Source organism: Kosakonia pseudosacchari, from assembly GCF_900184035.1.
Classification (GTDB): Bacteria; Pseudomonadota; Gammaproteobacteria; order Enterobacterales; family Enterobacteriaceae; genus Kosakonia; species Kosakonia pseudosacchari.
Genome location: NZ_FXWP01000009.1, coordinates 57,268 through 113,573 on the forward strand (window position 1 = coordinate 57,268; position 56,306 = coordinate 113,573).

General features: G+C 53.7%; 56 protein-coding genes and 1 other annotated feature. Of the genes, 27 read left to right on the forward strand and 29 right to left on the reverse strand.

Annotated features, from left to right (window positions below; genetic code table 11):
* The first annotated feature begins 2 nt into the window (after positions 1–2).
* The gene (tonB, locus tag BN2591_RS02325; RefSeq protein ID WP_167372799.1) at positions 3–722 is read left to right on the forward strand and encodes a TonB system transport protein TonB; all 720 of its coding nucleotides are present in this window, start codon (positions 3–5) and stop codon (positions 720–722) included.
* A 28-nt stretch (positions 723–750) separates the two neighbouring features.
* On the opposite strand, the gene yciA is transcribed toward tonB, so the two are convergent.
* The 4 genes from yciA to BN2591_RS02345 form a co-directional block, all read right to left on the reverse strand.
* Entirely contained in the window at positions 751–1,149 is a 399-nt protein-coding gene (gene yciA, locus BN2591_RS02330) for an acyl-CoA thioester hydrolase YciA (RefSeq protein ID WP_086868656.1), read from the reverse strand.
* 100 nt (positions 1,150–1,249) lie between these two features.
* Positions 1,250–1,792 carry a septation protein A gene (locus tag BN2591_RS02335; protein WP_016495852.1) on the reverse strand — a complete coding sequence of 181 codons (543 nt, stop codon included), beginning with the start codon at positions 1,790–1,792 and terminating at the stop codon, positions 1,250–1,252.
* Between the two features lie 51 nt (positions 1,793–1,843).
* Positions 1,844–2,587 (reverse strand): YciC family protein, encoded by a 744-nt coding sequence (locus BN2591_RS02340; RefSeq protein WP_086868658.1) that lies wholly within the window; start codon positions 2,585–2,587, stop codon positions 1,844–1,846.
* 24 nt (positions 2,588–2,611) lie between these two features.
* The gene (locus BN2591_RS02345; protein ID WP_086868661.1) at positions 2,612–3,016 is read right to left on the reverse strand and encodes a YkgJ family cysteine cluster protein; all 405 of its coding nucleotides are present in this window, start codon (positions 3,014–3,016) and stop codon (positions 2,612–2,614) included.
* 281 nt (positions 3,017–3,297) lie between these two features.
* Between BN2591_RS02345 and ompW the strand changes: the two genes are divergently transcribed.
* Positions 3,298–3,933 carry an outer membrane protein OmpW gene (ompW, locus tag BN2591_RS02350; RefSeq protein WP_086868663.1) on the forward strand — a complete coding sequence of 212 codons (636 nt, stop codon included), beginning with the start codon at positions 3,298–3,300 and terminating at the stop codon, positions 3,931–3,933.
* Between the two features lie 295 nt (positions 3,934–4,228).
* Here ompW and BN2591_RS02355 read toward each other — a convergent pair whose 3' ends face one another.
* From BN2591_RS02355 to BN2591_RS02380, 6 genes are all read right to left on the reverse strand, one after another.
* Positions 4,229–5,470: a chloride channel protein gene (locus BN2591_RS02355; RefSeq protein ID WP_162842148.1), complete on the reverse strand. Its 1,242-nt coding sequence runs from the start codon at positions 5,468–5,470 to the stop codon at positions 4,229–4,231.
* A 132-nt stretch (positions 5,471–5,602) separates the two neighbouring features.
* Positions 5,603–6,412 (reverse strand): tryptophan synthase subunit alpha, encoded by an 810-nt coding sequence (gene trpA / locus BN2591_RS02360; RefSeq protein WP_086868665.1) that lies wholly within the window; start codon positions 6,410–6,412, stop codon positions 5,603–5,605.
* The gene (trpB, locus tag BN2591_RS02365) at positions 6,412–7,605 is read right to left on the reverse strand and encodes a tryptophan synthase subunit beta (protein WP_086868667.1); all 1,194 of its coding nucleotides are present in this window, start codon (positions 7,603–7,605) and stop codon (positions 6,412–6,414) included. The genes trpA and trpB overlap by 1 nt, the downstream gene beginning before the upstream one ends.
* A 12-nt stretch (positions 7,606–7,617) precedes the next feature.
* Entirely contained in the window at positions 7,618–8,976 is a 1,359-nt protein-coding gene (gene trpCF, locus BN2591_RS02370; protein WP_086868669.1) for a bifunctional indole-3-glycerol-phosphate synthase TrpC/phosphoribosylanthranilate isomerase TrpF, read from the reverse strand.
* Between the two features lie 3 nt (positions 8,977–8,979).
* Positions 8,980–10,575, reverse strand: coding sequence for a bifunctional anthranilate synthase glutamate amidotransferase component TrpG/anthranilate phosphoribosyltransferase TrpD (gene trpD, locus BN2591_RS02375; protein ID WP_086868670.1), 1,596 nt, complete (start codon positions 10,573–10,575; stop codon positions 8,980–8,982).
* Positions 10,575–12,137, reverse strand: coding sequence for an anthranilate synthase component 1 (locus tag BN2591_RS02380; RefSeq protein ID WP_086868671.1), 1,563 nt, complete (start codon positions 12,135–12,137; stop codon positions 10,575–10,577). The genes trpD and BN2591_RS02380 overlap by 1 nt, the downstream gene beginning before the upstream one ends.
* A gap of 26 nt (positions 12,138–12,163) precedes the next feature.
* Positions 12,164–12,258, reverse strand: a sequence feature (Trp leader region).
* 145 nt (positions 12,259–12,403) lie between these two features.
* Between BN2591_RS02380 and rnm the strand changes: the two genes are divergently transcribed.
* From rnm to rluB, 3 genes are all read left to right on the forward strand, one after another.
* Positions 12,404–13,285 (forward strand): RNase RNM, encoded by an 882-nt coding sequence (gene rnm / locus BN2591_RS02385; RefSeq protein WP_086868672.1) that lies wholly within the window; start codon positions 12,404–12,406, stop codon positions 13,283–13,285.
* Between the two features lie 11 nt (positions 13,286–13,296).
* Positions 13,297–13,917 (forward strand): L-threonylcarbamoyladenylate synthase, encoded by a 621-nt coding sequence (locus tag BN2591_RS02390; protein ID WP_016495863.1) that lies wholly within the window; start codon positions 13,297–13,299, stop codon positions 13,915–13,917.
* A gap of 99 nt (positions 13,918–14,016) precedes the next feature.
* Positions 14,017–14,907, forward strand: a complete 891-nt coding sequence (gene rluB / locus BN2591_RS02395; RefSeq protein WP_086868673.1) for a 23S rRNA pseudouridine(2605) synthase RluB — start codon at positions 14,017–14,019, stop codon at positions 14,905–14,907.
* Positions 14,908–15,114: 207 nt separating this feature from the next.
* Here the strand turns inward: rluB and cobO are convergent, their stop codons facing one another.
* Entirely contained in the window at positions 15,115–15,705 is a 591-nt protein-coding gene (cobO, locus tag BN2591_RS02400; RefSeq protein ID WP_086868674.1) for a cob(I)yrinic acid a,c-diamide adenosyltransferase, read from the reverse strand.
* The gene (locus tag BN2591_RS02405) at positions 15,702–16,457 is read right to left on the reverse strand and encodes a YciK family oxidoreductase (RefSeq protein WP_086868675.1); all 756 of its coding nucleotides are present in this window, start codon (positions 16,455–16,457) and stop codon (positions 15,702–15,704) included. Before BN2591_RS02405 ends, cobO begins: the two co-directional genes overlap by 4 nt.
* 214 nt (positions 16,458–16,671) lie before the next feature.
* Here BN2591_RS02405 and sohB point away from each other — a divergent pair, with 214 nt between their 5' ends.
* Entirely contained in the window at positions 16,672–17,718 is a 1,047-nt protein-coding gene (gene sohB / locus BN2591_RS02410; RefSeq protein ID WP_086868677.1) for a protease SohB, read from the forward strand.
* A gap of 30 nt (positions 17,719–17,748) precedes the next feature.
* Here the strand turns inward: sohB and BN2591_RS02415 are convergent, their stop codons facing one another.
* The gene (locus BN2591_RS02415; protein ID WP_086868679.1) at positions 17,749–18,000 is read right to left on the reverse strand and encodes a YciN family protein; all 252 of its coding nucleotides are present in this window, start codon (positions 17,998–18,000) and stop codon (positions 17,749–17,751) included.
* Positions 18,001–18,397: 397 nt separating this feature from the next.
* Between BN2591_RS02415 and topA the strand changes: the two genes are divergently transcribed.
* The 6 genes from topA to acnA all read left to right on the forward strand — a co-directional run bounded on the left by topA (position 18,398) and on the right by acnA (position 25,887).
* Entirely contained in the window at positions 18,398–20,995 is a 2,598-nt protein-coding gene (gene topA, locus BN2591_RS02420; RefSeq protein ID WP_086868681.1) for a type I DNA topoisomerase, read from the forward strand.
* Between the two features lie 180 nt (positions 20,996–21,175).
* Positions 21,176–22,150, forward strand: coding sequence for an HTH-type transcriptional regulator CysB (gene cysB / locus BN2591_RS02425; RefSeq protein ID WP_016495871.1), 975 nt, complete (start codon positions 21,176–21,178; stop codon positions 22,148–22,150).
* A 317-nt stretch (positions 22,151–22,467) separates the two neighbouring features.
* A complete protein-coding gene (locus tag BN2591_RS02430) occupies positions 22,468–22,629 on the forward strand; it encodes a YmiA family putative membrane protein (protein ID WP_082071763.1) in 162 nt (53 codons plus the stop codon).
* 1 nt (position 22,630) lies between these two features.
* Positions 22,631–22,801 (forward strand): hypothetical protein, encoded by a 171-nt coding sequence (locus BN2591_RS24555; RefSeq protein WP_086868683.1) that lies wholly within the window; start codon positions 22,631–22,633, stop codon positions 22,799–22,801.
* Positions 22,802–22,939: 138 nt separating this feature from the next.
* The gene (gene ymiC, locus BN2591_RS24665) at positions 22,940–23,038 is read left to right on the forward strand and encodes a small membrane protein YmiC (protein ID WP_244172986.1); all 99 of its coding nucleotides are present in this window, start codon (positions 22,940–22,942) and stop codon (positions 23,036–23,038) included.
* Positions 23,039–23,211: 173 nt separating this feature from the next.
* On the forward strand, positions 23,212–25,887 hold the full coding sequence (acnA, locus tag BN2591_RS02440; RefSeq protein ID WP_086868685.1) for an aconitate hydratase AcnA: 2,676 nt from the start codon (positions 23,212–23,214) through the stop codon (positions 25,885–25,887).
* Positions 25,888–25,935: 48 nt separating this feature from the next.
* Here the strand turns inward: acnA and ribA are convergent, their stop codons facing one another.
* Entirely contained in the window at positions 25,936–26,523 is a 588-nt protein-coding gene (gene ribA / locus BN2591_RS02445) for a GTP cyclohydrolase II (protein WP_016495874.1), read from the reverse strand.
* A 196-nt stretch (positions 26,524–26,719) separates the two neighbouring features.
* Here ribA and pgpB point away from each other — a divergent pair, with 196 nt between their 5' ends.
* From pgpB to yciH, 5 genes are all read left to right on the forward strand, one after another.
* Positions 26,720–27,484 carry a phosphatidylglycerophosphatase B gene (pgpB, locus tag BN2591_RS02450; protein ID WP_086868687.1) on the forward strand — a complete coding sequence of 255 codons (765 nt, stop codon included), beginning with the start codon at positions 26,720–26,722 and terminating at the stop codon, positions 27,482–27,484.
* Between the two features lie 140 nt (positions 27,485–27,624).
* Entirely contained in the window at positions 27,625–27,933 is a 309-nt protein-coding gene (locus BN2591_RS02455; protein ID WP_086868689.1) for a LapA family protein, read from the forward strand.
* A 6-nt stretch (positions 27,934–27,939) separates the two neighbouring features.
* Positions 27,940–29,109, forward strand: coding sequence for a lipopolysaccharide assembly protein LapB (gene lapB / locus BN2591_RS02460; RefSeq protein WP_086868691.1), 1,170 nt, complete (start codon positions 27,940–27,942; stop codon positions 29,107–29,109).
* 184 nt (positions 29,110–29,293) lie between these two features.
* Positions 29,294–30,031 (forward strand): orotidine-5'-phosphate decarboxylase, encoded by a 738-nt coding sequence (gene pyrF / locus BN2591_RS02465; RefSeq protein WP_086868693.1) that lies wholly within the window; start codon positions 29,294–29,296, stop codon positions 30,029–30,031.
* Positions 30,031–30,357, forward strand: a complete 327-nt coding sequence (gene yciH / locus BN2591_RS02470) for a stress response translation initiation inhibitor YciH (RefSeq protein WP_086868695.1) — start codon at positions 30,031–30,033, stop codon at positions 30,355–30,357. Before pyrF ends, yciH begins: the two co-directional genes overlap by 1 nt.
* 115 nt (positions 30,358–30,472) lie before the next feature.
* Here the strand turns inward: yciH and osmB are convergent, their stop codons facing one another.
* The 3 genes from osmB to yciZ form a co-directional block, all read right to left on the reverse strand.
* Complete coding sequence (gene osmB / locus BN2591_RS02475; RefSeq protein ID WP_025263597.1) at positions 30,473–30,691, reverse strand: osmotically-inducible lipoprotein OsmB; 219 nt, start codon at positions 30,689–30,691, stop codon at positions 30,473–30,475.
* Between the two features lie 256 nt (positions 30,692–30,947).
* Positions 30,948–31,706: a DNA-binding transcriptional regulator YciT gene (gene yciT / locus BN2591_RS02480; RefSeq protein WP_086869909.1), complete on the reverse strand. Its 759-nt coding sequence runs from the start codon at positions 31,704–31,706 to the stop codon at positions 30,948–30,950.
* A 93-nt stretch (positions 31,707–31,799) separates the two neighbouring features.
* Positions 31,800–31,982 carry a protein YciZ/DeoL gene (gene yciZ, locus BN2591_RS02485; protein WP_086868697.1) on the reverse strand — a complete coding sequence of 61 codons (183 nt, stop codon included), beginning with the start codon at positions 31,980–31,982 and terminating at the stop codon, positions 31,800–31,802.
* Positions 31,983–32,175: 193 nt separating this feature from the next.
* Between yciZ and BN2591_RS02490 the strand changes: the two genes are divergently transcribed.
* A complete protein-coding gene (locus BN2591_RS02490) occupies positions 32,176–33,042 on the forward strand; it encodes a crotonase/enoyl-CoA hydratase family protein (protein WP_086868699.1) in 867 nt (288 codons plus the stop codon).
* Here the strand turns inward: BN2591_RS02490 and pdeR are convergent.
* From pdeR to pspF, 10 genes are all read right to left on the reverse strand, one after another.
* A complete protein-coding gene (pdeR, locus tag BN2591_RS02495) occupies positions 33,039–35,030 on the reverse strand; it encodes a cyclic di-GMP phosphodiesterase (protein WP_086868702.1) in 1,992 nt (663 codons plus the stop codon). The genes BN2591_RS02490 and pdeR overlap by 4 nt on opposite strands.
* A gap of 304 nt (positions 35,031–35,334) precedes the next feature.
* Positions 35,335–37,269: an exoribonuclease II gene (locus BN2591_RS02500; protein ID WP_086868705.1), complete on the reverse strand. Its 1,935-nt coding sequence runs from the start codon at positions 37,267–37,269 to the stop codon at positions 35,335–35,337.
* Between the two features lie 137 nt (positions 37,270–37,406).
* A complete protein-coding gene (locus BN2591_RS02505) occupies positions 37,407–38,564 on the reverse strand; it encodes a carboxymuconolactone decarboxylase family protein (protein WP_086868708.1) in 1,158 nt (385 codons plus the stop codon).
* A gap of 177 nt (positions 38,565–38,741) precedes the next feature.
* The gene (gene fabI, locus BN2591_RS02510) at positions 38,742–39,530 is read right to left on the reverse strand and encodes an enoyl-ACP reductase FabI (RefSeq protein WP_086868710.1); all 789 of its coding nucleotides are present in this window, start codon (positions 39,528–39,530) and stop codon (positions 38,742–38,744) included.
* Between the two features lie 121 nt (positions 39,531–39,651).
* On the reverse strand, positions 39,652–40,458 hold the full coding sequence (gene sapF, locus BN2591_RS02515; protein WP_086868712.1) for a putrescine export ABC transporter ATP-binding protein SapF: 807 nt from the start codon (positions 40,456–40,458) through the stop codon (positions 39,652–39,654).
* A 1-nt stretch (position 40,459) separates the two neighbouring features.
* Positions 40,460–41,452 carry a putrescine export ABC transporter ATP-binding protein SapD gene (gene sapD, locus BN2591_RS02520; RefSeq protein WP_086868714.1) on the reverse strand — a complete coding sequence of 331 codons (993 nt, stop codon included), beginning with the start codon at positions 41,450–41,452 and terminating at the stop codon, positions 40,460–40,462.
* A complete protein-coding gene (sapC, locus tag BN2591_RS02525) occupies positions 41,452–42,342 on the reverse strand; it encodes a putrescine export ABC transporter permease SapC (RefSeq protein ID WP_086868716.1) in 891 nt (296 codons plus the stop codon). The genes sapD and sapC overlap by 1 nt, the downstream gene beginning before the upstream one ends.
* Positions 42,329–43,294: a putrescine export ABC transporter permease SapB gene (gene sapB, locus BN2591_RS02530; protein ID WP_016495891.1), complete on the reverse strand. Its 966-nt coding sequence runs from the start codon at positions 43,292–43,294 to the stop codon at positions 42,329–42,331. The genes sapC and sapB overlap by 14 nt, the downstream gene beginning before the upstream one ends.
* Positions 43,291–44,931: an ABC transporter substrate-binding protein SapA gene (gene sapA / locus BN2591_RS02535; RefSeq protein WP_086869911.1), complete on the reverse strand. Its 1,641-nt coding sequence runs from the start codon at positions 44,929–44,931 to the stop codon at positions 43,291–43,293. Before sapA ends, sapB begins: the two co-directional genes overlap by 4 nt.
* 98 nt (positions 44,932–45,029) lie before the next feature.
* Positions 45,030–46,010, reverse strand: coding sequence for a phage shock protein operon transcriptional activator (gene pspF / locus BN2591_RS02540; protein WP_086868718.1), 981 nt, complete (start codon positions 46,008–46,010; stop codon positions 45,030–45,032).
* Positions 46,011–46,177: 167 nt separating this feature from the next.
* Here pspF and pspA point away from each other — a divergent pair, with 167 nt between their 5' ends.
* The 7 genes from pspA (at position 46,178) to tyrR (ending at position 51,897) form a co-directional block, all read left to right on the forward strand.
* Complete coding sequence (pspA, locus tag BN2591_RS02545) at positions 46,178–46,846, forward strand: phage shock protein PspA (protein WP_016495894.1); 669 nt, start codon at positions 46,178–46,180, stop codon at positions 46,844–46,846.
* A gap of 53 nt (positions 46,847–46,899) precedes the next feature.
* Positions 46,900–47,124, forward strand: a complete 225-nt coding sequence (gene pspB / locus BN2591_RS02550; protein WP_086868720.1) for an envelope stress response membrane protein PspB — start codon at positions 46,900–46,902, stop codon at positions 47,122–47,124.
* Positions 47,124–47,483, forward strand: a complete 360-nt coding sequence (pspC, locus tag BN2591_RS02555; RefSeq protein ID WP_086868722.1) for an envelope stress response membrane protein PspC — start codon at positions 47,124–47,126, stop codon at positions 47,481–47,483. The genes pspB and pspC overlap by 1 nt, the downstream gene beginning before the upstream one ends.
* A 9-nt stretch (positions 47,484–47,492) precedes the next feature.
* A complete protein-coding gene (gene pspD / locus BN2591_RS02560; protein ID WP_086868724.1) occupies positions 47,493–47,729 on the forward strand; it encodes a phage shock protein PspD in 237 nt (78 codons plus the stop codon).
* 39 nt (positions 47,730–47,768) lie between these two features.
* Positions 47,769–49,166, forward strand: coding sequence for a YcjX family GTP-binding protein (locus tag BN2591_RS02565; protein ID WP_086869913.1), 1,398 nt, complete (start codon positions 47,769–47,771; stop codon positions 49,164–49,166).
* A complete protein-coding gene (locus tag BN2591_RS02570) occupies positions 49,163–50,212 on the forward strand; it encodes a YcjF family protein (RefSeq protein ID WP_086868726.1) in 1,050 nt (349 codons plus the stop codon). Before BN2591_RS02565 ends, BN2591_RS02570 begins: the two co-directional genes overlap by 4 nt.
* A gap of 143 nt (positions 50,213–50,355) precedes the next feature.
* Positions 50,356–51,897, forward strand: a complete 1,542-nt coding sequence (gene tyrR, locus BN2591_RS02575) for a transcriptional regulator TyrR (RefSeq protein WP_086868728.1) — start codon at positions 50,356–50,358, stop codon at positions 51,895–51,897.
* A 49-nt stretch (positions 51,898–51,946) separates the two neighbouring features.
* Here the strand turns inward: tyrR and tpx are convergent, their stop codons facing one another.
* Positions 51,947–52,453, reverse strand: coding sequence for a thiol peroxidase (gene tpx, locus BN2591_RS02580; RefSeq protein WP_086868730.1), 507 nt, complete (start codon positions 52,451–52,453; stop codon positions 51,947–51,949).
* A gap of 117 nt (positions 52,454–52,570) precedes the next feature.
* Here tpx and ycjG point away from each other — a divergent pair, with 117 nt between their 5' ends.
* On the forward strand, positions 52,571–53,536 hold the full coding sequence (ycjG, locus tag BN2591_RS02585) for an L-Ala-D/L-Glu epimerase (protein WP_086868732.1): 966 nt from the start codon (positions 52,571–52,573) through the stop codon (positions 53,534–53,536).
* On the opposite strand, the gene mpaA is transcribed toward ycjG, so the two are convergent.
* A complete protein-coding gene (gene mpaA / locus BN2591_RS02590; RefSeq protein WP_086868734.1) occupies positions 53,527–54,240 on the reverse strand; it encodes a murein tripeptide amidase MpaA in 714 nt (237 codons plus the stop codon). The genes ycjG and mpaA overlap by 10 nt on opposite strands.
* Before the next feature lie 189 nt (positions 54,241–54,429).
* On the opposite strand from mpaA, the gene BN2591_RS02595 reads away from it, so the two are divergent.
* A complete protein-coding gene (locus BN2591_RS02595) occupies positions 54,430–56,046 on the forward strand; it encodes a peptide ABC transporter substrate-binding protein (protein WP_086868736.1) in 1,617 nt (538 codons plus the stop codon).
* The last annotated feature ends 260 nt before the right edge of the window (positions 56,047–56,306 follow it).

The following is a 56,306-nucleotide window of genomic DNA, read 5'->3' on the forward strand; positions in this document are numbered from 1 at the left end:
CAATGACTCTTGATTTACCTCGCCGCTTTCCCTGGCCAACGCTATTGTCCGTCGGTATTCACGGCGCCGTCGTGGCGGGTCTGCTCTATACATCGGTACATCAGGTCGTTGAACTTCCTGCGCCCGCGCAGCCTATTACGGTAACGATGGTTTCGCCTGCCGATCTGGAGCCTCCCCAGGTTGCTCAACCGCCGGAGCCGGTGGCTGAACCGGAACCCGAGCCGGAACCCGTTCCTGAGCCACCGAAAGAAGCGCCAGTGGTGATTGAAAAACCCAAACCGCAGCCAAAACCTAAGCCAAAACCGAAACCGGAGAAAAAGATCGAGCAGCCGAAGCGCGAAGTGAAACCGGTAACGCCGCAACCGGCCTCGCCGTTCCAGAATAACGCGCCCGCGCGTCCGGTCGCGAATCCGACGCCGTCGGCGGCAACCCAGCCAGCGCCAGCGGTTCCAGCCGGCCCGCGTGCGCTGAGCCGCAATCAGCCGCAGTATCCGGCTCGCGCACAAGCGCTGCGTATTGAAGGCCGGGTAAAAGTGAAGTTTGATGTCACCGCTGATGGCCGCGTTGAGAACGTTGAAGTATTGTCGGCGCAACCAGCGAATATGTTTGAGCGCGAAGTAAAAGCGGCAATGCGAAAATGGCGTTATGAGTCCGGGAAACCGGGTTCGGGATTAATTGTGAATATTGTGTTCCGCCTGAATGGCGGCGCTTCAATGGAATAAAAAAAGCCTCCGCAAGGAGGCTTTTTTCTTAGTCCTGCGGTAGCGGGCGTGGTTTACCTTCGTTATCCACGGCGACGTAAATAAACAGCGCTTCCGTGGCTTTATAACGCTGACCAATTGGCTCGGATGAGACCTTCTTCACCCACACTTCAATATTAATGGTCACTGAGGTGTTGCCTCGTTTAACGCAGCGTGCATAACAGCACACCACGTCGCCCACCGCGACCGGGCGAAGAAAAGTCATGCCGTCAACGCGCACCGTCACCACGCGACCATGCGCAATTTCCTTGGCTTGTATTGCCCCGCCAATATCCATTTGTGACATTAACCAGCCGCCGAAAATATCGCCGTTGGCATTGGTGTCTGCTGGCATTGCTAATGTGCGTAAAACAAGCTCTCCCTGGGGAGTGTCCTGAGGGGTTGTCATTGTTATCTCTTCTGCTATGAGGGATTTATGGCGGGATGCTACTACGAATGCGGGGCGTTCGGAAAGAAAAAAGCCAGGCGCGCTGGCCTGGCTTTTAGTCTCAGGATTTGTCGTCCTGCGCGGGCATATGGCGGTAGATATAAACACCGCTTAACACGGTGAAGAGTAGCGTCAGGGCGGTTAAGCCAAACACTTTGAAATTCACCCAGATATTTTGCGGCAGCCAGAAGGCAATGTAGATGTTCGCCAGACCACACAAAATAAAAAACAGAGCCCAGGCGATGTTCAGTTTGCCCCAAACGGCCTCCGGCAGCGCGATCTCTTTGCCAAGCATGCGCTGGATCAGCGGCTTTTTCATGACCCACTGGCTGAAGAGCAGCGCGGCAGCGAACAGGGCGTAAATCACCGTCACCTTCCATTTGATAAACTCATCGTTATGGAAGAAAAGGGTCAGCCCGCCGAATACGGCGACCAGCACAAAAGTAATCAGCGCCATCTTTTCTACTTTGCGATAACGCACCCAGCTGTAAATCAGCACGATAGCGGTCGCGATAATCAGCGCCGTGGTCGCCGCATAGATATCGTACAGTTTGTAAAAGGCGAAAAAGACCACCAACGGCAGAAAATCAAGAAACTGCTTCATTCTACGATTCCATCATAAGGGGGTGCCCGCAGGCGCGGGCAACCGGAACAATCACGAACGCATCAACATATAGAGGCGGAACAGATAAACCAGCAGCGCCGCTGAAATCAGGTTGCTCAGCGTATTGGCAATGACTTCGCCTCCTTCCACAGTGAATACCGCAAAGTTATGTGCGAACAGCAGCAGTAATGTTTTCGCCAGCAACCAACCTATCACCGCCGGCGCGACAAGACGCATATTCGCCCAGGCAAGGCGCATGCTGTTACGCATGGCAGCAAAAATCCCTGTTTTATCCTGCACCAGTATCACCGGGGCGAAAGCGAGCAGGATCGCTAGAATGACGCCCGGGACAATCACGAACATAATGCCGATTTGCACGATAAACGTGGTCAGCAGGATGAGTAAAAATAGCTTCGGCAACAGTGGCGCACTGGCACCAATCGCCCGCAAGGCGCTAATGCGCTGACCCGCAGAAATCATCTGGATCATCAGCAGTACGCCACCAACGAGAATGGCATTGCCAACAAGGCCGGAAAATGTCGACGCTGCAGAGGCGCGCAGCAGCACTCGTTGCTGCTCCGGCGTCATATTCTGCACCAGTTCAAACAACCCGACGCTGCCTGCAAGATTATCCCCTTCACTTAGAATGGAGAGTTGCTCATCACTGGGTTTAAAGGCGCTCCCAAGCAAGAACGTGATAAACGCACAAAGCAACGCAATCAGAAGAATAGTAACGAACTGATTACGAAAAAAATTCCCCGTGTCACGGTAAACGGACTTCGCCGTGATAGACATGCACTCTCCTTGAGTATAGCGGTGTTAAATTGCGGGCAATTGTACCCCGAATACACGCTCAGTGGCAGCATCGCTGCTTGTATGGAAAAGCATATCTTTGTAAAGAGGCGCTAAACCGTAGCGCGCGCGAGCACGATCGCAGGCTTCATTGACCTTTCCGTCTTCGCCGGACATCGCAAATTCCCGGCAGGGCGACGGTCTGTTCTCATAAATACTGCAACTGGCCGACTCGCCTGGCGTACCTTGTAACGCCGTGCAGCGGCTCTGCTTTTGGTTGGTTCCGCTCATACAGCGCAGAAAGGGGGTTAGCGGCTCGGTGAGATGAGCCGGGACAGGGCCGCCAGCGTCATCCGCTTCAGCCCAATAGAAAGAGACTCGAAAATACGCACAACAGGCTCCGCACGACATGCACGGATTCATATCACTCATAGCGCACCTGCACTTAACGACGCATCAACATAAATTGTCAGGCCAATAAATTATCGCTGCTGCAGAATGAGCACAAGATGGACGAACAGGTATTTTTTTAACCATCTCACAAAGCGAAAATTGATTTAAATACAAAAGTTAATGAGTGTAACGAGCAGTGAAAATTAACCCAGATCAATGAATGTTAAATTACGGGGTTAAGTGTGATCTGTGTTGGATCACTTTGTACTCAGTTATAGGTATATTCACGGCGCGATAAAAACCTTAAACATGGAGTGGATATGAAGAAGTTAGCCGTGGCAGCATTGATCCTGAGTAGTCTTTCGACAGGGGTATACGCGCATGAAGCTGGCGAGTTTTTCATTCGAGCCGGTTCTGCGACGGTACGTCCGACGGAAGGTTCTGATAACGTTTTAGGCGCTCTGGGCAGTTTTAATGTCAGCAATAACACCCAACTTGGCGTTACGATGAGCTGGATGGCGACCGACAACATCGGCGTTGAATTACTCGCCGCGACGCCGTTTCGCCACCGCGTTGGCACCGGTCCAACCGGCGACATCGCTACTGTGCACCATTTGCCGCCGACATTAATGGCGCAGTGGTATTTCGGTGATTCACAGAGCAAACTGCGCCCGTACCTTGGGGCAGGGGTAAACTACACCACTTTCTTTGATGAGAAATTTAACGATACCGGGAAAGCGGCCGGGCTGTCGGATTTGAGCCTGAAAGACTCTTGGGGCGTGGCGGGACAAGCCGGTGTGGATTACTTAATCAACCGCAACTGGCTGATTAATATGTCAGTCTGGTGGATGGATATCGATACGGATGTGCGTTTTAAAGCCAATGGTGAGCAACAAAGCGTACATACTCGCCTGGATCCGTGGGTGTTTATGTTCTCTGCTGGCTACCGGTTTTAAGCGTATTGTGGAAACTGGTTTCCCGATAACCAGTTTCCACGCATTTCTACGCCCTATCACCAGCCTATTTAACCGCTTCCAACACCATCACGCTACGCACATCAGACCCAGAGAGCTCCGCAAGCAATCCTGTGCGTCTTAAGCAACGAAACGCAGAGACAATATTGCGAGGCCGAAAATTAGATGACGCATTACGAATGCCAACCTGTCGCACGCTTTCGCACCGCTATCGGCGTATTCGTGACAAAGCCCGCTGGCACATCATCCCGCGCCATAAACGAACGCCCCGAACGCGCTACTCGCAATAGCGGCAGGTCATATACGCACCCGCTACACAGAGGGTCAACGGCACAAAAAAACTGAAATCCATGCCGGTGAATTCCATCAAAAGCACAATGGCGGTGAGTGGCATTTGCATGGATGAGGCGAGAAAAGCCGCGCTGCCAGTCAGGGCGAATTCCGCCATACTGCCATCGGGGAAAAATTGCCCCACCAGCAGGAACATCAACGCGCCCAGCAGGGCTCCGATCGCCAGCCCTGGCGTGAGCAGGCCACCTTCGGCTCCGCTACGCAGTACCATCCAGATACTCAGCACTTTCAACCCGATCAACATTGCCGCCAGCGGCAGCGTAACGCCTCCGCCGAAACTCAGTTGTACCGGTCCGCGGCCATTGCCTGGTAATTGTGGAAACCAGATAGCGAGCAAGCCGAGGCAGGCAAAAGCGATAAAACAGAAGACTGGCATCTGCCAGTTGCTTTTCACCTGCGCCCGCGCGCTTTTTGTCATCCGCCGGAACAGACTGGCGGCATAGCCGAACAACGGGCCGGACAGGGTCGCCCAGATAATCAAAGAGAGGGGCGCTGTGGGAGCGGTAAAGAGATACTGTCGCTCGTTGCCCAGCACCAGCGACGCCACAAATGCGGCAAGCGCGCAGGTAACAATGGCGGCAATGACCGCATCCCAACTTATCGTGACCAGCAGAACCTCAAGGGTGAAAATCGCGCCCGCCAGCGGGACGTTATACACCGCCGCCAGCCCGGCACCTGCGCCGCAGGCGATCAATAGTCTGGTCTCTTGTGCATTTAATCCAATATGCCTTGCAACTCTTTTGCCAAACAGAGCGCCGACTTCACGCGGGGCGCTTTCCCGCCCGAGCGGTGAGCCCATCGCTACGGTGACAACTTGCAACAACGCATGGGTTAAGGTGGTGAAAGCGGGCATCGGGCGTTGAACATCTTTTAGCGCAGCGACCACGCTAACGCGTTTTTTTGCATAGCGCGCCAGCAGCCACCAGCCCCAGCCTGCCACCACACCCGCAGCAGTAAGAGAAGCAAAACGGCGCAGGGCGCTGGCATCCGTTACGCCCTGCAGAAAGGGGGCGCCACCAATCAGCGATTGCTGGCTATAACCGAAAGCGAGGTGCTGGATGGCATGCAGCAGAAGGGCAATCAACATGCCCACCGCACCGGAAAGTAACCCGGTCAGCAGCAGGGCCAGCCAGCGACGTTGCCAGCCAGAATCAGGGATCTCACGCATGGTGTTTTTATCGGCATCCTAAATTTTCGGATTATTATTCCACAGAAAAGATGAACCTTTTAACAATGCGCCAGGAAAACGGGGAGATAAACAGGAAAGAGCACCGCCTGCATCAACAGGCGGTGCGGGAGGTTAACGCGGTAAAGTAGCGCCTTTCAGGCTCTGCACAAAGGCTTTCAGTTCAGCCAGCATTGCCGTCGGGTTGGCGAGATTTTTCTCGATGATTTTCACAATCGCTGAACCGGAAATCGCCCCGGCGGCGCCCGCTTCTACGGCTGCGCTAACCTGATCTGGTGCGGAAATACCGAAGCCCTGCAGCGCAGGCGCAGCGTGATACTCGGTAAGTTTTTCCACCAGATGGTGCAGTGGCAGCGCCGCACGGTTTTCCGCGCCTGTTACCCCGGCGCGCGAAAGCAGATAGGTATACCCCCGGCCATAAGAGGCAATCTGGCGCAGCAAATCGTCGTCCGCGTTTGGCGGGCAAATAAAGATAGGCGCGATATTGTGGCGCAACGCCGCCTGGCGGAACGGTGCGGACTCTTCAATCGGCACATCTGCCACCAGCACGGAATCAACGCCGACTTTTGCACACTGGGCATAGAATTCGTCAATACCCCGGCTGAAAACCAGGTTGGCATACATCAGCAAGCCAATAGGGATTGTCGGGTGCTTCTGGCGAATGGCCGCCAGCATTTCGAAGCATTGTGACGGTGTCACTCCAGCAGCAAAAGCGCGCAGCGTGGCGTTCTGAATGGTCGGGCCGTCAGCCAGCGGATCGGAAAACGGGATCCCCAGTTCCAGCGCATCCGCGCCCGCTTCAATCAGCGTATCAATGATTTTTAGCGACTGTTCCGGGGAGGGATCGCCCAGCGTGACGAAGGGAACGAATGCACCTTCTTTGCGCGCGTTTAGCTGTTTGAATAAATTGTCATAGCGTTCCATCAGATTTCCCCTCGCGCTTTCAGGATGTCATGTACGGTAAAAATGTCTTTGTCGCCGCGCCCGGAAAGGTTCACCACCAGCAACTGCTCTTTGTCCGGGTTCTCGCGCATCATTTTTAGCGCATGGGCGAGGGCGTGCGAGGATTCCAGCGCCGGAATGATGCCTTCATGACGGCACAGGGTTTTGAATGCGTCCAGCGCTTCGTCATCGGTGATGGAAACATAGTCGGCACGCCCGGTACTGTTGAGGTAGGCATGCTGCGGCCCAACAGACGGGAAATCGAGACCTGCAGAGATGGAGTAAGACTCTTCAATCTGGCCTTCATCTGTCTGCATCATCGGTGACTTCATGCCAAAATAGATGCCCACGCGGCCATGTTTCAGCGGTGCGCCGTGCTCGCCAGTTTCAATACCGTGACCTGCCGGTTCCACACCAATCAGGCCGACCGAGGTTTCGTCGATAAAGTCGGCAAACATACCGATCGCGTTAGAACCACCGCCCACGCAGGCGATAACGGCATCCGGCAGACGCCCCTCTTTTTCGAGGATCTGCGCTTTGGTCTCTTCGCCGATCATGCGCTGGAATTCGCGAACAATGGTCGGGAAAGGGTGCGGACCCGCCGCCGTTCCCAGCATATAGTGCGCGGTTTCATAGCTACCAGACCAGTCGCGCAGCGCCTCGTTACAGGCATCTTTCAGCGTGGCGGAGCCGCTATGTACCGGGATCACTTCCGCACCCATTAAGCGCATGCGGAACACGTTAGGTGACTGGCGCTCCACATCTTTCGCGCCCATATAAATGCGACATTTCAGCCCAAGCAGGGCGCTCGCCAGCGCCGAGGCCACGCCATGCTGACCCGCCCCCGTTTCGGCGATAATTTCGGTTTTGCCCATGCGTTTTGCCAGCAGCGCCTGACCCAGCACCTGGTTGGTTTTGTGCGCGCCGCCGTGCAGCAAATCTTCACGCTTGAGGTAAAGCGTGGTGCGCGTGCCGGCGGTAATGTTCTGGCATTTGGTCAGCGCGGTCGGGCGTCCGGCGTAGTTTTTCAGCAGGTCGTTAAATTGTTGCTGAAACTCGGCATCACTCTGTGCGCTGACAAAGGCTTCTTCGAGCTGGCGCAGCGCCGGCATCAGGATTTGCGGAACGAACATTCCGCCAAACTCGCCAAAATAGGGATTCAGTAGTGTCGTCATTATCTTCTTTCCTTAATAAGCGCGTAGTGTGCGGAAAACCGAGGCCAGTTTGCTGGCATCTTTGATACCCGGCTCCGACTCCACGCCTGAATTAAAATCGAGTCCGGCACAGCCGGTTTTCGCCGCCTGCACGCAATTGTCTGCGCTCAGGCCTCCGGCCAGAATCACGTTATCCAGTGGCTCGCCTGCCAGTAGGGACCAGTCAAAACGTTTGCCGCTGCCGCCCTGGCCGTTATCAAACACGTATTTATCGACGTGCCGGAAGCGCCGCTCGGGCAGGCTGTCGCCAACGCTGAGCGCTTTCCAGATTTGCGTCTTCGCTGGCAGACGCTCGCGCAGCGTATCGATATAGGCCTGATCTTCATCGCCATGCAGTTGGACGGCAACCAGATCCAGCGCGATAACGTTAGCCACTACCTCTTCTGGATCTGCATTGCGGAACACCCCGACATATTGCAGCGGTGCGGCCTGTTTCACCGCTTGCGCTTGCGCTTGCGTTACGGCGCGCGGAGAACTGGCAACGAAGATCAAGCCACCGTAAATGGCACCGGCCTGATGTGCTGCCTGCGCATCTTCCGGGCGGGTCAGCCCGCAGACTTTGTTTTCACCCAGCAAAACGCGTTTCACCGCCGCATCAAGATCGTCATGGGACATCAGCGCGGAACCAATCAGAAACCCATTGGCAAAATGGCTGAGTTCACGCACCTGGGCATAAGTGTTGATGCCAGATTCGCTGATAACTGTCACACCTGTGCCAAGGCGCGGTGCGAGTTCACGGGTGCGGTTCAAATCGATGGAAAGGTCGCGCAGGTCACGGTTGTTGATGCCGACCACTTTCGCTTCCAGCGCGATAGCGCGTTGCAATTCCTCTTCATTACTGACTTCCGTCAGCACGCCCATATTCAGGCTATGCGCGACAGCGGCAAGCTGGCGATACTGCTCATCGTCGAGTACCGAAAGCATCAGCAGGCACGCGTCTGCCTGGTAGTGACGCGCCAGGTAAATCTGATAAGCGTCAATAATAAAGTCTTTGCACAGGATTGGCTGCGGCGCGATGCCGCTGACAATCGGCAGAAAATCAAAACTGCCCTGGAAATATTTTTCATCCGTCAACACGGAAATCGCCGACGCATGATTTTTGTAGATAGCTGCAATGCGTGCCGGGTCAAAATCATTGCGGATCACGCCCTTGGAGGGCGAGGCTTTTTTGCACTCCAGAATGAACGCTGTCCGCGCACCTTGCAGGGCATCGTAGAAGCGACGCGTGCTTGGCACGACATCGTTCTGAAAACTGGCCAGCGGTTGTTGCTCCTTGCGCGCCGCTACCCATACGGCTTTGTCGGCGACGATTTTCGCTAAAACGGTCTGCATTTTTTATCCTCTTGCCGCAAGTGCGGTGACTTTGTCGTAGGCTGCTCCGCTGTGCAGCACATCCAGAACTTTTTGCGCATTAGCCTGTAAATCCTCATCACCGTGCAGACGCATCAACATGGCGACATTGGCGGCGACGGCGGCTTCATGTGCGGCCTCACCTTTACCCTGGAGTAAGCGTGTCAGAATGTCACGGTTTTCTTCCGGTGTACCGCCCGCCAGTGCCTCCTGATGGTACGGCGTCAGGCCAAAATCGGCAGCGGTGAGTTGGTAACTTTTGATTTCGCCATCGTGCAATTCAGCAACCAGTGTAGGTGCATGCAGTGATACTTCGTCCATGCCGCCGCTATGCACGACCGCCGCACGCTGATAACCGAGTACGCGCAGGGTTTCGGCAATCGGCAGCACCAGCTCCGGGCTGTAGACGCCGATCAGCGCCAGCGGCGGATGCGCCGGGTTAATCAACGGGCCGAGCACGTTGAACAGGGTTCGGGTTTTCAACTGCTGGCGTACCGGCATTGCGTGGCGAAAACCGGTGTGATACTTCGGTGCAAACAGGAAACAGACACCCAGCTCATCCAGCGCGGTACGCGATTTATCGGCATTCATGTCCAGATTGATACCAAATGCCGCCAGCAAATCCGAAGATCCGGAACGGCTCGAAACGCTGCGATTGCCGTGTTTGGCGACTTTCAGCCCGCACGCAGCGGCGACAAATGCGCTGGCGGTGGAAATATTGATGCTGTTGCTGCCGTCGCCACCCGTGCCGACAATATCGGCAAAAGCATAGTCCGGGCGCGGGAACGGCGCGGCATTCTCCAGCAGTGCGGTGGCGGCTCCGGCGATCTCATTGGGATGCTCACCGCGAATTTTCATACTCACCAGTGCGGCCGCCAGTTGTTCCGGCTTCAGCTCGCCGCGTACCACCGCAGAGAAAAGCTGGTGGCTCTCCTGCTGGCTGAGCGTTTGCGCCTGATAGAGTTTTTCCAGAATCGGTTGCAGGGTATTCGTCTGCTCCAGTTTTTGCAGCGCCCAGGCCAGGGTTTGCTCCAGCAAACGTGCGCCTTGCGTGGTTAAAATCGACTCCGGGTGGAACTGGAAACCACACACGCGATCGGCGTCGTGACGTACCGCCATCACCATGCCGTTAAAGTGGGCATTGATGGTTAATCCTGCCGGGATGTTACTGCCCACCAGCGAGTGGTAACGCGCAACGGGAAGCGGGTTGCTTAAGCCCGCGAACATGGCCTGGCCATCGTGTTCGATACTTGAGGCTTTACCATGCAGGATTTCACCCGCCTGGCCGACGTAGCCGCCATAGGCTTCAACAATCGCCTGGTGACCGAGGCAGATGCCGATAATCGGTAACTTGCCGCGCATCCGCGTAAGCAGTTCCGGCATGCAGCCCGCTTCAGAAGGTGCCCCCGGGCCAGGTGAAAGCATCAGCACCGGGTTTTGCATCGTCTGAAGGCGGTCAATCAAGGTCTGCGCCGGAACATGGTTACGGTAAATCACCACGTTATGTCCGCTCGCACGCAGCTGATCCGCCAGGTTGTAAGTAAAGGAATCGATATTATCAAGCAGCAGAATGTCAGCCATCAGAAAGTCTCCTGAGCGTGGTGTGCGGTGGCGATAGCGCGCAGAACCGCGCGGGCTTTATTACGGGTTTCATCGGCTTCAGATTGCGGAACGGAATCCAGCACTACACCAGCGCCTGCCTGTACCGTTGCCACGCCATCCTCCACCCACGCAGAACGAATCACGATGCAGGTATCCAGATCGCCATGCGCAGTGAAATAACCCACCGCACCGCCGTAACTACCGCGGCGCGCGCCCTCCGCTTTAGCAATTAACTGCATTGCACGCACTTTCGGCGCACCGCTCAGGGTGCCCATGTTCATGCAGGCGCGGTAGGCGTGCAGAACATCAAGATCCTGACGCAGTTCACCCACCACGCGTGAAACCAGGTGCATGACGTAAGAGTAGCGATCGACTTTGGTCAAATCGGCGACATAGCGGCTGCCGGGTGTGCAGATGCGCGCCAGATCATTGCGCGCCAGATCCACCAGCATTAAGTGTTCTGACAGCTCTTTGTGGTCGGTACGCATCTCCAGCTCAATGCGGCTGTCAAGATCGCGATCCAGCGAACCATCCGCGCGGCGTCCCCGTGGACGTGTGCCGGCAATAGGGTAGATCTCAATCTGGCGGTTGCTGGCGTCGTATTTCAGCGAGCTTTCCGGGGAGGCTCCGAACAGGGTGAAATCGTTATCCTGCATGAAGAACATGTACGGGCTGGGATTGCTCTTTTTTAACACTTCATAAGCAGCCAGCGGCGAAGGGCAAGGTAGGGTGAAGCGGCGAGAAGGCACCACCTGGAAAATCTCGCCCGCGCGAATCGCTTTTTGCATGTCGCGAACCACTGCGCCGTACTCTTCATCACTCTGGTTGCAGTCGCAGCGCATATGTTCAACTTTCTCGACCGGCAACGGCTCGGCGGGCCGATCCAACTGCTGGCGCAGGGTGTCGATGCGCTGAAGCAGGCGGTCTTTTTCCTGTGCGGAAGGGGTAAATAAGCTGGCCTGGATACGCGTTTGCTGTTTCTGGTGGTCGATCACCAGTAAGGTTTCGGCGAGATAAAAGCAGTAGTCCGGGCAACGGCGATCGTGCGTCAGCTGCGGTAAGTCTTCAAAACCGGCCACCAGGTCATACGCGAACAAGCCGCCAAAAAACATGGCTTCGCGTTCATCGGCAGGGACATCGACCAGGTTTTGTAACAAGCGAAAAGCATCAAACACGGAAAGCGAGCAGAGACGTGCATCTTCGTCCAGCAGGCTGCTGACCGGCGGGAACCGCAGTTCGCGACCTTCGGGCAGCAGGGTGTTTTCAACACCGGCCGGAAGGGCGTTATCCAGCAGCACCAGCAGTGCGGCGCCATTTTCAGTTAATGCTGTAATGGTGACAGTGTCACCCAGCGCGGTGATACGCAATGCGCTATCAACCAGCAACAGGCTTTTTAAGTCGCTTTTACTGTCTATATCTGCTGATTCCAGTAGCAACGTTGCCGGGCGGGTGGCGCACAATTGATGGAACAGCGCCGTCGGGTTACTGCGGTAGCTGGCGTTGCTGGTCAGCAGTTCGAGTGCTGGTTTTTGCGTTTGCATAGTCGCTCTCATTATTTATTTTGTTCAAAAAAAAGCCCGCTGGATGAGCGGGCCTGGTATCGGTATGCTGAATGCGCACGTGATCTCACAGCCCTTGTCAGGGAGTGCGCCACCAGCGAGTAACAGAGAAATGTGCATTCATGTTTGCGATACCTTGTTGTGTGAACTTGCGTACTAGTTAACTGGTTCAGGAAAAGAAAGTCAACCTCGAATTCAGAAAATATTCTCTGGACTGTATGATAGGCGACAAACCGACGTCCTGATGAATTAGCGGAGCCGCTTTGAGCGACACGAATTACGCCATTATTTACGATCTTCACAGCCATACGACGGCCTCTGATGGTCTGCTTTCCCCCGAACAACTGGTGCATCGCGCGATTGAAATGCGCGTCGGTACGCTGGCAATAACCGACCACGATACCACCGATGCCATTCCTGTTGCCCGTGCGGAAATTGTCCGCGCCGGGCTGGATTTACAGCTTATCAGCGGTGTGGAGATCTCCACCGTCTGGGAAAATCACGAAATACATATTGTTGGTCTGAATATTGATATTGACCACCCGGCGATGCGCACTTTTTTGCAGGCGCAATCTGAACGCCGGGTTCAGCGGGCGAAGCTGATTGCTGAACGTTTAGAAAAAGCGCACATTCCCGGTGCGTGGGAAGGCGCTCAACGGCTGGCTCAGGGGGCGAACGTAACGCGCGGGCACTTTGCCCGTTTCCTGGTGGAACAGGGCAAAGCGAGCAATATTGCCGATGTGTTTAAAAAGTATCTTGCACGGGGGAAAACGGGATACGTTCCTCCCCAGTGGTGTACAATAGAACAAGCTATTGATGTGATTCATCATTCTGGCGGAACGGCAGTAATGGCCCATCCTGGTCGCTATAACCTTTCTGCTAAATGGCTGAAAAGACTGCTGGCGTATTTTGCACAGTGCGGCGGTGAGGCGATGGAAGTCGCCCAATGCCAGCAGGCTCCCAACGAGCGAACGCAGCTCGCCGCGTATGCCCGTCAGTTTGGTTTACTGGCGTCGCAAGGGTCGGATTTCCATCAGCCTTGCCCATGGATTGAACTGGGGCGCAAACTCTGGCTTCCGGCCGGCGTTGATGGCGTATGGCTGAAATGGGAGCAGCCGCAACAGAACTGAGAGAGGGAAGTATGAGTCAATTTTTTTATATTCATCCGGAAAACCCCCAGCCGCGTTTGATTAACCAGGCGGTAGAAATTGTGCGTAAAGGCGGCGTCATCGTGTATCCCACCGATTCCGGTTATGCGTTGGGCTGCAAAATTGAAGACAAGGGGGCGATGGAGCGTATTTGCCGCATTCGCCACCTGCCGGATGGCCACAACTTCACGCTGATGTGCCGTGATTTATCGGAACTGTCGACCTATGCTTTTGTCGATAATGTGGCCTTTCGCCTGATTAAAAATAATACGCCTGGCAATTACACGTTTATCCTGAAAGGTACAAAAGAGGTGCCGCGCCGTTTATTACAGGAAAAACGTAAAACGATTGGTCTGCGCGTGCCGTCAAACCCGATTGCGCTGGCGCTGCTGGAAACGCTCAACGAGCCGATGCTTTCCACCTCGTTAATGCTGCCCGGCAGTGATTTTACCGAATCCGATCCGGATGAAATTAAAGATCGGCTGGAAAAAGTGGTGGATTTAATTATCCACGGTGGCTATCTCGGTCAACAACCAACGACGGTGGTGGATTTAACTGAATCAACACCGGAGGTTATTCGCGAAGGGGTTGGCGACGTTAAGCCTTTCTTATAGTGGCGCAAGCCGCTATACTACGCGGCCATTTCAGCAGCGGCTTCGCCGACCTGATGACCCTATTCGACGCCTGTGAAGGCGACACCTGAAGGAAGCTCTATGAGCGAGAAACTACAAAAAGTGCTGGCGCGAGCTGGCCACGGTTCCCGCCGTGAAATCGAATCTATTATTGAGGCTGGCCGCGTAAGCGTGGACGGCAAAATCGCCACGCTGGGCGATCGCGTGGAAGTGACGCCGGGTCTGAAAATTCGCATCGATGGTCACCTCATTTCGGTGAAAGAGTCCGTGGAGCAGATCTGCCGCGTGCTGGCGTACTACAAACCGGAAGGTGAACTCTGTACGCGTAACGATCCGGAAGGGCGCCCGACTGTTTTTGATCGTCTGCCGAAACTGCGCGGTGCGCGCTGGATCGCGGTAGGTCGCCTCGACGTTAATACTTGCGGCCTGTTGCTGTTTACCACCGATGGTGAACTGGCGAACCGCCTGATGCACCCGAGCCGTGAAGTTGAGCGTGAATACGCCGTCCGAGTCTTTGGCGAAGTCGATGACGCGAAATTGCGCGATCTGTCGCGTGGTGTGCAGCTGGAAGATGGCCCGGCGGCGTTCAAAACCATCAAGTTCAGCGGGGGCGAAGGCATTAACCAGTGGTACAACGTCACCCTGACTGAAGGGCGTAACCGTGAAGTGCGTCGCCTGTGGGAAGCGGTTGGCGTACAGGTCAGCCGCCTGATCCGCGTACGTTACGGTGATATTCCGCTGCCAAAAGGCTTGCCGCGCGGCGGCTGGACGGAGCTGGATTTAGCACAAACCAACTACCTGCGTGAGCTGGTGGGACTGGACGCGGAAACGCAATCCAAAGTGGCCGTGGAGAAGGATCGCCGTCGCATGAAAGCGAACCAGATCCGTCGTGCGGTGAAACGCCACAGCCAACCGGCTGGCAAGTCCGGTGGAGGTCGTCGTCCCGGCAGTTCACGTAATAAAAACGACTGATTTTTATAAAGAATAAGAGAAAAGGGGCGAAAGCCCCTTTTTTGTTGCGAGCCGAAAACCCTTGCCAGCGGATGTGGATCTGATTTGGTTCAACCTGATCGCTTGCGTGAAATCTCACCTGTTGTCAGACGTTGCTTGTTAAAATTTCCGGCTCGGCTTGCTGAGACAAAAAAGCTCCGCTTTCGATGACCGAAGGCTTACATTGCGTCAGTAGTCTATACCTTGTTGTGCTTTCACTCCCGCCTCAAAAGCGTGTTTCACCGGGCGTAATTCACTGACAGTATCTGCCAGGTCAAGAATATCGCGGTGGCAGCCGCGTCCGGTGATTATGACCGTCTGGTTTGCCGGGCGTTTGCGTAACGCCTCCAGTACCGTTTCCAGCGGCAGGTAATCATAAGCCACCATATAGGTCAGTTCATCCAATAGCACCATATCAAGCGCAGGATCGGCCAGCATTTGTTCGGCATGTTGCCAGACCTCCAGGCATGCGGCAGTGTCGCTTTCGCGGTTTTGTGTATCCCAGGTAAAACCGGTTGCCATCACCTGGAATTCCACGCCCAGTGGCTCCAGCAGGTTGCGTTCGCCATTCGGCCACGTCCCTTTGATAAACTGAATCGCGCCCACTTTTTTTCCATGGCCGACGGCGCGTGTTGCAGTACCGAACGCGGCGGTGGTTTTCCCTTTGCCGTTCCCGGTAAAGACAATAATGATCCCGCGTTCATCCTGCGCGGCGGCGACGCGCGCATCGACACGCTCTTTTACGCGCTGCTGGCGCTGCTGATAGCGTTCTTCGCTCATTGTGAAATTCCTGGTTTGCGCCCCGGTTGGGCATCAAAACTCATCCCGGTTTTACGGCGGCTGTCATCGCCCATCAGCCACAGGTAAAGCGGCATAATATCGGCGGGGGTTTTCAATTTATCTGGATCTTCGGTCGGAAAGGCGCTGGCACGCATTTTGGTGCGCGTACCGCCAGGGTTAATACAGTTGACCCGCACACGGTTTTGATACTCTTCGGCCAGTACCTGCATCATCCCTTCGGTGGCAAATTTCGACACAGCGTAAGCGCCCCAGTTGGCACGTCCCTGGCGTCCAACGCTCGAGGAGGTGAAAACCAGAGAGCCGCAGTCCGATTTAAGTAATAAAGGAAGAAGCGCCTGAGTGAGATAAAAGGTGGCATTAACGTTGACTTGCATCACCTCGTTCCAGACGGAGGGAACCTGCTCGCTCATTGGCGCGACATCCCCGAGCAAACCGGCATTATGTAATACACCGTCCAGGCGCGGCACGGTCGCCGCAATGGCATCGGCCAGTTGCTGGCACATTTCCGGGGTGCAATTTGCCATATCGAGGGTAAACCACTGTGCGCGCTGGCCTTCTTGTTCAACCTCGCGCGCAACTTGCTGTAATTTCGCTTCGTTTCGGCCCAGTAAAATGAGGCTCGCGCCGTGGCGGGCGTAGGTCAGCGCCGCTTCTTTACCGATGCCGTCGCTGGCACCGGTCACCAGAATAATGCGATCGTTTAACAAATCGCGTTGTGGCTGATAATACACACTCTCTCCTCAGGCCAGGGCCTGTTATCGCCTTCACATGTTGGCTTTATGCCTTAAACAGAGGGCTATTTCAATCAGCCTGCGGGAAGGTTACGCGACCTTTACGAAAAAATTCAGCAACATGGCACATTGTACCAATGGCTTACGCGAGACGTGCCAGCATCGCTCATGTACACTGGTGCGATTGTCGAGTGGTGTAATCGAGGTGGTATGCATGGAATTACTGTCTGAGTATGGCCTGTTTCTGGCCAAAATCGCGACTGTGGTCGTGGCGATAGCTGTTGTAGCCGTGCTGATTGTTAATTTGACACAGCGCAAACGCCAGCGGGGAGAGCTGAAAGTCACCCGTTTGAGTGAGCAATATAAAGAGATGCAAGAGGAGATGTCAGTCTCCTTGCTGGATGAGCACCAACAGAAACGTTGGCACAAAGCGCAGAAGAAAAAACTGAAGCTGGAAGCGAAAGCGGCAAAAGCGAAGGCGAAGGACAGTGAACAGCAAGAAAAAGGCACACCGCGTGCCTATGTGCTCGATTTTAAAGGCAGCATGGACGCGGGCGAAGTCAACGCATTACGTGAAGAGATAACCGCAGTGCTGGCAGTGGCAACACCGCAGGATCAAGTTGTAGTGCGTCTTGAAAGCCCGGGAGGCGTGGTACATGGTTACGGTCTTGCCGCTTCCCAGTTACAACGTCTGCGTGATAAGCATATTCCATTGACTATCGCTGTCGACAAAGTGGCTGCCAGCGGCGGCTATATGATGGCTTGTGTGGCCGATAAAATTGTCGCAGCACCGTTCGCAATTATTGGTTCTATCGGCGTGGTAGCGCAGATCCCCAACTTTAACCGCTTCCTCAAAGGCAAAGAGATCGACATTGAGCTGCACACGGCGGGTCAGTTTAAACGTACTCTGACACTGCTTGGCGAAAACACGGAAGAAGGGCGGCAGAAATTTCGCGAGAGCCTGAACGAAACTCACGATCTGTTTAAAGGTTTTGTTCACCAGATGCGGCCTGAACTGGATATTGAAAGCGTGGCGACGGGCGAGCACTGGTACGGCTCCCAGGCGCTTGATAAAGGGTTGATTGACGCCATTGGCACTAGCGACGATCTGTTACTGGGTCTTATCGAAGATCACGAAGTGATTGGCGTGCGTTATCAGCAACGTAAAAAACTGATGGAGCGGTTTACGGGCAGTGCGATGGAAAGCATCGATCACTTGTTGATGCGCTGGTGGCAGCGCGGGCAAAAACCGATGATGTAAAAAACGCGAGGCTCAGGCCTCGCGTTTTCTTTAGTCGATCAGATGATATTTTTCAGAAAGCTCATGAGCTAAGTATTTGAACATATTGAATACCGCTGTGCTTTTCGCCGTCGGTAAGCCTTGCTCATCAAGAAAATACTCGCCGCTGAAAACCAGCACGCCGTTACGCTGGCTGACGCCGGTGGCGACGATACCGGATAGCGTGTCTTCATGCTCACTGATAAGTCGGTTAGCCAGTTCAAGCAGAGACTGGCGATCGATTGGCTGAGATGTCTCTTGCATTTTTCTACTCCTTCAAAAATTTCGTCAGTTTACCGCTGGCCCGGTTCCCGGGCAAATTTTCCCTGTTTTTGCAAGGGTTTTGCCCGGTCGTTGTGCTGGCGCGATCCGCCTTTGCATGCTAATAAAGTTGCGTAACAAATTTTATCAGGTACAGTGTGACGCTTTCGTCAATCTGGCAACAGATTTGCTTGACATTCGACCAGAATATCGTTGTGCTACTCCGCCCTGGCGCGAAAAAGCCTGTAAACTCAGTCACCTGAACGCTCCGTTTTACGCGCTTTGTTAAAAAAAGGGTTGATATCCATTGACGCCGCCGCAATATTGAATGCTCGTCGCCGGTGGGTCTGAAGCGACATGCGACGAATTTCTGGAAGAATTTAATTAGGTAAAGGTGAATATGGGTAAAGCTCTCGTTATCGTTGAGTCCCCGGCAAAAGCCAAAACGATCAATAAATATCTGGGTAATGACTATGTGGTTAAATCCAGCGTTGGTCATATCCGTGATTTGCCGACCAGTGGCTCAGCACCCAAAAAGAGCGCAGACTCAGCCTCCGCCAAAACGGCTAAGAAGCCTAAAAAGGATGAACGCGGCGCTCTTGTCAATCGCATGGGGATCGACCCATGGCACAACTGGGATGCACATTATGAAGTGCTGCCAGGCAAAGAGAAGGTGGTTTCCGAGCTGAAGTCGCTGGCGGAAAAAGCCGACCACATCTATCTCGCAACCGACCTTGACCGCGAAGGGGAAGCCATTGCGTGGCATCTGCGGGAAGTGATCGGTGGCGATGAGAAACGCTACAGCCGTGTCGTGTTTAACGAAATTACCAAGAATGCGATTCGTCAGGCTTTTGAAAAGCCGGGCGAACTGAATATTGACCGTGTGAATGCTCAACAGGCGCGCCGTTTTATGGACCGCGTGGTGGGCTACATGGTCTCTCCACTGCTGTGGAAGAAAATTGCCCGCGGCCTTTCCGCTGGCCGTGTACAGTCCGTAGCCGTGCGTTTGGTTGTTGAGCGTGAACGCGAAATTAAAGCGTTTGTGCCGGAAGAGTTCTGGGAAATTGATGCCGCCACAGCAACGCCGAATGGCGATACGCTGCCGCTGCAGGTGACCCATGAAGGTGATAAAGCCTTTCGTCCGGTTAATCGCGAGCAAACCATGGCGGCGGTCAGCCTGCTGGAAAAAGCGCGTTATACAGTGCTGGAGCGGGAAGATAAACCGACCAGCAGCAAGCCGGGCGCACCCTTTATTACTTCTACGCTGCAACAGGCCGCCAGTACGCGTCTGGGTTTTGGCGTGAAGAAAACCATGATGATGGCGCAGCGTCTGTATGAAGCGGGCTACATCACCTATATGCGTACCGACTCGACAAACCTGAGTCAGGACGCTGTGTCGATGGTGCGCAGCTATATTACTGATAACTTCGGTAAAAAGTACTTGCCGGAGAATGCCAATCAGTACGCCAGCAAAGAGAATTCTCAGGAAGCGCACGAAGCTATTCGTCCTTCTGATGTCGCGGTGTTAGCTGAATCGTTAAAAGACATGGAAGCCGACGCGCAGAAGCTTTATCAGCTGATCTGGCGCCAGTTTGTCGCCTGTCAGATGACGCCTGCGCAGTATGATTCCACAACGCTGACTGTCGGCGCGGGCGATTTCCGTCTTAAAGCTCGTGGTCGTATCCTGCGTTTTGATGGCTGGACAAAAGTCATGCCCGCGCTGCGCAAAGGCGATGAGGATCGTACGTTGCCTGCGGTGAATAAAGGCGATGTCCTTTCGCTTATCGAGTTAACGCCGGCGCAGCATTTTACTAAGCCGCCTGCGCGTTTTAGCGAAGCTTCGCTGGTAAAAGAGCTGGAAAAACGTGGTATTGGCCGCCCGTCTACCTATGCGTCGATCATCTCGACCATTCAGGACCGGGGCTATGTACGTGTTGAAAGCCGCCGTTTCTACGCGGAAAAAATGGGTGAAATTGTTACCGATCGTCTGGAAGAGAATTTCCGCGAACTGATGAACTACGATTTTACCGCACAGATGGAAGACAGCCTCGACCGCGTGGCGAACCACGAAGCCGAATGGCGCAAGGTGCTGGATAGCTTCTTTGGCGATTTCTCTCGCCAACTGGAACAAGCTGAACAAGATCCTGAAGCGGGCGGTATGCGTCCGAACCAGATGGTGCTGACCAGCATCGACTGCCCGACATGTGGCCGTAAAATGGGTATTCGCACCGCCAGCACCGGGGTTTTCCTTGGCTGTTCCGGCTATGCGTTACCGCCGAAAGAGCGCTGCAAAACCACCATTAACCTGGTGCCGGAAAACGAAGTGCTCAATGTGCTGGAAGGCGAAGACGCGGAAACCAACGCGCTGCGTGCTAAACGTCGTTGCCAGAAATGTGGTACAGCGATGGACAGCTACCTGATCGATCCGAAGCGTAAACTGCATGTTTGTGGTAATAACCCGACCTGCGATGGCTACGAGATTGAAGAGGGCGAATTCCGCATCAAAGGCTATGACGGCCCAATCGTTGAGTGTGAAAAATGCGGTTCTGAAATGCACCTGAAAATGGGGCGTTTTGGTAAGTATATGGCGTGCACCAACGATGAATGTAAAAACACGCGTAAGATCCTGCGTAATGGTGAAGTGGCACCGCCGAAAGAGGATCCGGTACCGTTGCCGGAACTGCCGTGCGAAAAATCGGATGCCTATTTTGTTCTGCGTGATGGCGCGGCCGGTGTGTTCCTCGCGGCGAATACGTTCCCGAAATCTCGCGAAACACGTGCACCTCTGGTAGAAGAACTGTACCGCTTCCGCGACCGTTTGCCGGAAAAACTGCGCTATCTTGCGGACGCGCCGCAGGAAGATCCGCAAGGCAATAAAACCATTGTGCGTTTTAGCCGTAAGACCAAGCAGCAATATGTTGCTTCGGAAAAAGACGGGAAAGCGACCGGGTGGTCAGCGTTTTATATCGACAATAAATGGACTGAAGCTAAAAAGTAGTGTTTTCAGCCATATACCTTCAGGGGCCGGTTTTCCGGCCCTTTTTATTTGCGCGTTATTATTCTTTGTTCGCTGCTATACACGGAAGCTATAAATGATATAGTTGTTATAGCTAACCGCTTTTTTATTATCAAATCGTATTAAGCGATAACCCCGTTTGCGTACTTCGGATGGTCTGTTATGAAACTACAGCAGCTTCGTTATATCGTCGAGGTGGTGAATCACAACCTCAACGTCTCTTCCACGGCGGAAGGGCTCTATACCTCTCAGCCTGGCATCAGTAAACAAGTCCGCATGCTGGAAGATGAACTCGGCATACAAATCTTCGCCCGCAGTGGCAAACACCTCACTCAGGTAACGCCCGCCGGACAGGAAATCATCCGCATTGCGCGTGAAGTATTGTCCAAAGTTGACGCAATTAAATCGGTGGCGGGGGAACACACCTGGCCGGATAAAGGCTCGCTGTATGTCGCTACCACGCATACACAAGCGCGATATGCACTGCCGAATGTGATTAAAGGGTTTATCGAACGTTATCCGCGCGTTTCATTACACATGCATCAGGGATCGCCAACACAGATTGCTGAAGCGGTTTCTAAAGGCAATGCTGATTTCGCCATCGCTACTGAAGCATTGCATCTTTACGATGATCTGGTCATGTTACCGTGCTACCACTGGAATCGTTCAATTGTGGTGACACCCGATCACCCGCTGGCATCTAAGCAATCCGTCAGTATCGACGAGCTGGCGCAATATCCGCTGGTGACGTACACCTTTGGCTTCACCGGCCGCTCGGAGCTCGATACGGCGTTTAATCGTGCCGGATTGACGCCACGAATTGTTTTTACCGCGACAGATGCGGACGTTATCAAAACGTATGTCAGACTGGGGCTGGGGGTAGGGGTTATTGCCAGCATGGCGGTGGATCCGATCTCCGATCCGGACCTTGTTAAGCTCGATGCGCATGAGATCTTCAGTCACAGCACCACAAAAATAGGTTTCCGTCGCAGCACCTTCCTGCGTAGCTATATGTATGATTTTATTCAGCGCTTCGCGCCGCATTTAACGCGCGATGTTGTCGATGCAGCTGTGGCGTTGCGTTCTAATGAAGATATAGAAGCCATGTTTAAAGATATTAAGTTGCCGCAGAAATAATGCCGGAGGGTATCTTATCGCCCGAAAAGATACCCATAATGTCTCCTAAAGCCAAATTAGAATTATCTTCATCTTTGATACAATCACCTTTCAGGGTGATTGCCTTCACAATTTTAAAGCCGACACTGTCACTATTTAGCGACAAAAATAGAAACTAAATTGCCGCTCTGCAAATTTATTACTTCAATAATTTATTTCGGGTCAAAAGATTAAATATTTCTTTGGAATTGGTGAGTAAATTCACTGGATTTTCGGCTAAAGTTCTTTTAGGATTTGTCTCATCTCATGATTAATTACACCGATTGTTGGTACCCAAAATGATAAGTGATGTCGATTGTACGAGGTTAGCAATGCCATCAGGAAGTGAAGAGCCGCAAAGGGACCCTGAGCTTAAGCGTAAAGCCTGGCTGGCGGTATTTCTTGGCTCTGCCGTGTTTTGGGCAGTCGTTGCGTTATTGATCTGGAAATTCTGGGGTTAAAATGGCTATAGCAGGTCGATTCGAACCGGTTAAGCAAGTATGTCAGTTACATGACACGCCAGCTAAAGCGAAAAAGAAACCTGTGACCACTATTCCGGCTTCCTGGAAGCTGACGCCGCAGCAGCAAGCTTTTATTGACAGCTTCTCTGAAGACGACATCAAAAAACAATAAATATATCATCAGAATAAACAGGGGAAATTATCCCGGCTATTCATTGATGCGTTCTTTTGTACTCTTTAATTAATACACAGCATAAATGAATTGAGTAATGACTCAGTTTTAATGAATAGATTTTCTGGTAATAAATTTATGAGTAATGATTGCGGAATGAAATATTGGTCATGGTTAGCCGCTTTTTCTGTTTCCCTTCTTTTCTGGGGACAGATTGTCTGGGCTGCCCTTCGGTAATGAATTGAAAAACCTCGCATCTGCGAGGTTTTTTATTTCCATTCTCCTCAAAGATTTTCCCTTTTGTAGCAATTTTGGTTGTTATCAAAACGTTACGATATGTTTGTGTTATCTTTAATAACAGACCCTGAAGAGCATCAGGGTAAGCAATCCCTGTCATTAAGGAGGAGCACATGTCGTCAACCCTACGCGAAGCCAGTAAGGACACGTTGCAGGCAGAGAACAAAACTTATCACTACTACAGCTTGCCGCTGGCCGCTAAACAACTTGGGGATATCTCCCGGTTACCCAAGTCGCTAAAAGTTTTACTCGAAAATCTCCTGCGCTGGCAGGACGAGGAATCCGTCACTGAAGAAGATATCCGCGCCCTGGCCGGTTGGCTCAACAGTGCGCATGCCGATCGTGAAATCGCTTATCGCCCGGCAAGGGTCTTGATGCAGGACTTTACCGGTGTTCCCGCCGTCGTTGACTTAGCGGCGATGCGTGAAGCGGTAAAACGCCTGGGAGGCGATACCGCCAAAGTGAACCCGTTATCCCCGGTCGATCTGGTGATTGACCACTCTGTGACCGTTGACCACTTCGGCGACGATGACGCCTTCGAAGAGAACGTCCGCCTTGAAATGGAACGTAACCATGAGCGTTATGTTTTCCTGCGCTGGGGCCAGCAGGCGTTTAGCCGTTTCAGTGTGGTGCCGCCAGGGACAGGAATATGCCATCAGGTGAATCTCGAATACCTCGGTAAAGCAGTCTGGAGCGAATTACAGGATAAAGAGTGGGTTGCCTATCCGGACACACTTGTCGGCACCGATTCACACACCACCATGATTAATGGCCTCGGGGTGTTGGCCTGGGGCGTGGGGGGGATTGAAGCCGAAGCCGCGATGCTTGGGCAACCGGTCTCAATGCTGATCCCTGATGTCGTTGGGTTTAAACTGAGCGGTAAATTGCAGGAAGGGATCACGGCAACCGATCTGGTGTTGACGGTCACCCAGATGCTGCGCAAACACGGTGTTGTCGGTAAATTTGTTGAGTTTTACGGCGATGGCCTTGATTCGCTGCTGCTTGCCGACCGTGCCACCATTGCCAATATGGCTCCGGAATATGGCGCAACATGCGGCTTTTTCCCTATCGATGGCGTGACGCTTGATTATATGCGTTTGAGTGGTCGTAGCGAAGAGCAAGTTGCGCTGGTTGAGGCTTATGCGAAAGCACAAGGTATGTGGCGCAACCCGGGCGATGAGCCCGTTTTTACCAGCACCCTTGAACTGAACATGCATGACGTTGAAGCGAGTCTCGCCGGGCCAAAACGTCCGCAGGATCGCGTTGCGCTGAGCGATGTGCCGAAAGCCTTTGCCGCCAGTTCAGAGCTTGAACTGAATACGGCGCAAAAAGATCGTAAACCGGTTGAATATGTTTTGAACGGTCATAAATACGAATTGCCGGACGGGGCGGTAGTCATTTCTGCGATTACCTCCTGTACCAATACCTCGAACCCGAGTGTGTTAATGGCGGCCGGTTTGCTGGCGAAGAAAGCGGTGACGCTGGGGCTCAAACGCCAGCCATGGGTAAAAGCCTCGCTGGCGCCGGGTTCTAAAGTGGTTTCGGATTATCTGGCACAGGCGCGATTAACGCCTTATCTGGATGAACTGGGCTTTAATCTTGTCGGTTACGGTTGTACCACCTGTATTGGTAACTCCGGGCCATTACCAGAGCCTATTGAACAGGCGATCCGTGAAGGCGATCTCACCGTTGGTGCGGTGCTTTCGGGCAACCGCAATTTCGAAGGGCGTATTCACCCCCTGGTAAAAACGAACTGGCTCGCTTCACCGCCGTTAGTGGTGGCTTATGCGCTGGCGGGCAATATGAATATCAACCTCGCCACCGACCCGCTCGGTCATGACCGCAAAGGTGATCCGGTCTATTTAAAAGATATCTGGCCAACAAGCAGTGAGATTGCCCGTGCGGTTGAACAAGTCTCTACCGAGATGTTCCGCAAAGAGTATGCCGAGGTGTTTGAAGGCACGCCGGAGTGGAAGGCGATTGAAGTTGAGCGCTCCGATACTTATGGCTGGCAGAATGACTCGACTTACATCCGGTTATCGCCATTCTTTGACGATATGCAGGCGCAGCCAAAACCCGTGGAAGATATTCATGGCGCGCGGATCCTTGCCATGCTGGGGGATTCGGTCACCACCGACCATATTTCGCCGGCAGGCAGTATCAAAGCGGATAGCCCGGCAGGCCGCTATTTGCAAAGCCATGGCGTCGAACGCCGCGATTTTAACTCCTACGGATCACGACGCGGCAACCATGAAGTGATGATGCGCGGGACATTCGCCAATATCCGTATTCGCAACGAAATGGTGCCGGGTGTAGAAGGTGGCATGACGCGTCATCTGCCGGGCAGTGAAGTTGTCTCTATTTATGATGCCGCTGTACGCTACCAGCAAGAGGGCACGCCGCTCGCGGTGATTGCCGGCAAAGAGTATGGTTCTGGCTCCAGCCGTGACTGGGCCGCGAAAGGGCCGCGCTTGCTGGGTGTTCGCGTGGTCATTGCGGAATCCTTTGAGCGTATTCACCGTTCCAACCTGATTGGCATGGGGATCCTGCCGCTTGAGTTTCCACAAGGTGTGACGCGAAAAACGCTGGCATTGACGGGGGAGGAAAAGCTGGACGTTGTCGATCTGCAAAACATCACGCCGGGGGGAACCTTAGCCGTGACGCTAACCCGCGCAGATGGCAAACAGGAGACGCTGGCGTGCCGCTGTCGCATCGATACGGCGACGGAACTGACCTATTACCGCAACGATGGCATTCTGCATTACGTGATCCGTAACATGCTGAACTAAAAACAAAGGCCTGCATTTGCAGGCCTGTTTCATTATCTGATGGGGCGCTTATTTCAGCAGATGCCCCATTTTTTCAGCTTTGGTATCCAGATAGTGCGCGTTTTTTGGGTTACGCCCGACGATCAGTGGGACGCGCTCCACAATGTTGATTCCCGCCTCGGTAAGGATCTCAACTTTTTTCGGATTATTGGTCAGCAGACGAACTTCGTCGACCGCCAGCAATTTGAACATATCCGCGCAAAGCGTGAAGTCTCGTTCATCGGCGGCAAAACCCAACTGATGGTTCGCTTCAACGGTATCATAGCCTTGATCCTGCAGCGCATACGCGCGGATTTTATTCAGCAAACCAATGTTACGACCTTCCTGACGATGATAAAGCAGTACGCCGCGACCTTCTTCTGCAATGTGATTAAGCGCCGCTTCAAGCTGAAAACCACAATCACAGCGCAGGCTGAACAGGGCATCGCCGGTCAGACACTCGGAGTGAACACGCGCCAGTACGGGCAGTTGCCCGGAAATATCACCGAAAACAAGGGCGACATGATCCTGCCCGGTTGCCAGTTCTTCAAAACCCACCATCAGGAAGTCGCCCCATGGGGTTGGCAGTTTGGCTTCTGCCACACGTTTAAGTTGCATGTGAATCTCCGGATTTTTAGTGGTGCACTACGCACCTTTAGCCTGTTGGCCTTCTGTATAACCTCATTTTGCCACAATGCATTAAGCATCGCCTACTGGTGACCCACGCATTGCTGTTTAAACGCACAAATGCGCAGGTTTCAGCGAAAATGTTATTTTTCAGTTATATTGGTTCGCGAAATCAGAAGGAGAAAAGATGCTTTCTATTGCAAAGCGAACGACAGCAGGTGCAGCGATATTGTTGATAATGCCGCTGATAATGTGGATTTCTGGCTGGAACTGGGAGCCGGGACAACCCCGCTGGTGGCTGCATTTTTTATACTGGTTAACAGAAACCGTTACCCAACCGTGGGGAATCATTACGCATGTCATATTGTGCGCGTGGTTTCTCTGGTGCCTGCGTTTTCGCATTAAAGCTGCGGTGATGCTGTTCGTCATTCTTGGCTGCGCGATTCTGGCAGGACAGGGGGTTAAATCCTTTGTCAAAGAGCGTGTTCAGGAGCCGCGACCTTTCGTCCTTTGGCTGGAAAAAACGCACGATGTTCAGGCCGAACAGTTCTACACTTTGAAACGTAAGGAGCGGGGAGAGTTAGTGAAAAAACAACTCTCCAGCCAGCATGATATTCCTGGCTTTTTACGTAAACACTGGCAAAAAGAGACAGGTTTCGCTTTCCCTTCCGGACATACCATGTTTGCCGCAAGTTGGGCACTACTGGCCGTGGGGCTGCTGTGGCCACGCAGACGCACATGGACGATTGCTGTGCTGCTTGTGTGGGCGACAGGCGTGATGGGGAGCCGACTGCTGTTAGGTATGCACTGGCCGCGCGATTTGGTGGTTGCAACGTTGATATCCTGGTTGCTTGTGACGCTGGCGACCTGGCTTGCCCAGCGCATTTGCGGCCCGCTCACGCCGCCTGCGGAGGAAGTACCTGAAATCATTGCTCGCGATCAAGAGGGTTGATTTCCGCTGTTTCGCCCGCAAATCAGATTTTAACATCATGCATTTCCATTTCGCGCCGGGCGCTAAAATGGTAGTTTATAGGGCTGAATGCAGTCGTTGCATATAAATTCATCGCTCGGCAGCACATAACGGGACGTAATGTGAAATATTTACTCATTTTCTTACTGGTGTTAGCGATTTTTGTCGTTTCGATTACCCTTGGCGCGCAAAACGATCAGCAAGTCACGTTCAACTATTTGCTCGCACAGGGTGAATACAGGATTTCCACGCTGTTGGCCGTGCTGTTTGCTGCTGGTTTTATTATCGGCTGGCTGATTTGCGGCCTTTTCTGGCTACGCGTTCGCGTTTCTCTGGCGCGCGCCGAACGTAAAATCAAACGTCTTGAGCATCAGCTTACTCCTGCCACAAATGTTACGGTTACAACCGATTCAACGGCAGTGAAGGAATAATATTTTATGCTGGAGTTGTTGTTTCTGTTGTTACCTGTCGCGGCTGCCTACGGCTGGTATATGGGGCGCAGAAATGCTCAACAGACAAAACAGGATGAGGCTAACCGGCTGTCACGTGAATACGTCGCCGGGGTTAACCTTTTACTGAGTAATCAGCAAGATAAAGCGGTTGATCTGTTCCTCGACATGTTGAAAGAGGACACTGGCACCGTTGAAGCGCACCTTACTCTTGGCAACCTTTTCCGCTCTCGCGGCGAGGTTGACCGCGCGATTCGTATCCACCAAACATTAATGGAAAGCGCCTCACTTTCTTATGATCAACGTCTGCTGGCAGTCCAGCAACTTGGGCGCGATTACATGGCCGCTGGAATGTACGATCGCGCGGAAGATATGTTTAACCAATTGGTGGATGAAACCGATTTTCGAGTCGGAGCGCTCCAGCAATTGCTGCAAATTTATCAGGCGACCAGCGAGTGGCAAAAAGCCATCGATGTCGCTGAGCGGTTGGTGAAACTCGGCAAAGATAAGCAGCGGGGCGAAATCGCGCACTTCTACTGCGAGCTGGCGCTGCAGCAGATGGGTAATGAAGAGATGGATCGGGCGATGGCGTTGCTCAAAAAAGGCGCCGCCGCCGATCGCGACAGCCCGCGCGTCTCTATCATGATGGGCCGTGTGTTTATGGCCAATGGCGATTATGCAAAAGCGGTGGAAAGCCTGCTACGCGTTATCGATCAGGATAAAGAACTTGTCAGTGAAACGCTGGAAATGCTGCAAACCTGCTATCAGCAATTAGGCAAAAATGACGAATGGGCGGCATTTTTACAGCGTTGCGTGGAAGAAAACACCGGTGCGACTGCTGAATTGATGTTGGCAGATATTATGGAGCGACGGGATGGACCTGACGCAGCGCAAAGTTATGTTACGCGACAACTGCAGCGGCATCCCACCATGCGCGTTTTCCATAAGCTGATGGATTACCACCTGAACGAAGCCGAAGAGGGCCGCGCCAAAGAGAGTCTGATGGTGCTGCGCGAAATGGTGGGCGAGCAGGTGCGCAGTAAACCCCGCTACCGTTGTCATAAATGTGGTTTTACTGCGTTTACCATGTACTGGCATTGCCCGTCTTGCCGGGCGTGGTCGACCGTTAAACCGATTCGCGGCCTCGACGGTCAGTAATTTTTAAAAACCTCTTTATTAGTTACAACATACCATTGATGTTTTTTAAGCATGCAGCATCTGCGCTGGTTTGTGTTTAGCAGCAAAAAATCGAACCTGTTATTTCCACGCGCTCGCGGGTAGAATGCTCGCCGTTTATTCTTCTCGCGCCTGAGCGGGTGCCCTCATTTCAGAAGGTCTGATCATGACGTCTACTGTTTTATCGACTTCCCGCACTGTTACTGCTTCTCCGGTTGTAGTAGCACTTGATTACGATAACCTCGACATGGCTATGGCGTTTGTTGACCGTATCGATCCCCGTGATTGCCGCCTGAAAGTAGGCAAAGAGATGTTCACGTTATTCGGGCCGCAACTGGTGCGCGATCTGCAACAGCGCGGTTTCGATATTTTTCTCGATTTGAAATTCCACGACATCCCGAACACCACAGCGCATGCTATTAAAGCCGCAGCTGATTTGGGCGTCTGGATGGTGAATGTCCATGCTTCCGGGGGCGCGCGGATGATGACAGCGGCAAAAGAGGCGCTACTCGCATTTGGCAAAGATGCGCCGTTACTGATTGCAGTAACCGTTCTGACCAGCATGGAAGCGAGTGATTTACAGGATCTTGGCGTCAACGCAACACCTGCAGAGCATGCAGAGCGGTTGGCTCGCCTGACGCAGCAATGTGGCCTTGATGGCGTTGTTTGCTCCGCCCAGGAAGCGGTTCGTTTTAAAAACGCATTAGGCAAAGCGTTCAAACTGGTCACGCCAGGAATTCGCCCGGTTGGTAGCGAATCTGGCGATCAGCGTCGTATCATGACGCCGGAACAGGCGCTTGCTGCCGGTGTAGACTATATGGTGATTGGGCGTCCGGTTACGCAGTCTGCCGACCCGGCGAAAACCCTTAAAGCGATTAATGCATCGTTGGGTAGGGGGGAATAATGAACGACGATAACAGCCGTCTGGTCTACTCAACCGAAACCGGACGCATCGACGAGCCTAAAGCGCAACATGCACGCCCGAAAGGTGATGGTATTGTACGTATCCAGCGCCAGACCAGCGGCCGCAAAGGCAAAGGCGTATGCCTGATCACGGGTATTGATGAAGATGATGAAGCACTGGCTAAGCTGGCCGCAGAATTAAAGAAAAAATGCGGCTGCGGTGGTTCGGTGAAAGAGGGCGTCATTGAGATCCAGGGCGACAAACGTGATTTACTGAAATCATTACTGGAAGCCAAAGGGATGAAAGTGAAATTAGCGGGTGGTTAAGCCTGAAAACAGAAAGGCCGCGATAATTACCGCGGCCTTATTATTTACACTGTGAAACGTAGACCTGAAAAAGAAAGTATATTTATTTTTTTATAATCGCCGTTTAAATGACCAATTACTTACCAACCTGGTGACCGATGATACCGCCGACAGCTGCACCACCCAGCGTACCAAGCGTGCTACCATCCGTCAGCACAGCACCACCAAGCGCACCCGCACCCGCACCGATTGCGGTATTGCGATCGCGTTTAGACCAGTGACCACAAGCGCTCAGAGACATTGCCAGGGTAACTGCCAGTACTGCTGCGGCCATTTTTTTGCTTGTTAACATCATCATACTTTCTCCTGAATAATCGATTCACGGAAGAATGTTCTCTTTAAGTATAGTGCCTGTGAGCAGACCTAAAGAATTCCCGTGAAACCTTGCTGCGCAGGTGTAATTCAATCACGTCAGTGATAGTCACTTCCTGTTATATCGCTCATAATAATTTTACGCGCAGACCGATAACAAGACAGGTAAATAGTCTTAATCGAAACGTCAGAATAGTCTCAGATATGATGGAGATAGCCCGCGATAGCGGGCTAATAGATCAGCGAAGCCCGCCAGTGTTGACGATATTGACAACCAGGCCTTTTTGTTGCAGTTGAAGATGTACTTCCGGCTTAAGGGCTGAATCGGTGATCACCCGCTGAAAGCGTTCATCCGGGCCAAGCGTATAAGGATGAACAACGCCAAACTTGGAACTATCGGTGAGCACAATCGCTTCGCTGCCTTTTTCCAGCACGGCATTCACTACATCAGTGCGCATCATATCGCGCCCGGTAAAACCCGTTTCTGGCTGCCAGCCATCAATCCCGATAAATGCTTTGCTGAAATGCACCTGTTGAATGTACTGGCGAGTCAGCGGGCCGACCATGCTTTCACTCTTTTTCTGATAAATACCGCCAAGCAAGATCACTTCACATAACGCTTCTTTGAGCAGATGGGCGATATAGCTGCTCACAGTGATAATGGTGATATCACGCTGTTCACCCAGTTTACGGGCGAGGAGGGCGTTGCTACTGCCATTTTCAATAAACACGGTTTCACCAGAACTGACCAGTGATGCCGCAAAATCAGCCAAATCGCGCTTCACGGTGTAGTTGTTCATCATCCGTGTTTCAACATCATCGCTGTCCAGCGGCACAGCAAAACCATGCGTACGGCGTAAATAGCTTTGTTTTTCGAGCGTATTCAGGTCCTGACGAATCGTGACTTCGGAGACCCCAGTCATACGCGCGAGGTCGGTAACGCTCATTTGGCCCTTGTCGATGACCGTCTGCAAAATAAGTTGTTGTCGGGAATTCATAGCCACATATTTCTAATAATGGTTTGGAGAAAGGGAATCGCCAGTACGCGCGTCGCATTCCCGGCTGTCGCGTTATGGCGAAAATAAGGGTAGTTAAATTTCCCAGGGCGTTTTCGGCGCGCCAGCAGAGGCCGCTTTATCGTTGTTATCGAGATCCAATAATTCCGCCTTCAAAATTTCCAGGTTACGAATGGCGGATTGATAATCCCCCGCAACCAGAATATCCAGAACGGTATCTATCCGGCCGGCAAGGTGTTTCACGTCGATGTCTGCCATACCTTCACCTTTATGTCGAAAAACGAATGAATTCAATGATGCAGAAAACAGTTTAAAAAGAGAAGGAAAAAAAGGAAATCTCAAAAACTTATAAGCGCCAATTATATATTCATTACGCAACAAAGAGCTGGCTCTGGCGGTGGATTAGTCTTGCAGTGCGCGCAACGCGCTTTTATTACCGGAGGATAAAGCAATGACGATTATCAACCAGACCACTTTAAAACTGTTTACTGACGATGAACGCTTTACTCAGCTTTCTGGCTATTACGAGGAGGAGCGCCGTACCGTGTGGATGATGCTGCGCGCAAGGCCAAGACCATGCTTCAACCATGCATTAATTGAGGAGATCATGAATATTTCCTGGCTTGTCCGGCAAGCGGGATTTGCCGTTGATTTTTGGGTAACGGGATCGTTAGTTCCCGGCATGTTCAACACCGGGGGCGATTTACAATTTTTCGTTGATTGTATCAAGAATGGCCGACGCGAAGCCTTGCGCGCTTATGCCCGTGCCTGCGTGGATTGCGTTCACGCCGCGTCAAGAGGGTTTGACACGGGAGCCATCTCGCTGGCGATGGTCGAAGGTAGCGCGCTGGGAGGCGGTTTCGAAGCCGCGCTGGCGCACCATTTCGTGCTGGCGCAGCGCGACGCGCGGCTCGGTTTCCCGGAAATCGCCTTCAATCTTTTTCCCGGCATGGGCGCATACTCATTGGTGGCGCGCCGTTCGGGAATGAAACTGGCGGAAGAGTTGATCTACAAAGGGGAGTCGCATGCCGCAGAGTGGTATGCAGCGCAAGGGCTGGTGGATGTCTCTTTCGAGTCCGGGCAGGGATTTCTTGCGACACGTACCTTTATCGATACCCTGCAACCCCGGTTGAACGGCGTGCGGGCGATGCTGCGTGCCCGCCAGCGCGTTTTACAGTTACCCCGTAGTGAACTGATGGATATTACCGAAGACTGGGTGGACTCGGCTTTCTGTCTGCAACCCAAAGATATTGCTTATATGGAACGTTTAGTCCTGTTACAGGATCGTCACGCTGCGGTGTCGCTTAAAGCGGGCTAACGCGATTTACGAGCCTGATAACGTCTGAACCATCGCTCGAATACGGCAGCGGGCATCGGTTTAGCAAATAAAAAACCCTGCCGTTCATTGACGCCATTCTTTGTAAGAAAGGCGTCTTCTTTTGCATTCTCGACACCTTCAGCAATCACCTGCAAATTAAGTGCCTGCGCGACAGCGACAATCGCCCGCACCAGCGATTGTGAAACGGGCTGTTTATGTACTTCGCGGACAAAAGATTGATCAAGTTTGATAGCGTCCAGCGGAAAACGCGCCAGTTGTGAAAGGGAAGAGTAACCTGTGCCGAAGTCATCAAGATGCACCTGCGAGCCCAGGGCACTGAACTGCTGAATAACCGACAAAGCCAGCTCCTCGTTTTCAATCAAGCAGCTCTCGGTCAACTCCACATCGATGGGGCAATATTCAAATTTAAGATCCAGTAGCGCTTGTTTCAGATCGCTGAAAATCGTCTGATCCGCCAGCTGCCGCGCCGAAACATTCACCGCAACACGCACAAAAATGCCTTTATCGCGCCATTTCGCCACCTGGCGCACCACATCCAGCATTACCCAGCGCCCCAGCGGCACAATCAAGCCTGACTCTTCAGCATACGAGATAAAGTCCAGCGGCGGGATCAGACCGCGTTCCGGCGATTGCCAGCGTACCAGCGCTTCAAGGCTGCGCACTTCGCCGCGCCAGGTGATCTTCGGCTGGTAGTGGATCACCAGTTGCTCTTTTTCCAGCGCTTTACGAAGATTGGTATCGAGCCATAAATATTCAAATACGCGTTGATTCATTTCTGGCGAGAAGACACAAAATTTGCCGCGTCCACTCTCTTTCGCGGTATACATCGCCGTGTCGGCGTTACGGATCACGCTTTCGCGATCATTACCGTGCTGTGGGGCCAGTGAAATGCCCAGCGAGCAGCCGGTGTAAACTTCAATAAGGCCGATACGGAAAGGTTGCCGTAAACGGGTCAGAATGCGCGATGCCATCGCTTCCAGCAGGCTTTGCGAGGTGTCTGTCGCCAGTACGATAAACTCATCGCCGCCGAGCCTGGCAAGCACCTGGCCTTCTTCCAGACAACTCAATATGGCCAGCGCGACCGCCTGCAAGAGTTGATCGCCGAACATATGACCATAGGCATCATTTACTTTTTTAAAGTTATCCAGGTCAAGGTAGACAACACCGACTTGCGTTTCCCCGCGCGCGCTTATCGCATCGCTAATCAACTCATGAATAGCGTTGCGATTGGGTAAACCGGTCACAGTGTCGGTATTGGCGAGCACCCGCAATCGCTCTTGCGCACGCCGCTCTTCGGTAATATCTGTACCAGAGCAAATGAGGTAAATTTCATTTTTACCGCTGCCGCTGTGAACAAACTTATTGCGAAACAAAAATAACCGCTGGCCTTTACGGGTTTTCACCCAGCGTTCAACTTCATACGGCGTACCGTCACGGAAAAAACCACTGATGTTGCGCTTTGAGGCCACTGCTTCGCTGCGGCTCATAAACAGTTTAAAAACGTTTTGCCCAATGACCTCTTGCTCTTTCATGCCGGTGTACTCTTCGCTCAGGCGATTAAAACGCTGAATATTGCCGTGCTTATCGAGGATCACTATCACTGAGTTCGCTTCGGAAACAACTTGCTCTGCGAAGGAGAGGCCTTGCATCAGATCGCGGGCCACTGACTTTGTATCGTGCCAGGCAGATGCGCTGCCGGCCCAGGCTTTGCGGGATATTTTTCTGCCGACAAGGTGTACCGCAACATCCTCACCGAATAAAGAGAGGTGCATAGAGAGGCTGGACGTGATGACCGTCATTTCGCGGATCCGTGCGGCTTGTTCGTCGCTCAGCGCAACAACCTGGCTGACATCGGCGTTTTCGTCCGGAGCAAAGTGCAGTGCGTTACTGTCGGCGGTTAAACGCCAAAAGGGGCTTGTCGAACCCAGATAGCGAAACAGCAGGTTCTGTTCCTGAAAGTCTTTCATGCAATCTCCCAACCCACATAAAAGCGCAACGGGTACACAATTTATTGACGGATAACCGCCTTTTTAAAGGGGGTAATCAGGCATGAACGTGTTGTTTCTTCCTGGAATGTTTTGTTAAACCCCGGCCTGGTATCGAAAAAACTCTGTAATAAATAGCATAAAGCCGCAGTAAACAAACAGTTGCCTGAGGTTTTATTGTGGTCGGTTTTGCAGGATTGTGGGAAGAATTCAGAAAAAAATGCGCGTGGTATCGCAACAGCGATGTGGCGCTTTCCGGGGCCGGAAAGCGCCATGATTAAAAACGTTACAGCACCGGGCGGGCAATAACGCTGCGGGTTTCCATCCGGACTTCCGCAATCGTGACATCAATAACGTCTGTCACTTTAAAGACGGTTTCACCTTTAATTTGCACGGTGCCATTTTCCTGGCTGCACACCAGCTCGTCGCGCACGGCATGAATAAATGGCGCCGGAATAAAGGCAACGGCACCATTATCCACCAGACGGACGCGCATACCGCCGCGGCTGACATCAATAATTTCTGCCGCAAAACGGGTTTCGGTACCGGCTTTGTTTTGCAGGAAGCGAGCGTAGAGCCAGTCGCCGACATCGCGTTCCGCCATGCGGTTCAGGCGACGGCGCTCAGACATTTGCACTGTGGCATCGTCCTGCGGGCGCTTCGGTGTTTCGCCTTTGATAATCGCTTTCAGCAGGCGATGGTTGATCATGTCGCCGTACTTACGGATAGGCGAGGTCCAGGTCGCGTATGCTTCGAGGCCAAGACCAAAATGCGGGCCCGGTTCAACGCTGATTTCCGCGAAGGACTGGAAGCGGCGAATGCGGCTATCGAGGAAGCCTGAAGGCTGCGCGTCCAGCTCGCGACGCAATTTGCAGAAACCTTCCAGCGTCAGCACTTCTTCGGCATCAACGTGCATACCATGGGTTTTCAGCATCGCGGCCAGTTGTTCGCTGTTCGCCGGGTCGAAACCGAGGTGCACGTTATAAATGCCAAAACCGAGCTTGTCGCGCAGTACGCGTGCGGCGCAGATATTGGCGGCAATCATTGATTCTTCAACGATGCGGTTAGCAATGCGGCGTGGCTCGGCGACGATATCCAGCACTTCGCCTTTCTCGCCAAGCACAAAGCGGTAATCCGGGCGGTCTTTAAAGACCAGCGCGTGATTCTGGCGCCATTGGGCGCGCAGCTGGCTAACGCGCTGCAGCAGGCGGATCTGCCCGGCGATCGCATCGTTTGTCGGTTGCCAGTTGCCGGTATTTTCCAGCCAGTCGGACACATCGTCATAAGCCAGTTTGGCTTTCGACTCGATGGTCGCCGCGAAAAACTCGATATTGTCTTTGATAGCGCCGTCGGCATCCAGCGTCATGCGGCAAACGAGCGCCGGACGCACTTCGTTCGCGCGCAGCGAGCAAAGATCGTCAGAGAGTTCACGCGGCAACATCGGGATATTGAAACCCGGCAGATAGTTGGTGAAGGCGCGGATCTTCGCGGCCTCGTCGAGCTTACTGCCTTCGGCAATCCATGCCGTAGGATCGGCGATTGCCACGGTCAGTTGCAGTTCGCCTTCGGCAGTCTCTGCAACATACAGCGCATCGTCCATATCTTCGGTACTGGCGCTGTCGATGGTGACAAAATCCAGCGCGGTTAAATCCACGCGCTGCAGGCCGTCATCCAGCATCCCGGTCGCCACGCCATTTGGCGCTTCTTTTTCCAGATTGTGACGCGCCAGGGTGACCCACCACGGCACAAAGTGATCTTCGGCGAAGGTAATGAACTGCGTCAGTTCAGCGTAGAAACCGCGATCGCCTTTCAGCGGGTGACGACGCATTTCAGCGACCGCCCAGTCGCCTTCTTTGAAATCATGCTCAACGCCACGGGCGGCGCGGCAGGGGATGGCATCTTTTAGCAACGGATGATCCGGCACAATAGAGAGGCGATCGTCTTTCTTTTGCACTTTGCCAACAAAACGGGTCAAGAATGGCTCGACCAGCTCTTCAGGCTCCGCGCTTTCACGGTCTTTATCGCTGTGGATGACGGCAATAATCTTGTCGCCGTGCATCACTTTCTTCATCTGCGGTGGCGGAATGAAGTAGCTTTTTTGCGCGTCGACTTCCAGAAATCCAAAGCCTTTTTCAGTGCCTTTTACAACACCTTCCGCACGCGGAGTTTGGGAATGAAGTTGCTGTTTAAGCTGCGCTAGCAGCGGGTTGTCCTGGAGCATAATTATGTATTTTCGTGGCTAAAAGAGCGGCTGACAGTTTTACGCGATTCTTCCTGTTGCGGCAAGCGCTGTTTCAGCAAAATCATGCTGTGCAATCGGCGGCAAGAGTACTTGCGCTGCGCTATATCAGCCTGTGGTTACACGCTTTGCCCGAGAGCGATATGCAGTCGGTTTAACCAGCCGTGCAGCGCACAAGCGACAAGCAAACTCATTGCCGCCTGGCGGCTGTAGCCGTGTTCCTCAAGCTGTAAAAATTGCGTGGGGCTAAACCTGTCCGGTGCGCAGGTAAGCATCTGAACCGCTTGCACCAGGGCACTCTCTTTGTTTTTTCCCGCCAGCACACGATTGAGCTCGCGGCTGCCCGCGCGCAGCGCCTGCACCATGACTTCATCGCCGTCGCCACGTTGTACACGTTGGCTAAAACAACTCGTGCTGCCGTTGAGACGCGCGGTGTAGGCTGTCACCAGCCAGCTCTGCTGTTTATTAGGGCTGGTTTCAGCCACCTGTTCGCACATTTCGCCCAACTCATTGAGCAGCAGATGTTCATGCGCTAACAAAGGGGCAAGCAGGCGTAATTCCGGCAGCGGTTGCCAGCGCGCTAATGACTCCATTTGCGGAGCATTCGCAATACGTAAATCGACAATATCGATGCCGGGCTGCCATTGAGTAATGGTATCGCTAAAAAGTGCGGCGTCCGCTTCTTGCTGGGTTTCCATGCCGGGGATAAACCGCACGGGCTGGCCGAGCGATGCCTGAAGGACGGCGACAACGCGCGCCTGAAAAGCAACAAAGCCGATAATCTGATTGATGATCACCAGGTCATACAGCGTTAACCCCACGTCTTCCAGCTGTTGTCGCGCACGTGCGTCGATAACCGAGGGAGAGGCGGCAAGTTGCCGCGCATGTTGGGTAATTTGTGCCAGTCGGTAGTTGCTCTCCCGTGACGAGTCCGGGCCGGATAACGGCGCCAGTCGCGCGGCGTAGTGGTTACATAAGCGTTGAACGCCGAATACCTGCGCCGCCGTCAGGGCGGTGCTGAGGCGATCATAGGCGCTGAAGGTGCGTAAACGGCTGGTGCTTACGCGCTGCGGAAATAACAGGGCATAGAGTTTTCGTGCGGGCGAAACAATGCCGTCAAGGTCGGTTTTTTGTTTTTCCGGCAGGGCGAGGTCGAGCAGAAAAGGGTCGTTTACTGTGGCCGCTTCGGGAACTAACGGTAGCGCATGTGCCCGGCTGGCACTCGACTGGGTTTCATGATACCAGTGGCTTTTGCCTTCAATCCGGCGTTGTTCCATGGTCGTTCCTTGGTCTGAAAGTGGCGATCCGGATACGACGGCATCTCATTGTCGCCGGATCTTTTTTGCTGCTTAATCCTGGCGTAATGAAGGAGAGGGATGAAAGATTGTTAGGTGATAATAAATATCAGAATGGCATATCGAAAAACGCCCCTTCAGGAGAAGGGGCGGTGAGGATTATTTAATTTCCAGCTCGTTCATGGCAGCGATATTGAAACCACCGTCCACATGAACCACTTCACCGGAGATACCGGCAGAGAGGTCGGAGCACAGGAATGCGGCGGAGTTACCCACGTCCTCGATGGTCACAGTACGGCGAATCGGGGTAACGGCTTCGCAGTGCGCCAGCATTTTACGGAAATCTTTAATGCCGGAGGCGGCCAGCGTACGGATCGGACCGGCGGAGATACCGTTAACGCGCACGCCTTCCGGACCCATCGCGTTCGCCATATAGCGGACGTTTGCTTCCAGAGAAGCTTTTGCCAGACCCATTACGTTGTAGTTCGGGATCGCACGCTCAGCGCCCAGATAAGAGAGCGTCAGCAGCGCTGAACCCGGGTTCAGCATTTCGCGGCAGGCTTTCGCCAGCGCCACAAAGCTGTAGGAGCTGATGTCGTGGGCGATTTTAAAGCCTTCGCGGGTTACCGCGTTCACGTAGTCGCCATCCAGCTGATCGCCCGGTGCGAAACCGATGGAGTGAACGAAACCGTCAAACTTCGGCCAGCTTTTCGCCAGATCGGTGAACAGGGCGTCGATGCTCTCATCTTTAGCGACATCACATTCCAGAACGATGCTGGAACCCAGCTGGGCGGCAAACTCTTCAACGCGGCCTTTCAGCTTGTCGTTCTGGTAGGTGAATGCCAGCTCAGCGCCTTCGCGGTGCATAGCCTGTGCGATGCCGTATGCGATGGACAGTTTGCTGGCAACGCCAGTTACCAGAATGCGCTTACCGGAAAGAAAACCCATAGCTCTAATCCTTATATTCATTGTTGTGGCGAGCGCCATCATGTGGGGCGATCGTCGTTAAAACGCGGCGATTCTATCATGAGTCGCCGGATGAGTTAATCCGACCACTGAAACTATTGAATCAGCGGTCTTTTCGCCAGGCATCGGCTGTTAACGCTTCGCCAAAATGCCCGGCTATTAAACGTTTTGTTAAATCATGCAGCGGCGAGGCGAGCACATCGGCAGTGCTGCCGCGCTCGACAACTTCACCCTGGTGCATAACCAAAACCTGATCGCTGATATGTTTCATCATGCCGATGTGCTGGGTGACATAAATATAAGAGATACCCTGTTTTTCCTGTAATTCCAGCATCAGATTAATTAACTGCGAACGCATCGACATATCCAGTGACGCCAGCGCTTCGTCAGCAATAATCACCTTTGGACGCAGGATTAATGCGCGCGCCAACCCCAGGCGCTGTTTTTGGCCCGGTGCCAGCATATAGGGGTAATAACTGACATGATCCGGCAACAGGCCGACCATGCGCAGCGTCTCCAGAATGCGCTTCTGGCGGACTTCCGGCTCCAGATCTGTGTTCAGGCGCAACGGGAAATCGAGGATTTGCGACAGTCGCTGGCGCGGGTTCAGCGAGGTGGTTGGATCCTGGAAAATCATGCGAATGTGCTGGCTGCGAAAGGTGTAATCGCCGTAATGCAACGGTTTATCGTCAATCATCAGTTCGCCGGATGAAGGTTCGACCATTCCGGCCAGCATTTTCGCCAGCGTCGATTTACCGGAACCGTTCTCACCAATAATCGCCAGCGTCTGTTTTTCCCGCAGGGTGAAACTCAGCGGTTTCACCGCTTCAACAGTCTGGCGGCGGAACCAGCCGGTACGATAACGGAAGGTTTTGCTCAGATTGCGCACTTCAAGCAAGGTTTCGACCATTTCACTCACTCTCCATATTCAGCGGGAAATGGCAGGCGAAGAGATGATTTCTTGCACCGGCTAGCCGCGGCGTTTCCACACATTTACGTTGGGCGTAAGGGCAGCGAGGTCCCAGGCGGCAGCCGATCGGCAACTGCTCCAGCAACGGAATAGCGCCAGGCATGGTATTCAGGCGGCTTTTATGCGGCATTGCGCTGCCGAAATCCGGGATCGCGCGAATCAACGCCTGCGTATAGGGGTGATGTGGTGTTGCGATCAACTCTTCGCTCGGCGCGGTCTCCACGGTCTGGCCGCAATACATCACATTGATGCGATCGGCCCATTTGCTCAGCATCTGCAAATCATGGCTGATCAACATAATGGTGGTGTTGTTGTTCTGATTGAGCCTGTCGAGCAGGCGAAAAATTTGCGCCTGGGTGGTCGGTTCCATCGCGTTCGTCGGTTCATCGGCAATCAGCAACCGCGGCTGGTTGGCCAGCGCGATAGCAATCATCACTTTCTGGCATTCACCTTCAGTCAGCTCATAAGGAAAGCTGCGCATCGCATCTTTGTGATCTTTAATGCCAACACGGTGCAGCAGTTCAATGGCGCGGCGCTTACGCCAGCCAAAACGCTGCCACAAGCTGCCTTTCCACGTCCAGCCGGGGATGTTCTGCATCAGCTGTTTGCCCACGCGCTCGGAGGGATCGAGACAGGATTGCGGTTCCTGGAAAATCATCGATACGTTGTGGCCCAGCAACTTGCGGCGCTCGCGTGCGGAGAGCCGCAGCAGATCGATATCATCGAAGCGCATACGGTCTGCGGTAACGCGCCAGTTGTCTTTGGTAACGCCACAAATCGCTTTAGCAATCAGGCTCTTGCCAGAGCCAGACTCGCCAACCAGCCCACGAATTTCACCTTCTGCCAGCGTCAGGCTGACGCGATCGACGGCTTTTACCCAATCCTCACCGGTTTTCACTTCGATGGTGAGATTACGAATATCAAGAAGCGGCATTATTCCACCCCCGCTGTGATCGCGCGGCGAATCCCGTCGCCAAGAATATTCACCAGCAACACGCTCACCATAATTGCCGCGCCCGGCAGCATGACCGTCCACGGCGCTACATAAATCAGCTCCAGCGCGTCACCGAGCATCGCTCCCCATTCCGGAGACGGGAGTTGCGCGCCCAGGTCGAGAAAACCGAGTGCGGCGATATCAAGGATCGCCATCGACAGCGCGCGAGTAATTTCTGTCACCATGCCTGCGGTAATGTTTGGCAGCACGGCAAACCACAGAATATTCATGGTGGACGCGCCATCGAGCCGCGCGGCGACCACATACTCTTTTTCCAGCTCGTCATGCACCATGCTGTAAACCGAACGCACCATGCGCGGCAGCAGCGCCAGCCAGACGGCAAACATCGCATGGGAGAGATGCGGACCTGCGAACGCCACCACAATAATCGCCAGCAGCAGTGTCGGTAGCGACAGCAGGGTGTCGAGAATATGGTTCAGCACCGCCGAGCGCAGGCCGTGAGTACAACCGGCGAAAACGCCAAGCGCCAGCCCGCAAAGCGTTGCCGCAAGCGTGACGATAAAGGCGCCGCCCACCGTTGGCGCTGCACCGCTCAGCAAACGGCTTAATACATCGCGCCCCAAATCATCCGTACCAAGGAAAAACGAAACATCGCCATAGCGCGACCATGAGGGGGGCAATAACTGATAACCGAGGAATTGCTGGTCAATGCCGTAGGGGGCAAACCAGTGACCGAAAATACACAGCAGCAGCAACGCGCCGCAGCCATACAGGCCGATCATCGCGGTGGTATCGCCATAAAATTTGCGCCACGCGGTTCGCAGCGCGCCTGGCGGGCGTTTTTCGCTGTAGACGCTATCGTAAGGCATACCATTCCTTATGTTTCAACGGATTAGCCAGTGCGCCGAGGATATCGGACAGCACGTTCACAATAATAACCAGTGAGCCTACCACCATTACACCTGCGGAAATCGCCGCATAATCCTGCTGGCGAATCGCATTAATCAACCAGCGTCCCAGTCCTGGCCAACTGAACACCATTTCGGTGATCATCGCCAGCGTCAGCATGGTCGAAAATTGCAGGCCGAGACGGGGAATAACCGGCGGCAGGGCGTTATGCAAAACATGGCGGCGCAGAATAGTGAGCCGCGAAAGGCCGCGCGTCGCTGCCGCTTTGATGTAGTTTTTATCAAACACGTCGATGGTGCTGATGCGCATCAGGCGAATAACTTCGGTGGTCGGTGCCACCGCCAGCGTTAACACTGGCAATACGACATGTCGTAAGGCGCTGATAATCATCTCTTCGCGCCACGGCGAATCGGAGAGCCAGGCATCAATCAACGAAAAACCGGTCACGGTTTTGACTTCGTAAAGCAGGTCAAAACGACCAGACACCGGCAGCCAGCCTAGATTCAGCGAGAAAAACAGGGTCAGGAGCAGCGCCAGCCAGAACACCGGGATTGAAAAGCCCAGCAGCGCAAAGGCGCTGATCATTTTATCCTGCCACTTGCCGCGCATCACACCCGCCAGCATGCCGACCGGGATACCCACCAATAATGCTGAGCCAAACGCCAGCAGGCACAGCTCCATGGTGGCAGGAAACACCTCTTTAAGCTGTTCTGAAATTAACTGGCCATTAATGCTGGAAACGCCGAAATCCCAGTGCAGCAAACCGTTAAACCAGAACACCCAGGCATTCCACAGCGACGCGCCCTGAAGCGGGGCGTGGGGCGTAAAATAGCTCAGGCTAAAGCCAACGAAAGTCAGTAAAAAAAGCGTGACCAGCAGCAGTAACAGGCGGCGCAGGGTAAAGATAATCATGGTGGCGAAACCTCTTGTTTTTCCCGCGAAACACCGGCAAAGGAGGCGCTACCAAACGGGCTCAGCACCAGGCCTTTAATGTCATAGCGATACGCCTGCAAACGCAGGGAAGAGGCCAGCGGTAACACCGGCAATTCGCGCGCCAGTATCTGTTGAGCCTCGTCATAATCATCAATACGGGCGGCAAGCTGCTGTGAAGCCAGCGCTTTTTGTAACACCTCGTCGAATTCACGGTTGCACCAGTGCGCGAAATTGGTCTGCGAGTTGATTGCCGCGCAACTGAGCATCGGGCGGAAGAAACTGTCCGGATCGTTACTGTCTGTCGCCCAGCCGGCAAGGGTTAAATCATGATTCATATCCATCAGCCGCGCTTCCTGGAAACGGCCTTCCACCGGGACAATAATCACTTTTACACCGACCTGCGCCATATCTGCCTGAATCAGCTCGGCGGTTTTCAACGGGCTTGGGTTCCACGCCTGTGAACTGGTCGGTACCCACAATTGCAGCGTCAGATTTTCCAGCCCCAGCGCTTTCAGGCGTTCGCGGGCCTGCGCCGGATCGTACTCGGTGATCTTCGCTTCGTTATCATAAGCCCAGGAGGCGCGCGGCAATATTGAGGCGGCTGTTTCAGCGGTGCCGTAGTAAATCGACTGCATCAGACGCTGATTATTGATGGCCAGCGCCAGCGCGTGGCGCACTTCTGGATTATTCAGCGGCGGTTTGTTGGTGTTAAACGCCAGGTAGGCAATGTTCATACCCGGGCGCAGTGTAAGTCGTAAACGCGGGTCATCGCGCAAAATCGTTAACTGACTGGCGGCAGGCCAGGCCAGCACATCGCACTCACCGGTTAACAACTTAGACAAACGCCCGGTGCCACCGGAGCCGAGATCGACCACCACTTGCTGCATCAACGGCTCACCACGCCAGAACTTTTCGTGACGTTGTAACCGAATATATTGCCCGGCACGGTATTCATCCAGTTGATAAGGCCCGGTACCGACCGGTTGTCGATCAAGCAACTCCTGGCGATCGCTTTTCTCTAACTGAGCGGCGTATTCCGCCGACATTACCGAAGCATAGTGTGTCGCCAGATGCCATAAAAAGGAGGCATCCGGTTTTTTCAGGCGGAATTCAACCGTGCGGTTATCCAGCTTGCGTACACTGTCGACGGAATCGGCAAACTGCAAGCTGTCGAAATAGGGGAAGTTACCGCCGTTGACGTTATGCCAGGGATGATTGCGCGAGAAAATGCGCTGGAAGGTAAAAACTACATCATCGGCGTTCAGCGCGCGGTGCGGCGTAAACCAGGCTGTTTTTTGGAATGCCACACCGTCGCGCAGGCGAAAGCGGTAGGTCGCGCCGTTATCGAGCACTTCCCAGCTTTCCGCCAGCTCCGGAACCAGCCGGTAGGTATAAGGATCGACATCCAGCAAGCGATCATAAAGCTGCGCTGCCAGCGTATCGACAATCAGGCCGCTGCTGACTTTTTGCGGGTTAAAGGTATCGACCTGGCCATTGACACAATAGACAAAGCCGCTGTCGCGAATATCCGCTTGCTCAGAAAGCGGTGTCGCCGCTTGCGCAAAACCTGTCGCCAGGCTTGCGGTCAATAGCAGGGAAGAGAAAACCAGACGCATGATTTTTTCAACGATTTTAAATTCATGTGCAAAGTGTATCGCACTTGCCATGGCTTCGTACAAATGTCTGCTTACGACTGCTGTTATTGTCGGCGATTTCAGCTTATTTGGTGCTTTTTGAGCAGCGCGCGCAGTTGGTGGTAGGTGAGCCCGAGCAACTCCGCCGCGCGTTTTTGGTTAAATTTCGCCTGCTGCAGGCTGGTTTGCAGCAACGCTTTTTCTTGATCGAACTGGAATTGGCGTAAATCCAGCGGCAAAGCCGGTAACTCTGCCGCCTCCCGCTCAGTTTGTGGTTGGCTGGTGATGTCACGGTTGAAAGGATCAAGGATGATGTCGTCAAGCGGCGTATCGCTGCTGCCGTGGCGGTAAACCGAGCGCTCCACCACGTTTTTGAGTTCGCGGATATTGCCAGGCCATGAATAACCCATCAGTACGTCGCGCGCGCGATCGGTAAAACCGGGGAAGAGTGGCATTTTTAGTTCCCGACACATCTGAATCGCAAAATGATCCGCCATCAGCATGATGTCGCTCTTGCGTTGGCGAAGCGGTGGCAGAAGCACAACATCAAAGGCCAGCCGGTCGAGCAAATCCGCGCGAAATGTGCCGTCCTGTACCATTTGCGGCAGATCGGCGTTAGTGGCGCAAACCAGCCGGACATTGACCTGTAACGGCTGGCTTCCGCCGACGCGCTCCAGCTCGCCATATTCAATCACCCGCAGCAACTTTTCCTGCACCAGCATTGGCGCGGTGGCCAGTTCATCAAGAAACAGCGTTCCGCCATCGGCACGTTCAAACCGGCCCGGATGGCGCTTTTGCGCGCCAGTAAACGCGCCCGCTTCATGGCCGAAAAGTTCGGTATCAAGCAGGTTTTCATTCAGTGCCGCGCAGTTAAGCGAAATGAACGGTCCTTGCCAGCGCGAAGAGAGAAAGTGCAAACGGTTTGCGATCAGCTCCTTACCCGTACCACGTTCACCAATGATCAGCACCGGCTTATCGATTGGCGCGAGGCGCGAAACCTGTTCCAGCACCTCAATAAAGCTGTTGGCCTCGCCGAGCAAGTTATCCTTTTGTTCCGACATGATGAAATTCGCCACTAGTTAGTGATATTAACTACTCTAGACTAAGTTATCGTTGCGGTAAAACTATTCATCTGCTTTATATTCAATAAGATAAAAAATTGGCACGCTGTTTGTAATAGTCCAGCAGCAGGGCTGAGCCCGATTACAGAAATCAAGAGGAACAGATTATGGGTATTTTTTCTCGTTTTGCCGACATCGTGAACGCCAACATCAATTCACTGCTGGAAAAAGCCGAAGATCCGCAAAAGCTGGTACGTCTGATGATCCAGGAGATGGAAGATACGCTGGTGGAGGTTCGTTCGACTTCAGCGCGTGCGCTGGCGGAGAAAAAACAGCTGACGCGTCGCATTGAGCAAGCGAGTGCGCAGCAGGCCGAGTGGCAGGAGAAAGCCGAGCTGGCACTGCGTAAAGATAAAGACGATCTGGCGCGTGCTGCGCTGATTGAAAAGCAAAAACTGACAGCGCTGATTGAAACGCTTGAGCAGGAAGTGACACTGGTAGATGAAAGCCTGACGCGGATGAAAAAAGAGATCGGCGAGCTGGAAAATAAACTCAGCGAAACCCGCGCCCGCCAGCAGGCATTAACGTTACGCCACCAGGCGGCCAGCTCATCGCGCGATGTCCGTCGTCAGCTCGACAGCGGCAAACTGGATGAAGCGATGGCGCGCTTTGAATCGTTCGAGCGTCGTATCGACCAGATGGAAGCTGAAGCGGAAAGCCATGGCTTTGGTAAGCAAAAATCGCTGGATCAGCAATTTGCAGAACTGCGTGCCGATGACGAAATCAGCGAGCAACTGGCGCAGTTGAAAGCCAAAATGAAACAAGACAACGAATAATAATAACGGCGGCATCAGAAGATGCCGCTCCTCATCCGCTGTAAGGAGTACACATGAGCACGCTGTTTCTGGCTATACCCCTGACCCTTTTCATTCTGTTTGTGTTGCCGGTCTGGTTATGGCTGCATTACAACAATCGCACTTCACGCGGCGAGCTTAACCAGAACGAGCAGCAGCGCTTACTTCAGCTTTCCGAAGAGGCCGCGAGGATGCGTGAACGTATTCAGGCGCTGGAAGATATTCTTGATGCTGAGCACCCGAACTGGAGAGACCGCTAATGGCAACCCTCGATCTTAATAAAAAGTTATGGCGCATCCCGCAACGCGGAAAAATCGGTGGTGTCTGTGCGGGCATCGCGCAGTATCTGGATATTCGCGTCAAAGTCGTGCGTATTCTCGCCATTCTGGCGATGTTTTTCGGGCTGTTTTTCTTTGTTGTGGCGGCGTATATCGTGCTGTTTTTTGTGCTTGATCCGCTGCCGGACAATTATGCCGAGAGCGAAAAGGTACCGAGCAGCAGCGAATTACTGGATGCGGTAGACGCACAACTTGCCGCGGGAGAAACCCGTTTGCGCCAGATGGAGCGTTATGTCACGTCAGACACGTTCTCGCTGCGCAGCCGTTTCCGTCAGTTATAGGAGCAAAATATGAATCAACGCTGGCAACAGGTTCACCGTAACGTCAAACCCGGTTTGCAGATTGTCGGTAAGCTGGCGTTGCTGACTGCGCTGCGCTATGGCCCGGCAGGTGTCGCGGGTTGGGCGGTGAAATCCGTCGCCCGACGCCCGGTTAAGCTGCTACTGGCGTTCGCGCTGGAGCCGCTGTTGAAGCGCGCCGCGAATAAATTTTCTCGCCGCTTCATGTCGCAAAACGAGATAAAATAAGGAATTACGGCTGAAGCTCTAAGGCGAAACACAATGGCGATGGATCGATTTCGTAACGAATTGAATGCGCTGGTTAACCGCGGAATGGACAGGCATTTGCGACTGGCGGTAACCGGCCTGAGCCGCAGTGGCAAAACCGCATTTATTACCGCACTGGTTAATCAATTACTCAACATTCACGCAGGTTCACGTCTGCCGCTGCTAAGCGCCGTGCGCGAAGAGCGGCTGCTCGGCGTAAAACGCGTGCCGCAGCGTGATTTTGGTATTCCCCGTTTCACCTACGATGAAGGGCTGGCGCAGTTATATGGATCGCCGCCGGTCTGGCCGACGCCGACGCGCGGCGTCAGTGAAATCCGCCTTGCGCTACGTTTTCGCTCTAACGATTCGCTGCTGCGCCATTTCAAAGAGACTTCGACGCTCTATCTGGAAATTGTCGACTATCCCGGCGAATGGCTGCTGGATTTACCGATGCTGGCGCAGGATTACCTGAACTGGTCGCGGCAAATGACCGGCTTGTTGCAGGGACAGAGGCTGGCATGGTCGGAAAAATGGCAGAAATTGTGCGCGGATCTCGATCCGCTGGACCCGGCAGACGAAAACCGGCTGGCAGAAATCGCTGCGGCATGGACGGACTATTTGCATCAGTGCAAACGAGAAGGCCTGCACTTTATTCAACCCGGCCGTTTTGTCCTGCCCGGCGATATGGCTGGCGCGCCTGCGCTACAATTCTTCCCGTGGCCGGACGTTGACGGCACCGGGGAAGCGAAACTCGCGCAGGCGGGTAAACAGACCAATGCCGGGATGCTGCGCGAACGTTACAACTATTATTGCGAGCAGGTCGTCAAAGGGTTCTATAAACACCATTTCCTCAAGTTTGATCGCCAGATTGTGCTGGTCGATTGCCTTCAGCCGCTGAACAACGGGCCGCAGGCCTATAATGATATGCGGCTTGCGCTCACGCAACTGATGCAAAGTTTCCGCTACGGCCAGCGCACGCTGTTTCGCCGCCTCTTTGCGCCGGTTATCGACAAACTCTTATTTGCTGCCACCAAAGCCGATCATATTACGGTCGATCAGCACACCAATATGGTGTCTCTACTACAGCAGTTGATCCAGGACGCCTGGCAAAATGCGGCGTTTGAAGGCATCAGTATGGATTGTCTGGGGCTGGCTGCTGTGCAGGCGACGCAAAGCGGCATTATTGATGTGAATGGCGAGAAGATTCCGGCGCTGCGCGGGCATCGTCTGAACGATGGCGCGCCGCTAACTTTCTATCCGGGTGAAGTGCCCGCACGATTGCCGGGGCAGGCGTTCTGGGACAAGCAAGGATTTAACTTTGAGGCGTTTCGCCCGCCAGTGATGGATGTTGATACACCGCTACCGCATATTCGCCTTGATGCGGCGCTGGAGTTTTTGATTGGAGATAAATTGCGATGACCGAGCCGCTAAAACCGAGAATCGATTTCGCAGGCCCGCTGGAAGCGGAAAACAGCGTGCAGTTTAAGCGCGCGCAAACCTTTAACGATAAGCAAGCGGAAAACTTTGCTCCCACTTTGGTTGATGAACTACCGGAAGAGGGGCAGGCTGAAGCGGTGGTTGAGGCCGCGCTGCGGCCAAAACGGAGCCTGTGGCGCAAAATGGTTACCGCCGGGTTGACGCTGTTTGGCGTAAGCGTGGTGGGTCAGGGCGTGCAGTGGGCCATGAACGCCTGGCAAACGCAGGACTGGGTTGCACTGGGCGGCTGCGCCGCCGGCGCACTGATCGTTGGCGCCGGTGTCGGTTCGGTTGCCAGCGAGTGGCGACGGCTTTGGCGTTTGCGCCAGCGCGCGCAAGAACGCGATGAAGCGCGTGATTTGTTGCACAGCCATGCGACCGGAAAAGGGCGGGCGTTTTGCGAAAAACTGGCGCAGCAGGCAGGCATTGATCAGTCACATCCGGCGCTACAGCGCTGGTATGCGGCAATCCACGAAACGCACAACGATCGTGAAATTGTCAGTCTGTATGCGCATCTGGTTCAGCCCGTGCTGGATACGCAGGCACGGCGTGAAATCAGCCGCTCGGCGGCGGAATCCGCGCTGATGATAGCCGTCAGCCCGCTGGCGATGGTCGATATGGCTTTTATCGCCTGGCGCAATCTGCGACTTATCAACCGTATCGCCACACTGTACGGCATTGAACTCGGCTACTACAGCCGCCTGCGTTTGTTCCGCCTGGTGCTGCTGAATATCGCCTTCGCGGGCGCCAGCGAACTGGTGCGTGAAATTGGCATGGATTGGGTTTCGCAGGATTTGGCGGCCCGGCTTTCGGCGCGTGCTGCGCAGGGGATTGGTGCCGGGTTGTTGACGGCGCGCCTCGGTATTAAAGCGATGGAACTGTGCCGTCCGCTGCCGTGGCTTGATGACGATAAACCGCGCCTTGGCGATTTCCGCCGACAGTTGATTAGCCAGCTAAAAGAGACGCTTCAGAAACGACCCGCCGACTAAAAAAGCGGCGCTGCGCGTTTACCTTTACGCCGCAGTGCCGCTTTTCTCCGCAAACTGTCAATAATTGTTGACAGATAGCTTCCTGCAAACCGCGAAGTGGCTTATCATCCTTTCATTACGTGAATGAATAAGGGCGAATTCCCATGCGTCTTGAAGTTTTTTGTGAAGACCGGCTTGGTCTGACTCGCGAATTACTGGATTTACTGGTGCTGCGCGGTATCGACTTGCGCGGGATAGAAATTGACCCTGTCGGGCGGATCTACCTGAATTTCGCCGCGCTCGAATTTACCACCTTCAGCAGCCTGATGGCTGAAATTCGCCGTATTCCCGGCGTGACGGATGTGCGTACCGTGCTGTGGATGCCATCCGAACGCGAACACCGCGCGATGAGTGCGCTGCTTGAGGCGTTGCCGGAGCCGGTATTGTCGCTGGATATGAAAAGCAAAGTGGAACTGGCGAACCCGGCCAGTTGCCAGCTTTTCGCTCTGGATGCCGACAAACTCCGCAACCACAACGCGGTACAGCTGATTGCGGGGTTTAATTTTCAGCGCTGGCTCGACAGTAACCCGCAGAATTCGCATAACGAGCATGTCGTTATCGCCGGGCAAAATTTCCTGATGGAGATAACGCCGGTACACCTTGAAGGCGAAACCGGCGAACCGGTGTTGACCGGTGCGGTGGTGATGCTGCGTTCAACCATTCGTATGGGCCGCCAGTTACAAAACCTGAGCCAACAGGATGTTAGCGCCTTCAGTCAGATCGTCGCCGTGAGCCCGAAAATGCGTCAGGTGGTGGAACAGGCGCGGAAACTGGCGATGCTCACCGCGCCGCTGCTGATCACTGGCGATACCGGCACTGGTAAAGATTTGCTGGCGCATGCCTGCCATCTTGCCAGCCCGCGCGCGGCAAAACCCTACCTCGCGCTGAACTGCGCGTCGATTCCGGAAGAGTCCGTTGAAAGCGAGTTGTTTGGCCACGCGCCGGAAGGAAAAAAGGGCTTTTTCGAGCAGGCGAATGGCGGCTCGGTGCTGCTTGATGAGATTGGCGAAATGTCACCGCGTATGCAGGTAAAACTGCTGCGGTTTCTCAATGACGGCACGTTCCGCCGTGTGGGTGAAGATCATGAAGTGCATGTGGATGTGCGCGTGATCTGCGCAACACAGCGTAACCTTGTGGAGCTGGTGCAAAAGGGATTGTTCCGTGAAGATCTCTACTACCGCCTGAATGTGCTGACGCTGAACTTACCGCCGCTGCGCGATCGTCCGCAGGACATCATGCCGCTAACAGAGCTTTTTGTCGCCCGTTTTGCCGACGAGCAGGGCGTTCCCCGGCCCAAACTGTCGCAGGATGTGCATCAATTGCTCAACCGCTATGGCTGGCCCGGTAATGTGCGTCAGTTGAAAAACGCTATTTACCGTGCGCTAACGCAGCTGGAAGGCTACGAGCTGCGCGCCCAGGATATTCAACTGCCGGATTATGACGCCGCCACGGTGCCGGTGGGCGAAGATGCTATGGAGGGATCGCTGGATGAGATCACCAGCCGTTTCGAGCGTTCGGTGCTGATCCAGCTTTATCGCAACTATCCAAGCACGCGTAAACTGGCGAAGCGGCTCGGCGTTTCGCACACCGCGATTGCCAATAAGTTGCGGGAATATGGTTTGAGCCAGAAGAAGGGCGACGAGTAAAAAAGAAAAAGCCTCCATTGCGGAGGCTTTTTTGTGGGCGTCAGGTTAATTAACCTTTCAGCACATCCAGCGCGGCGGTGTAGTCCGGCTCGTTGGTGATCTCGTTGACCAACTGGCTGAAAACAACAGTATCGTTTTCGTCAATCACCACCACAGCTCGCGCCGCGAGGCCTTTCAGTGCGCCATCAGAGATGCCAACACCGTAATTTTCGAGGAAGTCAGCACTGCGCAGCGTCGAAAGCGTAATGACATTGCTCAGACCTTCAGCACCGCAAAAACGGGACTGGGCAAACGGCAGGTCAGCAGAAATGCACAGCACCACGGTGTTGTTCATCTCCGTGGCTAACTGGTTAAATTTACGCACAGAAGCCGCGCAAACGCCGGTATCGATGCTTGGGAAAATGTTCAGCACTTTACGTTTGCCAGCGAACTGGCTCAGTGTGACGTCAGACAGATCTTTAGCCACGAGCGTAAACGGCCTGGCTTTTGCGCCAGCCTGCGGGATAGCGCCTGCAACGGGAACCGGGTTGCCCTGAAAATGAACGAGTTGTGACATAATATCTTCCTGTTTACATATAGTTAACGTCAGCGCTAGTTTATGCCATCCGCGAAGAGCTCGGCAAACCAATTTTCATATCTATACTGGTTTAGACCTGCGGCAGAGGAGTGAGGAATGAGAACCGTCAAAGTGTATGAGGAAACCTGGCCGCTGCATACGCCATTTGTGATTTCGCGCGGTGCGCGCAACGAAGCGCGCGTGGTGGTGGTCGAGCTGGAAGAGGATGGTGTAAAAGCCGCCGGGGAATGTACGCCGTACCCGCGTTATGGTGAAAGCGAGGCCTCTGTCGTGGCGCAAATTATGACGATTGTGCCACAACTGGAAAACCACCTGACGCGCGAAGCGCTGCAAACACTCCTGCCGCCGGGCGCTGCGCGAAACGCTGTTGACTGCGCCTTGTGGGATCTGCAGGCGCGCAAAGCGGCTATCACGCTGGCTCAGTCCGCTGGCGTCAGTTTGCCGGAAACCATTGTCACCGCACAAACGGTGGTGATTGGCACACCGGAACAGATGGCAGCCAGCGCCGCCGCACTCAGTGAAAAGGGTGCTCAACTGCTGAAAATTAAGCTGGATGACCATTTGATAAGCGAAAGGCTGGTGGCAATTCGCGCTGCCGCGCCTGAAGCGACATTAATTGTCGATGCCAATGAGGCCTGGCACAGTGAAGGACTTGCCGCGCGTTGCCAGCTGCTGGCGGATCTTGGTGTTGCTATGCTGGAACAGCCGCTGCCGGCCGGTGAGGACGATGCACTGGCAAATTTCATTCATCCCTTGCCGATTTGCGCGGATGAGAGCTGCCATACCCGCGAAAGCCTGGCTCACCTGCATGGGCGCTATGAAATGGTGAATATCAAGCTGGATAAAACTGGCGGATTAACCGAAGCGCTGGCGCTGGCGCATGAAGCATCTCAACAAGGATTCACGCTAATGCTTGGCTGCATGATCTGTACGTCGCGCGCCATCGCGGCGGCGCTGCCGCTTGCCAGCCAGGTGCGTTTCGCCGATCTTGATGGCCCAACCTGGCTGGCGGTGGATGTTGAACCGGCGCTGCATTTCAGCACCGGTATGCTTCACCTTTGAGGATCCCAGTGCAGTAGCGCAGTCATGGCTGCAAGGTATTTCTCGCTGGCTTCATCAGAGGAGATGGGCGGGAATTCAACGGTGATACAGTGCAAATTGATATCTGCACACCAGCTGCCAAACGAGCCCGGCGTTTCGTAGCCAACGCTGGTGACCAGCGGCAGGGCAAATCTATCCGCGAGCCATTTCCCCAGCGCGCTTTGGCGGGGATCTTCCACGCAGGCCAGCGGATCGTGGAATGTTACGACCCACGCCGGATGAATACGATGGATAAGCTGGCAGAGCGCCTGCGTTTCCGGTTCTGAACCGGGCGTATCGCCTGTCAGCAGTACGACATCACGATCTTCCGCCGCACTGTTCCAGCGATACACCGTTTCACCGGGTTTCCAGTTGGCCGCCGGGAAATTACGGTTGAGATCAACCCCGTTGGCATTAGCACGCAGACCAAGCTGGCAACCATCCGGGTTGACCGCCAGCACCACGTGATGGTGACGTAAATCCGCGTTGAGTGTACGCAACGCGCAGGAGAGCGTCACCACGGAAGAATTCTCGTCACCGTGTGTTCCGGCGATGATGAGCCCGCTTTCACGCGTGGCCACTGGCGCGGGAAACCAGATGAGCGGCGCGCCTAACCGTGAGCGACCAAACTCTTCACTGCCGGGGGCAAATGCGCCTCGTTGAGCACGCGGACGTGTGGCTGGCATAGGCTTCCTTTTATTGTCGTTTGTTTACAGCAAGTGTTGAGTATAAAGCGATGCGACGCAAATCATGCCATGAGGGTGAATTTGGCGTCCAGCCTCAATTTTCCGCTGTCCGCCGTTTGCATTCTCTCAAGTTAAAACAAATAATTACCTCATCTTTTGCCGGGAAGTTATACCAATGAGGGGAATCCCATGAAGCATCGAATTTCAACGCTGAGCTGCGCGCTCTGGCTGAGCGGTTTTTCTGCAAGTGCACTGGCAGCCGATGTGCCGCCGGGTACCCAACTGGCCGAGAAACAGGAAGTCGTTCGCCATATTAAAGATGAACCCGCGACGTTAGATCCGGCGAAAGCCGTTGGTTTGCCGGAAATTCAGGTCATTCGCGATCTTTATGAAGGGCTGGTGAATCAGAATGAGAAGGGCGAGATAGTGCCGGGCGTTGCCAGTAAATGGCAAAGCAGCGATAACCGCACCTGGGTATTTACCTTGCGGGATGATGCGCGCTGGTCAGATGGTTCCCCGGTAACGGCAGAGGATTTTGTCTATAGCTGGCAGCGGCTGGTTGATCCGAAAACCACTTCACCGTTTGCCAGTTTTGCTGCGCTGGCGGGCATTGCGAATGCGAAAAGCATTACGGAGGGTAAAGAGGCGGTGGATAAACTCGGCGTTAGCGCCGTTGATGCGCGCACGCTGCGGGTGCAACTGGAGCGACCCGTGCCGTGGTTCCCAAGCCTGGCCGCAAGTTTTGCCTTTTATCCGGTGCAAAAAGCCAATGTGCAAAGTGGTGCTGAGTGGACGCGCCCCGGCAACCTGGTAGGCAATGGCGCTTATGTGCTTGCCGATCGCGTGGTGAACGAAAAGCTGGTGCTCGAACGTAACAAGCATTACTGGGACGATGCGAAAACGGTTATCCAGCAGGTCACGTTTGTACCGATCAACCAGGAGTCTGCGGCCACCAAACGTTACCTGGCCAACGGTATCGACATTACGGAATCTTTCCCGAAAAACCTCTATCAAAAGTTGCTCAAAGATATCCCCGGACAGGTCTATACGCCGCCGCAGCTTGGTACTTATTACTACGCGTTTAACACGCAGAAAGGGCCGACTGCCGATGCGCGTGTGCGCCTTGCGTTGAGCATGACGATTGATCGGCGGGTGATCGCGCAGAAAGTGCTGGGAACCGGTGAAAAACCGGCCTGGCGTTTCACGCCGGATGTTACCGCCGGGTTTACGCCGCAGCCCTCGCAGTTTGAACAGATGAGCCAGGCCGAGTTGAATGCGCAGGCAAAAACGCTATTGCAGGCGGCAGGTTACGGCCCGCAGCGTCCGTTGAAATTAACGTTGTTGTATAACTCTTCAGAAAACCACCAGAAAATCGCTATCGCGGTGGCCTCGATGTGGAAAAAGAGCCTCGGTGCGGACGTAAAATTGCAGAATCAGGAGTGGAAAACCTATATCGACAGCCGAAACAGCGGCAACTTTGATGTTATCCGCGCGTCGTGGGTCGGGGACTACAATGAACCTTCAACCTTCCTGTCGGTGCTGAATTCGACCAGCAGCGGCAACATTCCGCGTTTCAACGATGCGGCGTACGACAAAGTGCTTTCGCAAGCGGCGCTGGAAACCAACGCCAGGGCGCGAAACGCTGATTATAACGAGGCCGAGCATATTTTGGCGGAAAAAGCGCCTATCGCGCCGATTTATCAGTACACCAACGGACGTTTGATTAAACCGTGGCTGAAAGGTTACCCGATCAATAACCCCGAAGATGTGGCCTATAGCCGCACGCTTTATATTCTGAAGCACTGATAAAAAAATCCCCTTACGTCACGGGAAGTAAGGGGAAACTCATTGATTACGGAATGGTTCCTGTCTGAGCAGGAGTGGTGAAAATTTTACTTAGGGAATGTGAAGGGACAATGGAGGAAATAAGGAGACGCATTTTTACGCTTTTCCCCGACTTTTCAATAAAAAAGCCGCTTTGTTGAGCAGACGAAAATAGGGGAAGTAAGGTAAGTAGAATCTCAAGTTATTTGCGCAACCGTTCGTTATCGGGAAAGTTAATTTTA

Coding starts and splice junctions, on each gene's coding strand:
- pdeR (WP_086868702.1), bottom strand. CDS start 35,030: ATGAAAGACTTTCAGGAACAGAACCTGCTGTTTCGCTATCTGGGTTCG.
- BN2591_RS02505 (WP_086868708.1), bottom strand. CDS start 38,564: ATGGAACAACGCCGGATTGAAGGCAAAAGCCACTGGTATCATGAAACC.
- tyrR (WP_086868728.1), top strand. CDS start 50,356: ATGCGTCTTGAAGTTTTTTGTGAAGACCGGCTTGGTCTGACTCGCGAA.
- yciH (WP_086868695.1), top strand. CDS start 30,031: ATGAACGACGATAACAGCCGTCTGGTCTACTCAACCGAAACCGGACGC.
- BN2591_RS02390 (WP_016495863.1), top strand. CDS start 13,297: ATGAGTCAATTTTTTTATATTCATCCGGAAAACCCCCAGCCGCGTTTG.
- sapA (WP_086869911.1), bottom strand. CDS start 44,931: ATGCGTCTGGTTTTCTCTTCCCTGCTATTGACCGCAAGCCTGGCGACA.
- cysB (WP_016495871.1), top strand. CDS start 21,176: ATGAAACTACAGCAGCTTCGTTATATCGTCGAGGTGGTGAATCACAAC.
- trpA (WP_086868665.1), bottom strand. CDS start 6,412: ATGGAACGCTATGACAATTTATTCAAACAGCTAAACGCGCGCAAAGAA.
- BN2591_RS02380 (WP_086868671.1), bottom strand. CDS start 12,137: ATGCAAACGCAAAAACCAGCACTCGAACTGCTGACCAGCAACGCCAGC.
- BN2591_RS24555 (WP_086868683.1), top strand. CDS start 22,631: ATGGCTATAGCAGGTCGATTCGAACCGGTTAAGCAAGTATGTCAGTTA.
- BN2591_RS02345 (WP_086868661.1), bottom strand. CDS start 3,016: ATGAGTGATATGAATCCGTGCATGTCGTGCGGAGCCTGTTGTGCGTAT.
- BN2591_RS02490 (WP_086868699.1), top strand. CDS start 32,176: ATGACGATTATCAACCAGACCACTTTAAAACTGTTTACTGACGATGAA.
- trpB (WP_086868667.1), bottom strand. CDS start 7,605: ATGACGACACTACTGAATCCCTATTTTGGCGAGTTTGGCGGAATGTTC.
- sapB (WP_016495891.1), bottom strand. CDS start 43,294: ATGATTATCTTTACCCTGCGCCGCCTGTTACTGCTGCTGGTCACGCTT.
- yciT (WP_086869909.1), bottom strand. CDS start 31,706: ATGAATTCCCGACAACAACTTATTTTGCAGACGGTCATCGACAAGGGC.
- BN2591_RS02355 (WP_162842148.1), bottom strand. CDS start 5,470: ATGCGTGAGATCCCTGATTCTGGCTGGCAACGTCGCTGGCTGGCCCTG.
- ribA (WP_016495874.1), bottom strand. CDS start 26,523: ATGCAACTTAAACGTGTGGCAGAAGCCAAACTGCCAACCCCATGGGGC.
- pspB (WP_086868720.1), top strand. CDS start 46,900: ATGAGCACGCTGTTTCTGGCTATACCCCTGACCCTTTTCATTCTGTTT.
- ymiC (WP_244172986.1), top strand. CDS start 22,940: ATGAGTAATGATTGCGGAATGAAATATTGGTCATGGTTAGCCGCTTTT.
- BN2591_RS02335 (WP_016495852.1), bottom strand. CDS start 1,792: ATGAAGCAGTTTCTTGATTTTCTGCCGTTGGTGGTCTTTTTCGCCTTT.
- tpx (WP_086868730.1), bottom strand. CDS start 52,453: ATGTCACAACTCGTTCATTTTCAGGGCAACCCGGTTCCCGTTGCAGGC.
- topA (WP_086868681.1), top strand. CDS start 18,398: ATGGGTAAAGCTCTCGTTATCGTTGAGTCCCCGGCAAAAGCCAAAACG.
- sapC (WP_086868716.1), bottom strand. CDS start 42,342: ATGCCTTACGATAGCGTCTACAGCGAAAAACGCCCGCCAGGCGCGCTG.
- pyrF (WP_086868693.1), top strand. CDS start 29,294: ATGACGTCTACTGTTTTATCGACTTCCCGCACTGTTACTGCTTCTCCG.
- rluB (WP_086868673.1), top strand. CDS start 14,017: ATGAGCGAGAAACTACAAAAAGTGCTGGCGCGAGCTGGCCACGGTTCC.
- BN2591_RS02340 (WP_086868658.1), bottom strand. CDS start 2,587: ATGTCTATCACGGCGAAGTCCGTTTACCGTGACACGGGGAATTTTTTT.
- sohB (WP_086868677.1), top strand. CDS start 16,672: ATGGAATTACTGTCTGAGTATGGCCTGTTTCTGGCCAAAATCGCGACT.
- tonB (WP_167372799.1), top strand. CDS start 3: ATGACTCTTGATTTACCTCGCCGCTTTCCCTGGCCAACGCTATTGTCC.
- acnA (WP_086868685.1), top strand. CDS start 23,212: ATGTCGTCAACCCTACGCGAAGCCAGTAAGGACACGTTGCAGGCAGAG.
- ompW (WP_086868663.1), top strand. CDS start 3,298: ATGAAGAAGTTAGCCGTGGCAGCATTGATCCTGAGTAGTCTTTCGACA.
- yciZ (WP_086868697.1), bottom strand. CDS start 31,982: ATGGCAGACATCGACGTGAAACACCTTGCCGGCCGGATAGATACCGTT.
- ycjG (WP_086868732.1), top strand. CDS start 52,571: ATGAGAACCGTCAAAGTGTATGAGGAAACCTGGCCGCTGCATACGCCA.
- yciA (WP_086868656.1), bottom strand. CDS start 1,149: ATGACAACCCCTCAGGACACTCCCCAGGGAGAGCTTGTTTTACGCACA.
- pspD (WP_086868724.1), top strand. CDS start 47,493: ATGAATCAACGCTGGCAACAGGTTCACCGTAACGTCAAACCCGGTTTG.
- pspC (WP_086868722.1), top strand. CDS start 47,124: ATGGCAACCCTCGATCTTAATAAAAAGTTATGGCGCATCCCGCAACGC.
- osmB (WP_025263597.1), bottom strand. CDS start 30,691: ATGATGTTAACAAGCAAAAAAATGGCCGCAGCAGTACTGGCAGTTACC.
- BN2591_RS02595 (WP_086868736.1), top strand. CDS start 54,430: ATGAAGCATCGAATTTCAACGCTGAGCTGCGCGCTCTGGCTGAGCGGT.
- lapB (WP_086868691.1), top strand. CDS start 27,940: ATGCTGGAGTTGTTGTTTCTGTTGTTACCTGTCGCGGCTGCCTACGGC.
- trpCF (WP_086868669.1), bottom strand. CDS start 8,976: ATGCAGACCGTTTTAGCGAAAATCGTCGCCGACAAAGCCGTATGGGTA.
- sapF (WP_086868712.1), bottom strand. CDS start 40,458: ATGGTCGAAACCTTGCTTGAAGTGCGCAATCTGAGCAAAACCTTCCGT.
- pgpB (WP_086868687.1), top strand. CDS start 26,720: ATGCTTTCTATTGCAAAGCGAACGACAGCAGGTGCAGCGATATTGTTG.
- BN2591_RS02570 (WP_086868726.1), top strand. CDS start 49,163: ATGACCGAGCCGCTAAAACCGAGAATCGATTTCGCAGGCCCGCTGGAA.
- pspA (WP_016495894.1), top strand. CDS start 46,178: ATGGGTATTTTTTCTCGTTTTGCCGACATCGTGAACGCCAACATCAAT.
- BN2591_RS02565 (WP_086869913.1), top strand. CDS start 47,769: ATGGATCGATTTCGTAACGAATTGAATGCGCTGGTTAACCGCGGAATG.
- fabI (WP_086868710.1), bottom strand. CDS start 39,530: ATGGGTTTTCTTTCCGGTAAGCGCATTCTGGTAACTGGCGTTGCCAGC.
- pspF (WP_086868718.1), bottom strand. CDS start 46,010: ATGTCGGAACAAAAGGATAACTTGCTCGGCGAGGCCAACAGCTTTATT.
- mpaA (WP_086868734.1), bottom strand. CDS start 54,240: ATGCCAGCCACACGTCCGCGTGCTCAACGAGGCGCATTTGCCCCCGGC.
- BN2591_RS02500 (WP_086868705.1), bottom strand. CDS start 37,269: ATGCTCCAGGACAACCCGCTGCTAGCGCAGCTTAAACAGCAACTTCAT.
- trpD (WP_086868670.1), bottom strand. CDS start 10,575: ATGGCTGACATTCTGCTGCTTGATAATATCGATTCCTTTACTTACAAC.
- cobO (WP_086868674.1), bottom strand. CDS start 15,705: ATGAGCGAAGAACGCTATCAGCAGCGCCAGCAGCGCGTAAAAGAGCGT.
- BN2591_RS02430 (WP_082071763.1), top strand. CDS start 22,468: ATGATAAGTGATGTCGATTGTACGAGGTTAGCAATGCCATCAGGAAGT.
- sapD (WP_086868714.1), bottom strand. CDS start 41,452: ATGCCGCTTCTTGATATTCGTAATCTCACCATCGAAGTGAAAACCGGT.
- BN2591_RS02415 (WP_086868679.1), bottom strand. CDS start 18,000: ATGCAAGAGACATCTCAGCCAATCGATCGCCAGTCTCTGCTTGAACTG.